Consider the following 57,671-nt stretch of genomic DNA (forward strand, 5'->3'; position numbering starts at 1 on the left):
GGGAATCTTAAAAACTCAATCATCTTTTTCAGATTTACCACAACGTTTCCAGAATACTCCATTATTTTATTCAAAACCGTGCAAGAATGAGCTAAATGATAATTTTCCAGTTAAACAAAATTATAACGCCCGTTCTTTGAGATATTGAAAACGAAATATTACGAAAATAATGATTATCTTTGAACCACTAAAAGGAAAATAACAATGAATGACCTGCTTCGTAAACTCCCTATCGGGATACAGACCTTTGAGAAACTTCGTAAGGGCGATTATCTATATGTAGATAAGACAGAACTTGTATGGAAAATAGCTTATACATCTACTCCATACTTCCTGAGCCGTCCACGCCGTTTCGGTAAAAGTCTTCTTCTCTCTACCTTTGAAGCCTACTTTGAAGGAAAGAAGGAACTCTTCGAAGGGCTTGCCATTGAAAAACTGGAAACGAAATGGGAAAAGCATCCTGTGCTGCATCTGGATTTAAATGCCGAGAAGTACGATTCCCCAGAAAGACTTTATGATATCCTCAGCCGTCAACTCACCTTATGGGAAATCCAATATGGCAAAGGAATAGACGAGAACACTCTTTCCGGTCGTTTCTCCGGCGTCATCCGTCGTGCCTACGAACAAACCGGTAGCAGCGTCGTAGTTCTGGTAGACGAATACGACAAACCTCTGTTGCAAGCTTTAGGCAATGATGTCTTACTGGATGAATACCGTAAAACCCTGAAAGCCTTTTACGGAGTATTGAAAAGTGCCGACCGCTACCTACGTTTCGTCTTCCTCACAGGAGTAACGAAATTCTCACAAGTAAGTGTATTCAGTGACCTCAACCAGTTGCAGGACATCACTTTGTGGCCCGATTACGGAACCCTTTGCGGCATCACTCTTCAAGAATTATTGGATACCTTTCAGCCGGAAATCAAGATACTTGCAGCCAATAATTCCATTTCTTATGATGACGCGGTACAACGAATGACACGTCTCTACGATGGCTATCATTTTTGCATTAATTCAGTAGGTATCTTCAACCCGTTCAGTGTACTGAATGTCCTGAAATCAAAAGTGTTCGACAATTACTGGTTCCAGACCGGCACACCGACTTTCCTCGTCGAGATGCTGCAAGAAACCGAATACGACCTGCGTACTTTGCTTGACGGGATCGAAGCACCGTCTTCCATGTTCTCCGAATATCGTGTAGATTCCAATAACCCGATTCCGTTGATTTACCAAAGTGGATATCTGACGATAAAAGATTTCGATAGGGAATTTGGTAACTATCTATTGCAATTTCCTAATGATGAAGTCCGCTACGGCTTCATAAATTTCCTGGTTCCATTTTACACCGGAGTGAGAAACAGTGACCAAGGATTTTACATCGGCAAGTTTGTACAAGAACTTCGTTCGGGAGACTACGATGCCTTTCTCACCCGCCTGCAAGCCTTCTTTGCCGATTTCAACTACGAATTGAACGAGCAAACAGAGCGTCACTACCAAGTGGTTTTCTATATTGTTTTCAAACTTATGGGACAGTTCACCGATGCCGAAGTACGCAGCGCCCGCGGTCGTGCAGATGCCGTAGTGAAAACACCTAAATATATCTATGTCTTCGAATTCAAGCTGCATGACACGGCAGAAGCGGCATTGAAGCAGATCGACGATAAAGGCTATCTGATACCGTATCAGGCAGACGGACGTGAAGTGATAAAGATCGGGGTGGAGTTCAGTGCGGAAAAACGCAATATCAGTCGCTGGCTGGTGTGAACAGATAAAGTTAAATATAATCAGGAGTTACCCATATCCACGACCGATAGCAACTTCTCCTATGAACAGGAACCAAAGGTAAATAACCGGAGCACACTCTACCTTCCCTGATTTCCAACGGATTAGTTGCGGACATTCGTTCATGTTCCTGCCAGGCTTCACCTTCCGAAGGATGATAATCAATCACAAAACGCCCTATTGAACCAGGATGTACATAACGGTCATATAAAAAACGCGCAACAACTCCCATATTCATGCGCAGATTGATTTCCACACAGGGATGAATCCGAAAAACCGGCTTTTCATTTTCCGGGAACCGACAAATCATCATATCAACTCCAAGATAACCTTTATAAACGGTTCCTACCAACGCAGAAAGCCTATATTTCAAACAGTTCTCCAAATCCGTCAGAACCTCTGAAAGGACATATTGCGAAAGTTGTTTCCAGATTGCCTCATTAGAAAGCAAACGATTCCCTTCATACATTCCACTCTTTCCGGTATGAAAGAGGGAATATCCCATAAATGTCACTTCACCTGTACCATCGGAATAAAACTCCATGGCAAAATCCTCTACCTTATTATATATAGGTTCCGCAATGATTCCACCCTGCGAAGCAGCCACACGCGTACACCAACCGGAAATAAAAGGAGTAAATATGCCTTTACACCAGTTCAAGCCTTTACCGCTTCCCGAAAGCGGAGCTTTCAACAGGCAGCATTCCCGCTCTTCCACAAAAGTTTTCCATTCTTCCAGTGCCTTCAAATAATAAGATTCTCCGCAGAAATATTCATTCAGTTGTAATTCCGGAAGTAACGAGACGGCTTTAGAACGATGGGAGTATTCCCGCAAACCGTTTAATTGCTCCATAGAAGGAAGCAGGGCTTCATCCACGCCCAGCCCTAAAAGCCGTTTCCGCAAAGCTACATCCCACCCCCAAGGACGAATATCCAAATCCGGTCCGACAGCAAGTTCCGGTTCAGTCATCAAATGAATCGAAACTCCCAGCAATTCCTGCATTTGCTTCAAATAATCCAGATTATAAGCGGAAGGAGCTAATACAGCACTCCCCTCCTCTGCATACCACATCGGAAGCAAAGCCAACTCGGAAGCCATACGTCTGGCCGAAGCCGGAGCCATATAATTAGTTTCACCGCTGGCCAACGCCAAGTCATGTTCCGGATTGAATATATAAAGAGCCTTTTTTGTCATTTCAAATGAATTCAAAACTTTATTCTGCAAATATATACAGGAAATAGTCAGGAATGACAACAATAAACATAAAGTTGGAATTAAAAGCACAATTTTGCCATCTCTACTTTGCAAATCCTAAAAAAAGCAGTATATTTGCCACCCGAAAAACAAAGAACTGAAATGGAATCATTCTACCGCACACACGCCTACCTCGTTGAGCACACCAATGCCCCCGTCCGCCGCGATCTCATGGACGAGATCGACTGGAGCGACCGCCTGATTGGTATCAAAGGGACACGTGGCGTAGGAAAAACCACTTTCCTTCTCCAATACGCCAAAGAGAAATTCGGGAACGACCGTTCCTGTCTGTTCATCAACATGAACAATTTCTACTTCTCGGGTCACAGCATTGTAGACTTCGCTAACGAATTTCAGAAACGCGGCGGAAAAGTATTGTTGATCGACCAAGTGTTCAAACATCCTGAATGGAGCAAAGAGTTGCGCATGTGTTACGACCGTTTTCCTAATCTGAAAATTGTCTTCACCGGCTCATCCGTGATGCGACTGAAAGAAGAAAATCTTGAATTGCGTGATATTGCAAAGAGCTATAACCTGCGTGGATTCTCTTTCCGTGAATTCCTAAACTTACAAACAGGCATGAAATTCAGGGCATACAGCCTCGAAGAAATTCTTAGCACTCACGAACAGATTGCCAAAGGAGTGCTCTCCAAAGTTCGTCCTCTCGATTATTTTCAGGATTACCTGCACCACGGATTCTATCCGTTCTTCCTCGAAAAACGTAACTTTTCGGAGAATTTGCTGAAAACAATGAACATGATGGTAGAAGTAGATATCCTGCTCATCAAACAAATTGAACTGAAATATCTTTCAAAGATAAAAAAATTACTATATTTGCTCGCTGTCGACGGGCCGAAGGCTCCAAATGTGAGCCAACTGGCAAGCGACATACAGACATCTCGCGCCACGGTGATGAACTATATCAAGTATCTGGCAGATGCGCGACTCATTAATCTGGTTTATCCGAAAGGGGAAGAATTCCCTAAAAAACCGTCGAAGATAATGATGCACAATTCCAACCTGATGTATTCCATCTATCCGGTGAAAGTGGAGGAGCTGGATGTGCTCGACACATTCTTTGCAAATTCTTTATGGAAAGACCATAAAGTACATAAAGGAGATAAAAACGTCTCTTTTATGGTGGACGAAGTAATGCCGTTCAAAATTTGCCAGGAAGGCGCAAAGATCAAGAACAATCCGAATGTAACGTATGCGTTGCATAAGGCTGAAATAGGTCGGGGCAACCAGATACCTCTCTGGATGTTCGGCTTTTTATATTAAAAGATTTATTTACTTAAATATTTAATTTAGTTATGACTAAACAGAAGAAATTCATCACTTGTGATGGTAACCAGGCTGCAGCACATATCTCGTATATGTTCTCTGAAGTAGCAGCTATCTATCCCATCACTCCTTCTTCGACTATGGCTGAGTACGTAGACGAATGGGCTGCCGCAGGACGTAAGAACATCTTCGGCGAAACAGTATTGGTACAGGAAATGCAATCTGAAGGTGGTGCTGCCGGTGCAGTTCACGGTTCTCTTCAGGCTGGTGCGTTGACTACTACTTACACTGCTTCCCAGGGTCTTCTCCTGATGATCCCTAACATGTACAAAATTGCCGGTGAGTTCTTGCCTTGCGTATTCCATGTATCTGCTCGTACATTGGCTTCTCACGCATTGTGTATCTTCGGTGACCACCAAGACGTAATGTCAGCTCGTCAGACTGGCTTTGCAATGTTGGCTGAAGGTTCTGTACAGGAAGTTATGGATTTGGCAGGTGTTGCCCACCTGGCTACAATCAAAGCTCGTGTTCCGTTTATGAACTTCTTCGACGGTTTCCGTACATCTCACGAAATCCAGAAGGTCGAAATGTTGGAAAACGATGATCTAGCTCCGCTGATTGATCAGAAAGCTTTGGCTGAATTCCGTGCCCGCGCACTGAATCCGATGAATCCGGTAGCTCGTGGTATGGCTGAAAATCCTGACCACTTCTTCCAACATCGTGAATCATGCAATAACTACTATGAAGCAGTTCCTGCTATCGTAGAAGAATATATGAATGAAATTTCTAAGATCACAGGTCGTAAATACGGTTTGTTCGATTACTATGGTGCAGAAGATGCAGAACGCGTAATTATCGCTATGGGTTCTGTAACAGAAGCTGCCCGCGAAGCTATCGACTACCTGGTAGCAAACGGCGAAAAAGTGGGTATGGTTGCCGTACACCTGTATCGTCCGTTCTCTGCTAAGCACTTCCTGGCTGCTGTACCTAAGACTGCTAAGACTATCGCAGTTCTTGACCGTACTAAAGAACCGGGCGCTAACGGCGAACCTCTTTACCTTGACGTTAAAGACTGCTTCTATGGCGCAGAAAATGCTCCGGTTATCGTTGGCGGTCGCTACGGTTTGGGTTCAAAAGATACTACTCCTGCTCAAATCCTTTCAGTATTCGAAAACTTGGCTATGCCAATGCCGAAGAACCACTTCACTATCGGTATCGTAGACGACGTTACTTTCACTTCTCTTCCTCAAAAAGAAGAAATCGCTTTAGGCGGCGAAGGTATGTTCGAAGCTAAATTCTACGGTTTGGGTGCTGACGGTACAGTAGGTGCTAACAAGAACTCTGTAAAGATTATCGGTGACAACACTGACAAACACTGCCAGGCTTACTTCTCTTATGACTCTAAGAAGTCAGGTGGTTTCACTTGTTCTCACTTGCGTTTCGGTGACAATCCAATCCGTTCTACTTATCTGGTAAATACTCCGAACTTCGTTGCTTGTCACGTTCAGGCTTACCTGCACATGTACGATGTAACTCGTGGTTTGCGTAAAAACGGTTCTTTCTTACTGAACACAATCTGGGAAGGTGAAGAACTGGCTAAGAACCTACCTAACAAGGTTAAGAAGTATTTTGCACAGAACAACATTTCTGTATACTATATCAACGCAACACAGATTGCACTGGAAATTGGTTTGGGTAACCGTACCAATACTATCCTTCAATCTGCATTCTTCCGTATCACAGGCGTTATTCCTGTAGAACAAGCTGTTGAGCAGATGAAGAAATTCATCGTTAAGTCTTACGGTAAGAAGGGTGAAGACGTTGTCAACAAGAACTATGCTGCTGTAGACCGCGGTGGCGAATACAAAACTTTGCCTGTTGATCCTGCTTGGGCTAACCTGCCGGATGACGCAAAAGCTGAAAACAACGATCCTGCATTCATCAACGAAGTAGTTCGTCCGATCAATGCACAAGACGGTGACTTGTTGCCAGTATCTGCATTCAAGGGCATCGAAGACGGTACTTGGTATCAAGGTACTGCGAAATACGAAAAACGTGGTGTAGCTGCATTCGTTCCTGAATGGAATGCTGAAAACTGTATCCAGTGTAACAAGTGTGCGTATGTTTGTCCTCACGCTTCTATCCGTCCGTTCGTACTCGATGCTGAAGAGCAGAAGGGTGCTAAGTTCGAACAACTGAAAGCTGTAGGTAAAGCATTCGACGGTATGACATTCCGTATCCAGGTTGACGTTCTCGACTGTCTGGGTTGCGGTAACTGTGCAGACATCTGTCCGGGTAATCCGAAGAAGGGTGGCAAAGCATTGACAATGAAACACCTCGAAAGCCAATTGGCTCAAGCTGAAAACTGGACTTACTGTGCTGAAAACGTGAAGACTAAACAACATCTTGTTGACATCAAGGCTAACGTGAAGAACTCACAGTTCGCTACTCCGTTGTTTGAGTTCTCCGGCGCTTGCTCAGGTTGTGGTGAAACTCCGTACGTGAAATTGATTTCTCAATTGTTCGGTGACCGTGAAATGGTTGCTAACGCTACCGGATGTTCTTCTATCTACTCTGGTTCTGTTCCTTCTACTCCGTATACTACAAACGAAAACGGACACGGTCCTGCTTGGGCTAACTCACTGTTCGAAGACTTCTGTGAATTCGGTTTGGGTATGGAATTGGCTAACGAAAAGATGCGTGCTCGTCTCGTGAAAGTGATGAACGAAGCTATTGCTGCTGACTGCACTCCTGCCGAAGTAAAAGAACTGTTCGCCGAATGGATCAACAATATGCTGGATGCAGATAAGACTAAGGAATTGGCTGCTAAGATCATTCCGGTTGTTGAAGCTAACAAGGATAAATGTAACCACTGCAAACAAATCGCTGAACTGCAACAATATCTTGTAAAACGCAGCCAGTGGATCATTGGTGGTGACGGTGCTTCTTATGATATCGGTTACGGTGGTCTTGACCATGTAATCGCTTCTGGTAAGGACGTTAACATCCTCGTTCTGGATACTGAAGTTTACTCTAACACAGGTGGTCAGTCTTCTAAGGCTACTCCAGTAGGTGCTATCGCTAAGTTCGCTGCTGCCGGTAAGCGCGTACGTAAGAAAGACCTCGGTCTGATGGCTACTACTTACGGTTATGTATATGTTGCACAAATCGCTATGGGTGCTGACCAAGCTCAAACTTTGAAAGCTATCCGTGAAGCTGAAGCATATCCTGGACCATCTTTGATTATCGCTTACGCTCCATGTATCAACCACGGTCTGAAAGCCGGTATGGGTAAGAGCCAGGAAGAAGAAGAAAAGGCTGTTAAGTGCGGTTACTGGCACTTGTGGCGTTACAACCCGGCTTTGGAAGAAGAAGGCAAGAACCCATTCCAATTGGATAGCAAAGAACCGAACTGGGAAGATTTCCAAGGTTTCTTGAAGGGTGAAGTTCGTTACGCTTCTGTAATGAAACAATATCCTGCTGAAGCTGAAGAACTGTTCAAAGCTGCTGAAGAAAACGCTAAATGGCGTTACAACAGCTACAAACGTTTGGCTAAAGAAAACTGGGGTGCTGAATAATAGTAATACCCTATAAATATAAAACGGTAATCTTGTAGAAGATTACCGTTTTTTTATTGTATGAACTCTGTCCAACATAAACAATTCCCTGTTTCTTCTTTCCGAATAAAGAATAACAATGACCCAATCTATTTATTCTCTGATTCCGGAATCCAACTATCCACCAACTGCCGATGTTCATCCCTCCATTTACGGGCTATTTCTTCTTCATCCATCCGGGCATCCTTCATAGCTGTCATAAAAGAGCTAAGTTCTTCTGTCGTTAGTTTGATGTTGCCAAAGAATTCGGCAGCAAACGGATCCTTCTCACTAAAACCTTTCCATGCAATAGCATGTATTTCTTCCAAGTCTCCATATACTTTCTTCGGATCATCCAAGAATTTCAAGTCAAACTGGTCAAACATCCAATGTGGCGTCCAACCTGTGATGACAATCCATTCTCCTTTATCCATCGCTTTTTTCAAAGAGGCCAGCATGGTGGAGCTACTTGAAGTCATAAGGGTATACCCATCAAGTCCATAAGCAGCAATAGCTTTATCGGTCGTCTTCATAATTCCTGCTCCGGCATCAATTCCCACTATTTCCGAAGAAAAACGGTCTTTGTTATCTGCCAGTTCACTAATAGACTGAATCGTAACATATTGAGGAACAACCAGTCCGACGCGAGCTTCTCCATATACCTCCCCCAAGAATTCGATGCTGTCTCCATACTGATCCATATAATCTTTCATCGTTATTGGTAGCCAGGCATCCAGAAACACATCCGATTTCTTTCCTGACATAGATACAAAGATAGGGGCAAGATCAGCATTTTGCAATTCAACCTCATATCCATGTTCTTCCAACACCACCTTGGCCAAATGACTCATGGCAATACCTTCCAACCAATTGGCATAGGCTATTTTTACTTTCTTTTTCTCTAAGTCTGAATTAGTACAGGAAGCTAGCAAAAGCATAGCTGACAATACTATTCCAACTATTTTATATATTCTCATACGTATTTTATCCTTTCCGTTTAGTTCTTATTTTTTCGTCCTGCCATTCCTTGCGTGATACGGTCTAAGATGATAGCTAAAATAACCACTGCTATACCACCTTCAAACCCAAGTCCGATTTTCATTTGGGTAATACCTTTCAACACAATTTCTCCCAGACCACCGGCAGCAATCATGGCAGCAATTACCACCATAGAAAGCGACATCATTATTGTCTGGTTGACACCAGTCAGGATGGTGGGCAACGCCAAAGGAAGCTGCACTTTATACAATAACTGCCAACGGGTAGCCCCGAACGAACGGGAAGCTTCCACTACATTTTTAGGGACCTGCCGTATTCCCAATCCGGTAAGGCGGACTACAGGAGGCATAGCAAAGATAATGGTGGCAAACACTCCCGGCACTGCTCCCAATCCGAAAAACAAAACGGCAGGAATCAGATAAACAAAAGCAGGCATCGTCTGCATCAAGTCGAGAATAGGACGGAGTATTTTCTCTGCACGCGGACTGTTTGCCGTCCACACTCCTAAAGGTACACCAACAATCAGGGCCAGACAGGTAGATGAAAAAACGAGAGCCAGGGTTTGCATAGTAGCCTCCCAAAATCCCATTCCATAGATTAGTAATAATCCCAATGCGGTGAAAATTGCCGTACCACGTCCTGCTTTCATCCATGCGAGTGCAGCAAGTACCAGGATGGTTATATAAAAAGGTATTCCGAAAAGTATGTGTTGGAATCCTATAATAAAACTACCGATGCCCGCATTCACGGCATCAAAGAAAGTGGAAAAATGTACCATCATCCAATTGATGGCCATCTCTATATATTGTCCTATATTTATCATAAATCTATTGCGTTTTGAATTATTTCGTTTATTTCTTCTTTATCTTTCCCGGTCACTTCGATGATTAAGGAGGAAAGCGGGATTGTTCCTAAAAACTCGCGCGTCTCATCAATCACCCATACCGGCGAATTAGTCTTTGTCATTAAAGGAAGTATATCCTCCAACACTGTATCCTCCAACACAGAATGTACTTCTGTACGCACAATCGTTTCAATGGATTTTTCCTGCCTGCTACGTAACTTAAGCAGGTCGTTCAGACGTACTTCTCCGACCAGTTTATCATCGGCGTCTATTACAGGTAATACAGTAATATTCTTCGCACGCATCTTACGAATCAAAACTTCGGGACCTTCTTTCTTCAGACGGGCCACCAGCGGTTTGTCAATCATTAAAGAAGAAGCGGTGATAATTTTACTCCTGTCCACGTTTTCAACAAAACGGGCTACATACTCGTTAGCCGGTTCAGTCAGTATTTCTTCTGACGTACCTACCTGCACCACCTCTCCATCTTTCATAATGGCAATACGGTCGCCCAGTTTAATCGCTTCACTCAAGTCATGGGTAATAAAGACAATTGTTTTTTTCATCTTCGACTGCAAAGCCAGCAATTCATCCTGCATTTGCACACGAATTAGAGGATCGAGAGCAGAAAAGGCCTCATCCATTAGAAGTACTTCGGGATTATTAGCCAAGGCACGGGCCAGTCCGACACGTTGTTGCATCCCACCGGAAAGCTCACCCACCATCTGATTTTCATATCCTTTCAATCCGACAAGCATCATGCTTTCCATAGCTTTCTTCTCACGTTCCTCTTTCTTCACTCCCTGAAGTTCGAGACCGAATGCAATATTACTCAATACGGAACGGTGAGGCAACAGACCGAAATTCTGGAAAACCATCGCCAGCTCTTTCCGGCGAACCTGCAATAATTCTTTTTCGGATATTTTAGATATATCTACTCCGTTTACAAGCACTTGCCCGGCAGTAGGACGTATCAGACGATTGATACAACGCAGCAATGTTGATTTTCCACTTCCCGAGAGTCCCATTATCACAAAAAACTCTCCTTCATTAATTGAAAGATTGGCATCTTTCACTCCTACCGTACAACCGGTATCTTTCAGAATTTCCTCTTTACTCTTATCTTTTTTCAACATCTTGAGGGCTTTCTGCTTCTCGTTTCCAAAGATAAGGTACAAATCCTTTATTTCTATTTTACTCATATAATATATTGGTTTAGATTATAATAGTTGTTTTGTTTTCAACTGCCGCGTTCCTCATTCTCACTTACGATAAACAAGTTGAATGTTCGCATGGTTCAGTCATGTCACATGACAACATGACGATCCGACGTTTTTTAAATGGTTAAAAAAAACAGACTGAGTAGTTTAAAAGGAAGAGAATTTGATAAGATTATCCTCTCAATGAACAGTAGAAAACAGTATTTTCATAAATAAATAACAGTCTGTTCTTGCATATTGTTGGCACAAAGGTAAGGAAAATAGATTAAATATGCAAATTTTATTCAGATACAGAGTAATTCCAAAGATGCTTTTTCAGGTCTACACACCCATTTTGCTTAAAAGAGATCCCTTCTTCCAACAAGAGTTGCTTTTGCTCTGTCCAACCGGGAACAAGACGTCCCGACGCATTGACAACCCGGTGACAAGGCGCAGATAAATCATCCGGAACCTGTTTCAAAGCACGCCCCACCATACGGGAACATTGAGGCATTCCCAATAATGCGGCAATTCCCCCATAAGTAGAAACTTTACCTACCGGAATTTCCCGAACAACCTGATATACCTCTTGACAAAAGGATGCGGAGAGACTCGCCTTATCTACTTTATAATCTTTCATTGCCTGGACTTCACTTATTTCACTCCCAAAGCTAGATAAAAAGAAGAGAATTTGCAAATAATAAGATCACTCCAAACAAAATATGCAACTTTACTTGCTTTTTATACAAATAATATCGACCTTTGCAGTCATATAAGCAACCTATTATTAACAAAACAAGCACTGCTGTTATGAAAAAGAAAACAATTCTATTCACTTCTTGTTTGTTTGGAGCATTCGCTTTCAGCTCCTGTGAGAAGAACCTTTATGATGAAAACAAACAACCTGAAAAAGAAATTCAAGTAAAAGACCTGGATATACCCGCAGGTTTTCAGTGGAAATTAACTCAAGTAGCCGCAGGAACAGTAGCTGCTACTACCCCCACTATGGTTTCCTTCTTTTTGGATGAAGCATGTAGTAAAGAAGAGAAAATAGCCGACATTCCTGTAGATACAGAAATTTCAAGTCTCCCTTTGAGCATCCCAACCTACGTAAATACATTGTATGCCCAGTACAAAACCGGCACCAATGAAACAAAAAAAGTGGCCATACCTGTAAATGCAGATAAAAGTTTCTCACTGAACATTGCTAATGATGCCAAATCCAAATCTAACACCACCCGGTCAATCACTCGTGGGCATGATATAGAAGATGACATCCAATTGGCAAAAGGAGTCATTTTTCATCCCAAAGATGGTTGGGGAACAATCATGTTTGAAGACCAATTCCCATCATTAGGAGATTATGACTTTAATGATTTTGTAGTCAATTATAAGGTGCAGTTCCAAGGTATTAAAAAGGTTGACAAAAAATACACTGCGCAGTATATACAAATAGAATTACGTCTAAAAGCTATTGGAGGAATATTCCCTTATTCTCCATATTTAAGACTGAAAGAAATAGACTCCGACGAAGTGGAAAATATTGAGGTTTATGAAACTAAAAATATGAATCCTGCGGTTGACGGAGTAGAACTTGTCCCCAACAAGCATCTTATCATTGATTACAGCCCTTTAATTAAGAATCTGGCTAAACCTGCAGGCAGCCAATATTATAATACAGAAAAGAGTGCTTTGGTAACAACAAGTGATTTACCGGAGATCAATATTCTGATCACCCTAAAGAAGAGAAAAGAAGTAAAGGAAATATTAGAAGGCGATGAATTCGACTTATATTTAAAACGTAATGATAGCGGAACAGAGATCCATATGAATGGTATTGAACCGATAACTTACCAATATCCATTCAATGATAAAAACCTGCTACCGGTATATACAAACGGGGACGAAGAAGATGATAACTACTATTTTAGTGCAGGACGCCTGATTTGGGGATTAAGAGTACCGGGCAACGCAGCGCATGCTATTGAAAAAGCTAATTTCTTGGAAGCCTATAAAGGATTCGCGAAATGGGCGCAAAGTAATGGCAAAAACGAACAGAACTGGTATAATCAAGGAAACGCAGATAAAAGTTTGTTGATTCAGAACTAACACATATAAATAAATCCCGGTAAACATTGAAAATTCAAGTTATCGGGATTTATTGTATTCTGACGTGAATAGTTTTGATTCTATCCTTTCCTCTTCAACAAATCTGTCGGACTCTCGCCAAACTGTTCTTTATAGCATTTGGTAAAATAAGAAGGAGAGCTGAAACCGACTTCATAACCAACCTCTGCCACTGTCATATCCGACGAAGCAAGCAGGGAAGCCGCTTTCTTCAAGCGGGCGATGCGAAGCAATTCATTCGGAGAATAATTAGTCAGGGACTTTATTTTGCGATAGAGCTGCACACGACTTAATCCCATATCCTTACCCAAATCTTCTACATTCAAATTTGAATCTCCCATCTTTGCTTCAATCAAAGCCTTGAATTTTTCCACAAAGTCTTTATCCATATCACAGACATCCTCTTTCGCCAATGTTTGTCCGTCGCCAAAAAACTGTTTCAGGCGGCGATGTGAATCTATCAGATTACGAACGCGTGCCAACAGCAATTGCGAACTGAAGGGCTTGGAGATATAAGAATCCGCACCTCCGTCATATCCCTGAATCCGTTGTTCATCCAAAGAACAAGCTGTCAATAGGATGACAGGGATATGGCAGGTTTGCAGTTCGCTCTTCAGACGACGGCAACACTCTATTCCATCAATACCGGGCATCATCACATCAGAGATTATCAAGTCCGGGACATATTTCATTGCTTTGCGGATGCCCTCCGAACCGTCTGCAGCTTCAATAACAGTATAATCGGTATGGAGTAATCCGCGTACATACAAGCGAATATCCGCATTATCATCAATTACCAAAACGGAAGGCTTGGAAGAATCATAGCCTTTTTCCAGTTCCTCTTCTTCGACAGCTAAAGTTTCATTCAGGTTGGAAGAGCCGGGAGAAGCAGGACTTAAAGGAACTGCAGAGATTGATGACATCAGAGAATCTTCAGCCAGAATAGTCTCACAAGTATGTACCGGTAAATCAACAGTAAAGACAGTGCCCTGCTTTTCGTCACTTTCCACAGAAATTGTACCTTTATGCAATTCAACGAAAGCTTTGACCAATGCAAGCCCGATTCCCGAACCGGCATGGTGCATGTCTATTTTATAAAAACGATCGAAAATGCTCCGGATATGTTCAGCGGAAATCATTGAACCGGTATTGGCTACAGTAAAACGAATCCAGCGAGTTTCCTCTTTCGTCAAGGAAGACAAACGAACCGTTATCTTTCCATTTTCCGGAGTGAACTTGAACGCGTTGGAAAGAAGATTAAAATAGATACGTTCCAACTTTTCCATATCTGCCAATGTATGGTAATCCGTATCCGGCATATTATCAAAAGAGAAATGAATATGTTTCTTCCGGGCGGCTGCAAGGAATGATTCGTTCCAACCCTCAAAAGAAGAAAGAACATCTACCTGAACAGGTGTATATTCCATCTTACCGTTCTCGTATTTACGGAAATCCAGAATCTGATTGACAAGACGCAAAAGGATATTCACGTTTCGTTGAATCAGCATCAACATTCGATGCTGATCTCCACTTAGTGTATGATCGGCCAATAAATGTTCTACCGGATCGGCAACCAATGTCAGCGGAGTACGGAAATCGTGAGATATATTTGTGAAGAAAACCAGTTTGGCATGCGTTGCCTCTTCCAGTTGATGAGAAAGCTGGATGAGTTGATCCCGCTGTTCTTCCAGTTTATCCCGCTGTTCTTCTAATTGGTCACGTTGTTCCTCTAACTTGTCCCGTTGCTCTTCCAGCTGTTTCTTCTGCTCGGAAAGTTCCTTATTCAAACGATTTTTAGCACGGAGAGATTTATAGACTACCAATAATAAGCCTGCCACCAATAGAAGAATGGCCAAACCTCCATACATCACCACCTGCTGTGTAGCAACGCGAGACAAATATCCGCCGATACGTCCGTTCAATGTTTCAATCTTCTGATCCAGTTCCGAGATATGAGTCGTCTGCAGTTGCATGACATGAGCATTCGTACGGTCAACCACCGCAGTGTTCATGACCGTTTCCCGGGGATAAGGCTTTTTCTCAAGGATATTCATTGCCAGTTGCATCACTTTGTCGCCATTGGTAGGATAAATAAAAGTAGCATTCAACACACTGTCAAGCACCATTTCCAATCCGTTGCCTTTGCCGGGAAGAGCATCAATACCGACAAAAATCATTTCCTTCTCCCGTCCCACTTTCTTTGCAGCCTGATAAGCTCCCGGAGCGATACGGTCATTATGCGCATACACGGCATCTATCTTCGGATGCCGACGGAGCATACTATCCATTTCCACTTCCGCCGGTTCACGCTCCCACGCAGCATCTGCTTTATCAATCAGTTTGATATCCGGAAAGTTACTGATAGCAGCCATAAATCCCTGATGGCGTTCCATGGCTGGAGTTGAGCCACCCAGTCCGGTAAGTTCCACCACATTCCCTTTTCCTTTCAGGCTTGACGCAATATAATTACCTACCGCACGTCCTATTTCATAATTGTCGGCACCGATATAGGCAGTATATTTATCAGAAAGAATCTTCCGGTCTACCAAGATGACAGGTATTCCCTTTTGATAGGCTTCCTCTACAATCGGAGTCATGGGGGCCGCTTCGTTGGCAGAGATAATCAATAAGTCAACCCCTTCATCTATAAAATAATGAACGTCTTCCGCCTGTTTGCGATTATCATCCGCAGCCGACCGGATTTCAACCGATACTCCATCGTAAAACATTGCTTCACGAAGAATCTCATCATTCATCTTATGCCGCCAGGAGTCATCACTACATTGCGCCACCCCGATACGGAAACGCGGTGCATCCTGCCGACAAGCCGTCATGCCAAGAAAACAAAGCAAGACCGCTATCCACTTTGTATACCTCATCGCTCTAATCATTCTCATTCTTTCGTATTTCTTTCTGTAATCCAAATTTTTCTCCCTTCATTATTAGCATTCACTACCGGGAAATACATCAACTCCACTTTCACAGGATTCAGCGTGTATTTTCCTGTAAAGCGTGGAAGCAAAGGGATAGTAAACTGATAAGTACCTACCGGTAATTTTTCGCTAAAGATAACAGTTTTCTCCTTAAAATATTCACGATATACTTCAGAACAGGAGAAATTAACAGGTTTTGAGGCATAACTGCAACCGGCCGGAACAGGAACTTCGAGCATCACATATTGCGCACCTTCCTGTTTCACCTGCAAGGTGACCGACAGTGTAACAGGCATACCCGCTACCAGAGAATCTTTCTCCAAGGCCGCCTCTACCTTGAAAGCATCACTTTCGCGAGCATCCATCACTCGCTTCGTTGAATAAACACTGTACAATAAAGGCTCCTTACCTGTTTTTGAGATAAACAGACTATCTCCTGCCGTCAATCGGGCATGATAAGGAAATTCCATAATCCGCTTATTCTCCTTTCCTCTGACGGATACTGACGTCCCTACCCCGTTGCGATCCGCTCCTGTCAGCAAATCAGTCAAAACAGTTGCTACCGCAGCAGAAGCCTGATAGGTATTCCAACCACGCTCTTTAGTCCGCAGAATATACAGTTGCATATTCTCTTTCAACTTGCACAAAGAAGAATCATTCTTAATCACCCGGTAAGCAATCAACGTATTAATCATATGATTTCCTTCCCAATAATGAGTGCGACGACCATCGTCACAATAAACGCCTCCCAACATATCCTTTTTCAGATAATGCCGCACGCTATCACCGACATTGACAGAATCTACCTGTTGTTTGATTTCCCAAAGAAGCAACTTTTCCTTCAAATAAGAAAGAGGACGATAATGCTTGTTCCTGCTTGCCAACGAATCTTCCTTCTGTTCCAACTGCCGGACAAATGGTTCCAATAATCTGACAGCTGCAGAATAATCAGCTTCCACCTTCCAGTCATGCAAGGCATGAAGTATTTCTATATCCTCCAGTTTCATTCCCCGGTAAGGATGTACATGGGCATACTCCACTTTCAATCCATTCAGATTCAAATGGACAGGATAACCTGCGTCTTTTGCCATCTTCAAAGCCCGTAAGATATGTGCCGACATCCAGAAAGAAGTATTTTCAGAGTTACCCCACCATGACCATAACTGATGCTTATTCTGATGATTCGTCAGCCGGCGAATGATAGTCCGGATCGCTTTATCCCCCTTCGCCTTCTCGCCTATCCCCTGCATATACTGTTGATAGGCCAGTAGACCGATCAGCTTGGAAGCTAATTGCTCGTTACACAAATATCGATATCCGGTCAGGAAATTCACAGATTCCTTATAAATATCCAACTGATTGTCCGTGATGCTGACCATCACTTCTTCATCCTCACCGGATTGTATGCTGACTGTCTCCGCATCAGACAAGATACCTAATGTGCCCTGTGCCAATTCTGTCCCCCGCGGCAATACCGGAATTGTATATTCCTCCCCATCCTTATACCCGTCCTCCCGGGTAAAAAGATAACTGATGGCCACACTGTCAGTATTTGCAGCCTGCATCGGCAATGTTTCATGAAATCCTTCTGTCAGATTGACTTCCCGCTGTTTCAACGTATCCGTTCCGACACAAAACTGTGTGGTTCCTTCTATACGCTGTCCATCCAGATAATTACGGATGGTCCCGACCAATGTACTCAGATCTCCTTCCACCAAGAAACGGGGAGTTTTCAGTTCCGCCATCAATGGCTTGTAAGAGCGAATGGAACGACGGAAAGTTCCTGTCTGCAAACGTCGGTTCATGGCATAAACCACCGTCTCCCATTTCGTCACGTTGTCGGGGAAAGTAGTCTCAAACCGGACAGTCCCGGTTTTATCCGTAAACAAACGAGGTTGCCAGAAAGCTACATCGGAGAAATTCCGGCGTAACCCGTTCAGTTGCAACAGTTCAGTATACAACCGATTAGCATCTACTTCCTCCTTCGCTTTCTCTTCCTTATCCTGTCCGTCCAATTCCTCCAAAGGAGTTGTAGCAGAGGAAGACTGATCCACCCTCACTCCGGCAATAGACCCCGTCAACGAATGTCTTCTACTCATCCCGTATCCAACCACTACCACTTCATCTAATGCCCGGCTATCTTCCTCCAGCGTAACCAACAGGTTCGAACCGGGCATTGCTCTCACCTCTTGCTGCTTAAAGCCGACATAGCTAAACAGCAGTTGTTCCCCTCTCCTGTCACAATCCATTTCGAAATATCCATCCAAATTAGTTATTGTTCCTTCTGTTGTTCCTTTGATCAACACGCTGCATCCTATCAACGCCTCTCCGGTAGCATCTGTCACATAGCCACAGACTTTGCCACCATAACTGCGCACGTACTGCGTGATTCTCATCTCCTTATAACTGGGCTGATTCGTACCGATCGTCCCTCTTCCTCCCAACAAAAGCCACCCAGCAGATAGCGAATCAGCTTCGTGCAAGGGCAGAGACTCCATATTTACATCCAGATAGCTATATGACTTTACAGGCAAAGCCTCCTGTTTCAGGTATTTCCCGTTATTATAAAGTAAAATCGCATCATACGTACCGGCAGGAAGTCTGGAATAAATCCGGTTCATGCGCACCAATGTATCCGGATAAATCAATTCACCGGTCGTACAATCTTTAAAGAACAGGTTTGCCACTCCGGTAGAATCTTTTTCTTCGGGGAGCCGGAAATTCAACTTCTTATCCGGCAAAGAAAAATAAATCCGGGTAGGATGCCAACTCTTTCCCTTCCGGAGTTCAGACACCAGGTTACGGAATCTTTCCGGTGATAAATAATAATCATTCAAAGTAGCAATCTTCGCCACAGACGAAAAATGCAAATACCGCGGACATAGTTCATTGTCCTTATATTTATAGACAACATTTCCATCAAATTCATAAGAGAAACCTCCCTCATGCCGATATAATACGCCATTCATATACTTCCAAAGCCCCGGCTCTACGGGACCTGCCAATATATTCTTTTTATAACGGGACAACTCCGAAAGCGAAACCGGAAACAATTTTCCATTATGTTCCAAAGAAGTACATATCGCCCCGTCCACCACAGGAAGGCGGCAAAGATACCGTTCGTATCGCTTCTTTTCTTCCTTAGTAAATTGGTATTCGTAGTATTTTCCTTTCTTTTGGCGCAGCCAGACCATTTCCACTCCTTGCGGCAACTGATTCATATCAAAGCTTAAAATCGTTTTCTTGCCACGTTCGAAGGCCAGAGAGTCGATGATAAAAGCCCTGTCATGCATTCGCAATGTTATTTTCTGCTTCCCTGCCGGACGAAGTACAGGAAAAGAGTACTCTTGAGGCTGTTCTGTCCATGAAAAATAACAGGGGATATCATTCTGTTCAATCACATAGATATTTACCGCTTTCCCGTCCAACATCACATAAGGGGCAAATTGAGTGGTTCCATCCGGTGTATCCACCGTCTGACGATACAGGTTTCCCGAAGGATAAGCAAACCGATAATAAGGTAATTCTTCTAAATGAAGCAGTTCATTCCAACGTTTATAATCTAACGTAGCCGTATGCAGGTATTCTTTTTGCTTCATCGAATAGGAAGCACGCTGTTCACGGGGACGGGGCGCACTCCCGTAATAAGGCAAGTCCGGAATCTGATAATTCAGTTGGCTGTTGACTGCGAAAGCCGTGAGATCGACGTTAGATACCGGACGTCCCTGAATATTCGTCACATTCAGTTTTGTGGTCACAGTCTGCCCGGGATATATCCGTTCCGGCAGATCAGATTCAATCACCAATCGTTCGGAAGGCGAAGTGTATGAGCGTTTCATCATACATTCCTTATTTCCCATGACATAGAATACCTCCACGTAATAGACCGAAGAAGGGTCAATCTCTCCGGATTTATGTTCCATCTCCTTTCCCGAACCTTTCTGCAATAATCGGTTGCCCTGATATACATACCATGAAAGCTCCAGTTGCAAAGGATTGGAGAGGGAGACACAGAATGAGTCTTTCTCTATTCCGCCATTCAGTTCCAGTTTGGGATCCAGTCCGGCGGGAGTAATGATTGTTTCATATCCTATTTCCGGTATTTTGAACCGATAATCCGAAATGGTCTGATTGAAAGGTTCCCGATAAGGTAAACGGACTTTTTTCACTTCTTTCTTATCCCCATAAGTCAGTTCCGCTTCTAAGGGACGCTCCACACCTAAGTCGAAGAATGAAAAACAGACTGTATCAGCTTGCGTGGTACACTGCACATTGTAACAAGAATAGTAAAAAGTCGCCTTGTCCTGCTGTTCCAAGCGGTTGTTATCCGCTGTTAGTAAGACAACACTCACACGATAGAAACAATCGGAAGCACCGAATATTTGAGAAGGAATATCTACCGAAGCTTTTCCGGAGACATCCAGTTCCGCCTGCACAGACATCAGCGTATCGGGCAAAGAAAGTATTTCGGTATACGATTTAAACACTTGTTCTCTGCCAATAGTCACTTCTACATTTACTTCCCGCAAAGGAAGACCGTTGGCATCCGTTGCACTGATATCGACGCGGTTGCTCTGCGGTGCATATTGCACATTCGAAGCCAACGTCGCAAGCAACTTATTGCCATTCAGTTCATAGTCCTCATAGTTGAAATGGGTGGAAGCAACGATGCGTCCCCGCTTGTCACGAAGTTGAATGGAATATCTTTGGTCTAACTTCAAATTCAACGAATCATTCAATTCAAATTCTCCGGCAAAGCCTCCCGGATGGTAAGGGACAACCGGCATTATCTTCTTATAGTCACGCCAGGAAGAGCCGACACGCATCCATAATGAAAGTTCCTGTTTCAGAGGGCGTTTATGCTCGGAGAGAGCATACGATTTGAAACGAACCGTCTCACCCGGTTTATATTTGTTCTTGTCAGTAATCAGATAACTATAAAACTCCGGTCCATCTTGTCTCCCATAGTCATTCTGATACCAGGGCGACACCAGATGTTTTGTCAAATCAAATACGGCACGAAACTTATCCAATTCAACAGTCAGGATATGTTGCTCCTTCTGCGACCAGTTGTCATCCGTATACGTTTGACTGTCCTCATCGTAATATACAGCCTTACTGCCCACACGTACTTTAGCATCTTTCCTGATTGCTCCTTCGGCATCAACCACTTGCAAAGTCAATACACCATACTCTTTGAAAAGAAAAACATGAAAAGGAATCACCGGAGCATACCGGTAATGGACTTCATTCCGTTCTACATCAGCCAGCAGGAAATGTCCCTTTACAGGAGGGTTAGTCCATGTATCTGTGAAGCGGGCAAAGGGAGCCTGTTGTATCTTATCCCACTGTTTCTGCCGAAGTTTACCTTTTAGAAGTTTCAAAGCCTCTTTATTGGTCAATTCGAAAACAAGAGTCTCGGGAGAAGCATCGTTTCCGATCATCGGTTGTCCGAATACCTCACTAGAAAGAAATAACAGTCCCAGTAATAGTAAGCTTTTCATCCGAAATAGTATCGTGTCCATAGTTTTCAATAGATTGATTGAGAACAAAAATAAGAAATAAAACTGTGAGTATGCTATTTATCACCGGATTATTCTCATCATTATCCTCCAAAGAAATGCAAAAATGGTTCCCCAATATTCAACCGGAAACTATTAACAAAAGTATAAAGCGTAACACAAACGCTTAATCAATGTTATAAAACATCTCTTTTTATTTGGATTATTTGCAGATTTAGCAGAAGTCCGTATCTTTGCAATGTGTTTTTCATAGTATTAGATTTAAGGTTAACAAAGGTTGGAGCAAGGCGTTGCTCCTTTTTTTATGCCCGTACCTCTTATATCATGCGAATCATGCAAAAAGAAAAAAGAGGTATATTCCCACAGAATGAGATATACCTCTATACTTACTTTCCATCAAACAATTACATCAATCTGTCTTTTAATACCTGCGGAAGTTCAGGCATTGCACCGCTTTGCGTGCAGACATAAGCAGAAACTTCAACGGCAAGTTTGTGAGCTTCGGGAACCGGCTTTCCATTAAGAATGGAAGCACAGAAAGCAGCCGTAAAGGAATCACCTGCTCCCACCGTATCGGCAACCGGCACTTTGGGCGTTTCCTGGAAAGAGACAACACCCGGAGTAAACACATAACTGCCATTAATTCCACAAGTCAGAATCAACATCTTCAGGTTGTATTTCGCCAACAGAATCCAGCATTTATCCTGCAAGTCGATGCCGGGATAGCCAAACAGACGGCTGATGGTCACCAGTTCTTCGTCGTTTATCTTCAGAATGTTGCAACGGCGGAAAGATTCGCGCAACACCTCTTTGGTGTAGAAGTCCTGACGGAGATTAATATCAAAGATTTTCAGTTGTCCGTCTATGTCGGGCATCGTATCCAGAAAACGGTTGATAGTGGCACGGCTCACTTCATTACGTTGAGCCAGGGAACCGAAGCAAACGGCACGCGTACTCAATGCCAAACGTTTCAGCTCATCCGTGAAAGGTATGTTATCCCATGCCACGCCTTCTTTGATTTCGTAACAAGGCACACCCTCGTCATCCAATGTCACCTGTACCGTACCGGTAGGATAATCCACTTGTTCAATCTGCGTTTTCAGTTTCTTCTCGTTGAATACGTTCAGAATCTCGTCTCCCAACTCATCTTTGCCCACGGCACTCACCACGCGACTGTCAAAACCAAACTGTGATACATGATAGGCAAAGTTTGCCGGAGCACCACCTATTTTCTTTCCTTCGGGCAACACATCCCAAAGTGCCTCGCCCATTCCTACAATTATATTATTCATGATCTACGGATTTTATTGTTTCCAAAGTTATAAAATTATTTTTTAATACGGAACGTATAGAACAAGAGATAAAGCACGCCCACCGTCATTACGGCTACTGCCCCACTCTGTCCCATCGCATCGGATGCTACTCCCATAGCCAACGGAAATACCGTACCGCCGAAGAGTCCCATAATCATCAGACCGGAAACTTCATTCTTCTTACCCGGCAGGTAAAGCAATGCCTGCGAGAAGACTACGGAGAACACATTGGAGTTGCCGAAACCGATCAGGCCGATACATACATAAATCATTGTCTTGTCATGGAATATAAACAAACCTGCCATCGCTATCAGCATCATCACAACGCTAATGCCGAAGAACGATTTCGCCGACATCTTACGCAAAATGAAAGAACCCAGAAAGCAGCCTGCCGTACGGAAGATAAAATAAAGGCTTGTCGCAAAAGCTGCATCATCAAGACCCATGCCAAGACGTTCCATCAAAATCTTGGGGGCGGTAGTGTTTGTACCCACATCAATTCCGACATGACACATGATACCAATGAAAGAAAGCAAGATAAACGGTTTGCCAAGCAAGGCGAGACATTGTCCTAACGTAGACGGTTTGCCTTCTTCTTTTTCCTCTTTAATCTGCGTGACATTAAGCAACAGGATAGCAATGACGGCTACAATCATATAAATCGGGAACAAGATGCGCCAGCCTAAATCGAAAGTCGGGATGGCCTGTGTCGCTCCCCACATGGCAATGTAAGGTGCAAGGAAAGAGGCAATGGCTTTCACAAACTGGCCGAAAGTCAGGCTACTTGCCAGACGGTCGCCACGTACGATGTTAGAAAGCAACGGATTCAGGGAGGTCTGCATCAACGCATTTCCGATACCCAAAAGGGAGAAAGAAATCAGCATCAGCATATAGCTGTCTCCGAAAACCGGCAATAACAAAGAAGCAAAAGTCACAAGCAAACTAAGCAACACGGTTTTCTTCTGACCGATACGGCTCATTAACATGCCTGTGGGTACGGAGAAAATCAGAAACCAGAAGAATACCAGTGAAGGGAAGATATTCGCCTGCGAGTCCGACAGACCGAGGTCTGCCTTTACATAATTGGAGGCAATGCCTACCAGGTCAACAAATCCCATGGCAAAGAAGCAAAGCATCACCGGGATCAGTTTGGAAAGAGAAGAGTTTTTACTATTTTCCATTGTTTTATCTTTTATATGATGAATTCTGTTTCCATAGGGCGGGAAGCACACAACCTTACGGCAATGTACACGTCAGCCCTTTATGTAGTTGGTGTATCTCCCGTTCCTTGTTGTGCTAAAGCTACGGTATTGTTACCTTCCCACGGCCGTGGTGACTTCTCTTCATGGCTGTGGGAAGAAGCTACCACGGCCGTGGTAGGATCTCGTCACGGCCGTGAAGAACTACCAATAACGTAAGTTTAGAGCAACTATATCCCCACTTTATGGATACTCTCTCACCGGGAAAGAGGAACTCTGTCATAAGGAAACAGGGAAAGAACGTATGGAGCGGAATAGAGCAGCTTACGGTTTCAACTTATAAACTACAAATGAGTCTACCTTATAAGCTCCTCCTTTGCTGTAAAAGTCGATATGGTTGTAAGGTTCCGAAGGGAATACCTGATTAGTCATCGCAAAGCGTCCACCGTCTCCAAAGGCCTCAACGCTGGATTTATCAACAAACAGGCGAAGTTTTAATGCATCTTTTCCGCTTTCAATAGCTGTCCAGGTCAACATCGGGAAGTTCTCATTGAAGCTGACCTCTCCGCTCTTGCGGCGATCCATCGAGAATTTCTTTTCTTTCATGTCATACTGCATATCCACTTCTTCGCCTTTATCATTGTAGAGACGGAAGCCGATTACGTCTGCATGTTGATTTTCAATCGTCAGTTCTATTTCGTATGCACCGTCATTGCCGGAAATCATTTCTTTGATTGTGCGTGTTCCGTTTACCCTGAACGAACGCTTCTTTGAAGCATCACGCAAAGCCAGCAGCTCGGGAGAGGGAGCTGATTGGAGGTAAGTCTCACCATCTACGGTAAACAGGCTCAAGTCGCGGGGAACGGAGTTCGGGCTACGGTATTGGGAAGTAGGAACGTCGTTTGCATATTGCCAGTTGCTCATCCAAGCGATAGCAATACGACGGTTGTCGGGAGCATCACTCCAAGTCACGGTGGCATAATGGTCTTTTCCCCAGTCCATCCATTTGGTTTTGGAGGGTGATTCATTTACAAACTCTTTTCCGTTGAAGGAGCCTATAAAATATTGAGTAGCCGAGTCACCGAAAGGACCGTCGCCGAGGCTGCAAAGCAGTACCCACTTCTTTTCATTCGTTCCTTCTACCGGGAGTTCGAATAAGTCGGGACATTCCCAAACGTTTCCGTGTGCACCGTGTCCTTTGCCGAAGCTGCTTTCAAATGTCCAGTCTTTCAGGTTGGGGGAAGAGAAGAATTGCATTTCCTGCCCTACCGCCAATACCATGATCCAACGTTTGGTACCTTCGTACCAGAATACTTTCGGGTCGCGGAAATCACGCGCTTCAGATACTAATACGGGATTGTTTTCGTATTTGGTGAAAGTACGTCCGTTGTCGGTGCTATAAGCAATGCTTTGCACCTGACGGTCACTATTCTGTGTATAGATGGCGACGATAGCACCTGCACCGAAGCCGGCAGTATTGTGATGATCTATCACGGCGGATCCACTGAAGATAGTGCCGAATGCATCCGGGGCGATTGCTACGGGGCGATGTTCCCAGTTTACGAGGTCTTTGCTGATGGCATGTCCCCAGTTCATATTTCCCCATTTGGAGCCGTAAGGGTTGTATTGGTAGAAAAGGTGGTATTCACCGTCTTTGTAGACCATTCCGTTCGGGTCGTTCATCCATCCGTAAAGGGGAGAGAAATGATAAATGGGACGGAACTTTTCACGGTTGCTTGTATCGAACGTATCGGACAATTTCATTTCCTTGCAGCAAGCAGTGTTGTCCGGTGAAAGGTTGACACGCACCGGGTCGTTGGAGTTCATTTTAAATTTGAAAGAGATTAGTTTGCCGGAATAATCGGAAAGGTCTACCGGGACAAAGTAATCGACTTTATGGATGGCCAGACGGACATCGAAGCTCTTTACCTCTTTATTATTGACAATCATGCTGATACGCACATCGGGCGACGCATCTTCTACGGGCAACAACAGATACTTCTGGTTAGTGTTGACGCGTACGAGGCAATGTCCTTCTCCTAAATCTTTAATTAATAGAGGAGAGTTGTCCGCACGGGCGGATAGAGAGATATTCATCACAATCATACAAAATAAAACCGCGAAGGTTCGAATTTGTTTGGAAGAGAGTCTTAAATTCATGCTTTATGGTATTAAGGTTGTTACAGTGCAAAGATAGGCGCTCCGGGATGAAACGCCTATCACTTTTGTTTCAAACACTGTAAAAGATGTTACTTTTCTATTAATATGTGCTCACTTGAATATCTGATACAGTGATTTCACCTTTATAACAGCAGAGTGACCACGGGTTCTTCTGCATTTGATAAATGCGGTTCGTGAAAGATAACTGGTCATTGATGTAGGTCACACAAACTGACTGGTCACTGTAAATCGTCACACGGTATTCATTATCCGTCGGGATGTTGAATTTGTTATCAAACAAGTATTTGGCATTGTCACCGTCTTTCTCGAAATTGGCTTTACCTTCGTCAGCGTTGACATGGATGCTATACCATGATTTGGAGTCCGTTCCACGAACGAAAGAGATCCCAAAACGATCTGTATTCGAGGATGCTTTTACGGTAAAGGAAATCTTGTTGTGCACTTTCAACCGGTTGAAGATGACGGAAGCTCCTTCGGCCAACGTATAGGTTTTACCGCTTTCTGTTACGTTTCCATCTTTAGCCATTACTTTTACTTCTTGTGCAGAAGTGTATTTACGGTCGATTGCCTCCGGAACTCCAAGAGTCAACGTACCGTCTTCGTGCTGAATGAGGCGTTGCGCTACCAGGTTTCCAGCCCATTCAGGTTCTACATCTCCTACGTTTCCATTATCATTGCCGGCGCGGGTAGGACACCAACCCCAGATGTAACGGTTGGTTCCATCGGAAGCGGTCTTTCCTGCATAGAATGCGCGGCTGTCCAGCATACCTTCCCGATTGTCCGGCCATATTCCGGCATCATTGGCGGTAGTCGCTTTCAGTTCTTCAAGTGTTCTGCCTTTGAAGTATTGTACCTTGCGCATGAAGGAAGCTTGCTCCGAATAGACCAGATACCACCATTCTCCCATCTTGAATACGTCCGGACATTCATAGAAACGATCCCACATCATGGTCATAAATGTTCCGGCAGACTCCCACTCTTTCAGGTCAGTAGAAGTAAATTCGGCAATGTGTCCTTTTCCATTTTTACGGGTGGCAATCAGCATGTGATAGACACCGTCTTCGGTCTGGAACAGGAACGGATCGCGGAAGTCATTCTTGTCATAGCCATACGTATCTCCTTTCAGATAGAAAGTGCGGTTCTTGGTCCATGTTTTAAAGTCAGGAGAGGTAGCTACCATGACTACTTGCGCATTCTGGTCGGAAGAAGGTTTGAATTTATTGCCGGTGTAGAAAGTGTAGTAGAGTTTATCAACCGGATTATAGATGGTACCTCCTGTACCGATGGCGGCATCCTGTTCGTCACGACCTCCGCAGGGAATCAGTTCGCCGAGAGATTCATAAGTAGCACCGTCTTTGGTGGCCACCCCGAAAATGGGGTGGTAAGTAGCTTCGGGGTTCGGACGATAGTCTTGCAGGTACATCACTTTAAAGTCTTTGGCAACCGGATCATAGAATGGCATCGGGTCACCGACAAAGCCTACCTGCGGTTTATAGTACATCGAGAAGCCATGCTCGTCGGTCGATTGGAAGTAAGTGGCTGTACCGTCCCAGTCTCTTTGAGTCAATACGGGATCAAGCTCATCACTGCAAGCGGTCATTGAGGCCAACAGTGTGGTGATTGCTATATGTAAGATCATATTTTTCATAATTATTGCTTATTCTTTTATTTACATAAGTAGTTGATTGCATTCAGAGTCATTTGCTCTACGTTGTAGTGGTAGTCATCGGCAGAAGCGTCTACTCCTTTACCGTACCAATCGTAACCACCGTAGCCGATACAGATCGTACGTCCGCTATTGGAGCGCGGCTCGAATTCGGCTATGATTACTGCACCGTCGTCTCCGCATGCCACATCGATTCCTCCTGTCAAGTTACGCCATGCGTTCAGGTCCTCATAACCTCCCCAGTTTGTTCCGATGTGCCATTGGGCTGTGCTATTGGTTACTGCGTAACCAGCATCAAAGGTATAGACTCTTGTTTTGTCACCATCTTTCCATTTTAAATCCTGAAATAACGGATGCGACTCGTTGCCAGTAATCGGAAAGCTCCACGGTCCATCAACAATTTCAGGTGAATCCTCACTTCTTCCCCAACTGTTGTTTGGTACACGCTCGTCTTTTGCAATGCTAAGATCCTTAATATAGAAAGTTGCGTAGCGGGTCAGCAACAGGTTACCACCGTTTTGATAGTAGACTTTAAATTTCTCTACGGCAGCTTTTGCATCATCCGGCAAAGGAGGATTGTCACCATTGTCTGCATGGAAATGCCACCAGATTGCAGTATATTTGCCTAAATCCACTTTTCCGTCTACTACATCTTTGAATGAGATGTATTCGGACATTGATATATTATCCATCATCCACTGGGCAGCGGCTTTTTCTTCAGGACTTGTAAGTTGGCTTACAGAAGAAGCTGTGCCGACAAAGGCCGTCGGAATCACGTTTCCTTGAGTAACCGTTACTACATAAGGAGTCACTGCCGAACGGTAAGTTGCCGTATAGGTGACAGGATTGGTAAAGTCCTGGATGCTGCCGGATGCCGGAGTCACAGTAGCTCCATCTGTCACGGTGAACGTACCTTTCAACTGGGTGATATCCACTGTCAGCGGAACAACTACGGAGATTGTTTTTGATAGCTGGTCTACTTTTCCTACATAAGTATCATTCAACTTAAAGGTCAGTATCTTCGCCTCGTCCCTCTTCACGGTAATCGTATAGCTCATTTGTACGTCACCATTCTTCACAATCAAAGATACGGGAAGAGAAAAGTCGATTGTTTCACCGACAGCGATGCTCGCCGTAGCGCCTTCGGAAAGGTCGATTTCGCTGACGGCCATCCGGGTAACGTCATAATCGTAAGGTACTCCCACTACGATTGTCTTATTTTGATAATCGATCGTTCCTGCGTATTCATCCAGTTTGATAGAGTTTACCCATACATCTCCGTCCAAACGAAGATTGGATTTGAAGTCATCGCTACATCCCGCAACTGTTATGCATACTACAGTCACCAACAGGATGGTATAGAGTTGTTTTATGATTGATTTCATTTTATTCTTTGTTTTAAGATTGATGATTACCAACCGAAATTCTGTGTATAATTTCCGTTACTGGCACTGATCTGTTCGAATGGAATTGGGAGGTATTCGTTCTTATTTTCCGTGAAGCCTGCATTCTTGTAAATAGAACAACGGGCTGCTTCGGTCACATAATAAGCATTGATAACGTCTTTGGCTTCTCCCCATCTGACGAGGTCAAAAAAGCGTGAGCTTTCCATTCCAAATTCTATACGGCGTTCCCATTTCAACATTTTCATGGCTTCGTCCTGTGCATAAGCTTTCTGTTCATAAGGGGTTACTTTGAAGTTCACTCCGTACTCTTCTTTATAATTGAAGATCAGCATTGTACTTCCGGCCGCACGACTGCGTACATCATTGATGAGTGAGATGGCGTCGGCAATACGTCCGTCGTTCAACTGTATCAGGGCCTCGGCACGCATCAGCAATACATCTGCATAACGGATGACGATATGATTCAGAGAACTAGCCCAATAAGAGCCTTTCTTCAGGCAGTCACAGTCCGGGTCTACATTCTCTTTGAGCGAAACATAATATCCGTAAAGTCCCTTGCTACGGCTCCAGTCATCATTCTTCTGAATCAGGTAGCCTTCGTTGTATTTATAAGGGAAGCCCGGCATACCTACCGTGTGGAATAAACGGGGGTCTACATTGTCCGTTGTAACCTCGTAGTTCTCATTATCATAGGTGCTGAACAACGGTTTTCCCTGCGAGTCGGTTTTGAAAGCGTTCACCAGATTTTGGCTCGGTTTGTGGAAGTCACAGCAACCTAGTATCTGCGGAGTTGTCAGTCCCATTCCCCAGTTCAGGTTACCGTTGTATGTTCCGTCGTTGATAGAATATTGAATCGCCCATACAGACTCCGCGCCATTTTCATATTGAGGCAGGAAGTTCATACTATAATCATTTTCCAATCCGTAACCGGCTTTGGCCATGATGAGAGGATCGGTATATTTCACTACCTGTTTCAAGTCTTCTTCGTTGATCCCGGTAAGATTGTTATTCACTCCATCCTGACGGTAAGCCTTATACAGGTAAGTCTTTGCCAGATAAGCAGCAGCGGCAGCCTGTGTAGGACGTCCTTTTTCTATTTGCACTTCCGGCAGGTTGTCGTAGGCAAACTGGAAGTCGTCTGCTATCTTTTGCCATTGTCCATCATTGGTATAGGTGGTATTCGAAAGCTTGTTGTAAGCATCCGGTTCCATGTTTTCATCGTCTACTATAACGATCTTCTTAAACAGTTGCTTCAACATGAAGTGAGCATGTCCGCGCAGGAACCTCATTTCAGCAATACGCTGGTTCTTCAGCGGATAAGTCTTTTCATCCATCAGGTCGAGTGACTGCAAGGCTGTGTTGGCACGGGTGATGCATTGATACAGTCTTTTCCATATATCGTTGATGTTCCAGTCGGTGGTGTTGATACCTTTAGAAATCTCCAGTGCGTTGAACACACCGCCGTCTTCCGTACCGGAACCGCCTTTATAACAATCGTCGGAACGCACGTCATAATTCCAAAGCGAGAAGGAAGAGTTGATGTCGTCACCTGTTGCCCAAATGGCGTAGGCTGAAATCACGAGGTTATCCACGTATTCGGGAGAAGCGATCTGATCGCCGGTCACAATACCCTGCGGAACCTGACGATCCAGAAAATCGTTGCAACTGCTTGTCAGCAAGGTAAATCCGATGGTTGCTATGTATAGTATCTTTTTCATGATAGTTCGTTTTATAAATGAAGTGAATTAAAATCCGATGTTAAGTCCGAAGGTGATATTCACAGGGATCGGATAAGAGAAGTTCGGGTTTTCCGGGTCTTCTCCCGTAAAGTCTTTACTCTTGATCGTCAACAGGTTTTGTGCGCTGCAATAGAAGCGTAAACGTTCCATTCTCAACTTCTTGGAGATTACAGCCGGAACCGTATAACCTAATTGGATATTACGCAGTTTCAGGAAGGAACCGTTTTCAACAAAGTAAGTGGAGACGCGCTGTTCATTGTTTGTATCGCTGCGGGTCAATGCCGGAATAGTAGAGTTCGGATTAGTAGGCGACCAGGCATTGAGCAAGCGGGTTCCCTTGTTCAGGAAGCCGACGTTGGATGCACTCCAGAAGTCACTTTTCTTCTTCACGTCACTGATGATATCTACTCCCTGAACGCCTTGCCAAAACATAGTCAGGTCGAAGTTCTTATATTCCAGATAGATATTCAATCCGTAGCTGAAAGCAGGAGTCGGATCGTAAATCCATTCCTGGTCTTTTTCATCAATCACACCGTTATGATCGATGTCGCGATAGCGGATACGGCCAACGGCTGCACCTTCCTGCGTAGCGTGATTGTCCACTTCTTCTTGTGATTTGAAGATACCGTCGGCAATGTAGCCCACTTGTGAATTGTATGTATGACCGACTACACTCTTTACTCCATTACCACCAAACTTTCCATTGGCAGCCACTGTCTCCGGTAATTCAAGAATTTCATTCCGGTAAGTGGAGATGTTTCCGTTCAAGTCGTAAGTCAGTCCGAAGGCAGTCTTGTTGCGGTAGCCCAAGTTGAATTCAAAACCCTGGTTTTTCATTGCGCCCGAATTAATCCAACGGTTGCCACCTTCTCCTAATACTCCCACACCTGCCATTTCAGTCAGGATATCGGTTGTTTTCTTGTAATAGTATTCCAATGAACCGTACAAGGATTGCTTGAACAGGCTGAAGTCGATACCGACGTTCGTCTGTGTAGTTGTCTCCCATTTAATATTGTCATTACCGATCTGGTTACGTTTGAATCCGGAAGGCAGAGTACCACCTCCGTTAGAACCTGTAATATCGTATGCCGTACCGTAGCTTTGACCGCCAAATGAATCTGTTGTTCCATAATTAGGAGCGTAGATAGTGTAACGGGCAAGGTTGGAGATTTCCTGATTACCGGTCTGTCCCCATGAAGCACGCAGTTTCAGATCGTCAAGCCAAGTCAGTTCCTTCATAAAGCTTTCTTGTGTGATGCGCCATCCCAAAGAAACGGAAGGGAAAGTGGCATAACGATGATTTTTACCGAAGCGGGAAGAACCGTCACGACGGAGAGTCAATGAAAGCAGATATTTGTCAGCATAAGAATAGTTCATTTTGCCGAAGAAAGAGACAAGCGAGTAACCTTCGCCGGCACCGTAAGCCTGGGCTGTGCCGCTACCTGCATCGGGCCACATATAGTCGGGAGTAAGGATAGAGAAATCTTCTTTGTAGCCGGAGAAATGGCTGTCGTCTTCCCGATTCAGCTCCATACCTGCCATGACGTCTCCACGATGTTTGCCTATTTCCAACTGGTAAGTGGCAATGGCATTCCACATCCATTTGGTCCAGTGTTCCTGTTTGGCTTCCACTGCACTCTTGCCGTTGTTGGTCTGTGTTCCTTCCTGATAAGGATAGGTAAAGTAACGGGCTTGCTTGTTTGCATAGTCCAGACCAAAAGTAGAACGAACATTGAATCCTTTGAAGAGGCTTAGATTCACATAAGCATCACCGAACATACGCCAGTAAGTGTATCGGTTGTCTTTGTTGTATTCGAGTACGGCACGAGGATTACGACGGTCCGGCCATCCGCCTACCGGTCCTCCCCATGAACCATCCGAAGCATAAACAGGGATAGCGGAAGGAATGTCCAAAGCGGTTTCGATAATTCCGCCGGGAGCTTGTACTTCCGAAGTCCGGTTTAAGGTGAAATGCTGGCCGATAGTCAATATATCATCGATTAATTTATAATCACTGTTCATACGGGCAGAGAAACGGTCGAAGTCCGTATCTTTGATTACACCCAGGTTTTTGTAATATCCCAGAGAAAAGAAGGAAGAACCTTTCTCCGAACCGTTGCTGACAGAAAGATTGTATTGCTGGATAACACCTGTACGGGTAATCTCATCAAACCAGTCGGTATCTGCCACAGGCATTGTATTCTTCGAGTCCAGGTATTTGGAAAGGCTCATACCGTATAGTACAGGATTTCCGTTGGCATCGTAACCCCAATTGTAGTTATATCCCAAGGCATTGCCGTTCGGGTTCTCACCATCGTTTACATAGGCTTGCCACATGGCACGTCCGTACTGTTCCGTATTCAACACATCCATCTTACTTTGATACATGGAAGCTGAAACCGAAGCATCAAAATTGATTTTAATCTGGCCTTTCTTTCCTTGTTTGGTAGTAATGACGATAACGCCATTTGCAGCACGCGAACCGTAGATGGATGCTGAAGCAGCATCTTTCAGTACTTGAATGGATTCAATGTCGTTTCCGTTCAATTCGTGCATACCGGCTTTGGTAGGAACTCCATCGATAATATAAAGAGGATCGTTGTTGTTCAGCGTACCGATACCACGAATACGTACGGTAGCCGATCCGCTCGGATTTCCATCCGCCGTAATGTTCATACCGGGCACGCGGCCTTGAAGTGCTTTCACCGGGTTGTTCTCCCCTTGCTTCTGGATTTCGTCGACTTTCACTACGGAAACAGCACCGGTCAGGTCGGCTTTACGTTGAGTAGTATAACCTGTTACGACCACTTCATCTACCATTTGAGTGTCTTCTTCCAATAATACATTAACGATAGCAGCCGATTTTACGGTCACCGGTTTATAACCAATATACGTAATCTTTAAAGTAGAGTTAGCCGGAACCGAAAGGGTGAAATTACCATCTAAATCAGTAATTGTTCCATTAGTAGTAGCTGTAACTTCAACAACAGAGGCACCGATGACCGGCTGTCCGTCCGTTTTAGAAGTAACGTTTCCTTTCACCGTAATGTTTTGCCCCCAAAGGACTGACATGAAAGTAAACAGGAAACAAACGCTGCAAAGAAGTTTTTTGTTCTTCATAATACGATGCATTAGTTTGATGTTATTAAATTAAAAGTACGAATTTTATCTTTATCGATGATGCAAATTACGGTTGATTTATATCAAACGACTAAAAAAAATGTTTCAAAGGCTATAACATTTGTTGCATAGAACGCTATTTTATAGGGTTTTATAAGATCTTTTTCTTGCTATGAGAAAAATGAGGTTCATATTCTCTTATGTAGATTGAAAGTGGTATCTTTGTGTAGTGATATGAGCCCCCAAATAGAGAAGACTCTTCATTAAAATAACAACCAATTAAAGATTCTAAAAACAGAATTCATGACTAAACAACAAGCATTAAAGCTCTTTGAGGAAAAAAAAGTACGTACGGTATGGGATGATGAACAAGAGAAGTGGTATTTTTCGATAGTAGATGTAGTTAGCATTTTAACTGAAAGTACCGATGGACGTAAATATTGGAATAAGCTGAAACAGAGACTTAAAGAAGAGGGAAATGAAACGGTGACAAATTGTCACCAGTTGAAAATGCAGGCAGTTGATGGCAAAATGCGCCTTACCGATGTCGCCGACACCGAACAGCTTCTCCGCCTTATCCAATCCATACCCTCCCCAAAAGCAGAACCTTTCAAATTATGGATGGCTCAAGTTGCCAGTGAACGGCTCAATCAAATACAAGACCCCGAATTATCCATCGAACAGGCTCTACAAGATTATAAACGTCTGGGATATTCCGACAATTGGATTAACCAACGTTTAAAATCAATTGAAATCCGTAAGGACCTTACTGACGAATGGAAAAAACGAGGTCTGCAAGAAGGTGTTCAATTTGCCACATTAACGGATGTAATCTATCAGACCTGGTCGGATATGACATCTAAAGAGTACAAACAATTGAAAGGATTGAAAAAAGAAAACCTACGAGATAATATGACCAATAAAGAATTGGTATTAAATATGCTTGCCGAACTTTCTACTAAAGAAATATCCGAAATCAGCGATCCCGAAACATTCAATGACCACATGGATATTGCTCAACAAGGTGGAGAAGTAGCCCGCAATGCCCGACTGGAACTGGAGACTAAAACGGGCAAGAGAGTAATCTCTCCTCTTAATGCAAAAAGTGGTATGCTACTGAAAGGCAAATCTGAATACGAATTGAAAGACGGATTGAAAGATGAACCGAAAGATGAATGAAAAATTACCCTCAAAATAATCCAATAAATAAACGATATGAAAACAATCTCCAACGAACAACTTACGATTCAAGTATCTCCTCATGGAGCTGAACTTTGCAGTATCTTCGCCAATGGAAAAGAATATCTGTGGCAAGCCGATCCTGCTTTTTGGAAACGTCACTCTCCTGTCCTATTCCCTATTGTTGGGAGTGTATGGGAGAATGAGTATCGAAATGAAGGAATTTCTTATACGCTTACCCAACATGGTTTTGCCCGTGATATGGAGTTCACACTCGTTACTGAAAAAGAGGATGAAGTACGTTACCGTCTTGTTAGTAATGAAGAGACTTTGCGAAAATATCCGTTTCTATTCTGTCTGGAAATAGGCTATCGCATCCAGGGAAAGAAAATTGAGGTTATGTGGGAAGTAAAGAATACCGGCGACAAGGAAATGTATTTTCAGATTGGTGCACATCCTGCTTTCTATTGGCCAGAATTCGATGCAAGCAATTCTGAAAGAGGGTTCTTCGGATTTGACAAGGAAAACGGTTTGAAATATATTCTCATTTCAGAAAAGGGATGCGCTGATCCTTCTACAGAATATTCTTTAGAGTTGACAGACGGATTGTTACCACTGAACACACATACTTTTGATAAAGATGCTTTGATACTGGAAAATGAACAGATCCGTAAAGTTACCTTATATAATAAGGAGAAACAGGCTTATCTAAGTCTACATTTTAATGCTCCGGTAGTCGGCCTCTGGTCTCCACCTGCAAAGAATGCTCCTTTTGTCTGCATCGAGCCTTGGTACGGACGTTGCGACCGTGCACATTATACTGGTGAATATAAAGATAAAGACTGGATGCAACACTTACAGCCGGGAGCGATATTCCAAGGGGGATATACAATTGAAATTGATGAATAATTGATGAGTAATTGATGAATATAAGTAGCTGCCGGATTTCACATCTGACAGCTACCAAACACCTAATTCTAATCTACAAAACCTAACTTATAAATCTAACCTATGAATCCTTAAAACAATCACTACTTGTTGCTTTCACTAAATCGATGCAAACATCTATTGCGTAACTTCTATTTCTCTTATAAACCTAGTCGATACGTATTGAATGAATCGACATGGAATGTACCTCCTTTGCTATAAAAACACATACGGTTGTATGGTTCCGATGGAAAGATAAGATTAGTCATAGCTACCTTTCCTCCATTCAGGAATATTTCTACAGAACATTTATCAACGAAAACATCCAACGTATATTTATTCTCTTTCTTTATCGGTGCCCAAGTAGCTAATGCGAAATCATCTATATAATTGATAGAAGCCGTCTTTCTACGGTCGTGAACCTCTATCTCATGAGGTACACTCTTCTTTCCGAAATCTACGATACCACTTTTCGTCCGGTCCATTACCAATCTCTTTTCCGGAAGATTGAAATAGATATCCACCTTTTCCCCTTTATCATTAAAGAGGCTGAATCCCATAATCTCCGCTTCCCCGGCGGTAATCTCCAATGCCAGTTCATACGCACCTTCATTATCAGCCAATAAAGAATCAATATGATAATCATTACCAACCATAAATGCCGGAATCTCTTTCTTTTCTTTTCGCAGAGTCTTTATCTCCGGCACCGGAGCTGCCGAAAGATAAATTTCACCGTCTTGTGTATAAAAACTTAACTCACGCGGCAGAGCATTAGCACTACGGAATTGCTTTGTCGGAACAATGTTACAATATTGCCAGTTACTCATCCAAGGGACGGCAATTGTGCGTTCTCCAGTATTTGAGAAACAAACGGTAGCATAATGATCCTTTCCCCAGTCCAGCCATTTCGTTACATTCGGTTGACTGTCACAACAGAATTTCGTTCCATCAAAGTCTCCTGTAAAGTATTGAGTGGCACTTCCTCCGAAATAACATCCCGGATTGACGTTCACTATCAACGCCCATTTTTTACGATTCAGATCTCCATCCACCGGAAGTTCCACCATGTCCGGACATTCAAACTGACAAGGCTGTACCCCGTATCCTTCTCCGAAGCTACTCATATAATTCCAGTCCTTCAGATTCTTAGAGTCATAAAAACGCATTTCTTTATCGGCGGAGACAATCATCACCCATTTATCTTCCGGTTCATAACGAAACACTTTCGGGTCGCGGAAATCTTTCAAACCATCAGTTGGCCTCAAGATGGGGTTCTTCTCATATTTAGTAAATGTTCGTCCGTTATCTTTGCTAAAAGCAAGACATTGAATCTGCCCGTTTTTATCACTGGCAGAAGTATAGAAAGCCAAAATACTCCCTGCTCCATACCCCGCTACGTTCTCTTGATCGACAATAGAGCTGCCGGAAAAGACATGTCCCAATGTGTCACGGGCAATAGCCGGGGCCAGATGTTCCCAATGCATCAGGTCTTTGCTGACAGAGTGCCCCCAATGCATATTTCCCCATTTGGAACCATAAGGGTTATATTGAAAATACAAATGATATTCTCCATCTTTATACACCAATCCGTTGGCATCATTCATCCAGCCATAAAGGGGAGTATGATGATAAACAGGACGAAACTTTTCCGTATTGGCTGTATCAAAAGTATCAGATAGTTTGATTTCTTTCCAGCAAAGTGCGTCTTTTGATTTATTACGGACACGCACGGTGGCAGTCTTCGCTCCGACGGGCAAGGCAAATGGAACGAAATAGTCCACTTGAGTCTGCGCCAGACGAATATCCATATCGGTATCCGCAGCCTCTCCCGTATCAAGCAGAACCTGACTTTCTGCAGCTTCCTCTTCTATAGGAAGCAATATATAATTAGTAGGATTGGTGATGTGGATAACAGTCAGGCTATCGCTTTTCTGTTCCAAGGTCAACTTGCTTTTAGTTGTGTGGCAATAAGTCAGTCCGTAAGAGACTGCTAACGCAAGTATTGCACCTTTACATAGTTTCATCCAAGGGTTTGTTTTCATGGCAACAAAGTATTCCTAGTTTATACAAGCTTTTAATCTAAAATAGACGAAGGCAAAGATAGGGGGTATCTTCGCCTTCGTCTATAAACTTTGTTTCAAAGGATATCAAATTTGATACAAATCCTAAGAATTTTCTTTTTATCATCCAAGAATAAAGACCTGTAACCTCTTTGTTTTCCTGAATTTATTTTTCTACTTTTGAAGCAAATCTTTATTCTTCTACTTATGCCAGCAAATAGAAATGCCTTAATCCGTTATAAAACAATTGATAACTGTCTGCGTAATCCTTATCGACGCTGGACGTTGGAAGATTTGGTAGATGCTTGCTCAGATGCTCTTTATGAATACGAAGGCATTGATAAAGGCATAAGCAAACGTACGGTACAAATGGATATACAGATGATGCGTAGCGAGAAACTGGGTTATAACGCTCCGATTGTGGTGTACGAAAATAAATATTATAAATACGAAGATCCGGAATACAGCATTACACAAACCCCGCTGAATGAACAAGACCTGAAAACGATGTCGGAAGCAGTGGAAGTGTTACGGCAGTTTAAGGGTTTCTCCTATTTCACGGAAATGAGCGATATTATCAACCGCCTGGAAGACCATGTCGCTTCTGCCCGGATGAAAACCACTCCTGTCATTGACTTTGAAAAAAATGAATCATTGAAAGGACTGGATTATCTGGATACGATCTATCACGCGATTGTAAACGAGCATCCGATACAGCTCAAATATCGTTCGTTCAAGGCACGCTCCGCCAACAGCTTTATTTTTTATCCTTATCTATTAAAAGAATATCGCAACCGGTGGTTCGTTTATGGAGTCAGAAGAAACGGACGGATCTTACAAAACTTAGCTTTGGACAGAATACAATCATTGGAAGTTCTACCACAGGAACATTACATAAAAAACACGTTCTTCGATCCAAACACGTTCTTCGATGATCTGGTAGGAGTCACTAAAAACTCCGGAAGCATAGCGGAGAAAGTAGGTTTCAAGGTAGCGGCTGCTGAAGCACCTTACATCATAACCAAGCCTATACATCGCAGCCAGCAAGTGGTGGAAAGATTGGCCGACGGAAGTGTCATACTGGAAATAGAAGTCGTCATCAACCATGAGTTAGAACGAGTATTCTTCGGATATGCCGAAGGAATACAAATTCTTTATCCGAAGACTCTGGTAGAATTGATGGGTAGAAAACTAAAAAAGGCTGCTGAACAATATACCCATTCAAAATGAAAAGGGAACACGTCCAATTATCTTATCTGACATTCAAGAAAAACAAAAAAGCATGGAGAGCCTATCTATTATTCAACTATGAAGACTTGTTTATTCTTCAAGTAAGGCTCTCGCACATTCATATCCTTCCTGATAAAACTCTGTCAGTTTTTGCACATCTTTCTCGATGCGGTCTACGGCTACAGGTTTCAAAGGACGGATTACGACAATCTTTCCTTCATCTTCCATACGCTCCACCATTTCCAGTTGTTCATTATAAACAGCGCACCGGCAACTTAACGCTTCACGCAACTTCGGATATTTACGGTATACAAACGAGGGGATACGAATGTCTTTCGAATCTTTCCGATACCCCCGGTTACGGGTGAGTACCACGACATTTTTCGTGCAGCCATCCGCAATGGCCCTTTGCAGAGGTATGGAATCTACGATACCTCCGTCAAGCATGGGAACCTCGTCTACATAAGTAATAGGACATACAAAAGGAAGACTGCTGGATGCGCGGACAATATCAATTACCCTGTGCCTATCTTTTTTCTCTTCGAAATAGTTGGCTTCTCCCGTGACGCAATTCGTAGTCACCATCACAAAACGTTCCGGTGAAGCAAAATATGTTTCATAATCATAAGGGAGAATATGTTCGGGAAATTCATTGAATAATAGATCAAAGTCGAGTATATTACGCTTTTTGAGCAAATGTTTCAAACCAATATAATCATACTTCTCCAACAAGTCAATGTTGCTGTACCTGGCACGTCCCCGTTGCCTTGATGCATACGACAACCCGTTACACGCACCGGCAGACACTCCTATCGTATAGGGAAACCGGATATCGTGATCCATAAAATAATCAAGCACACCGCAGGTGAATACTCCACGCATTCCCCCGCCTTCCAACACTAATCCCGTAGATTCATCAATTTTCAAGTCTTTCATTTTTATCTCCCGTATTCTTATTCCGGCGGATTACCAGCAAAGATGACAATTCACGTATCACAGCCTCATCCTCGGATAATTTCGTATAAGAAAGATGGCTCATTATCAATAACCCGTCTTTCTCTTCAGTCACTAAATCTTCAACTCCCACAAACCACACCATCATCGTTTGTTCCGGATAACGCGCCTGTAAATCGTCAATGCGCCCACGGAACTCTTCATCATCCGTATCAAAAAGGAAAAGGCGTACCGAATGTCCGTTCTGCAACATCTTATCCAAATAGGAAAAAAGAAACATATCAATCATTCCGCCAAGTACGAAACTGACCGCCGCGCCTACCCGATACTGACGATTGACAAATACGGCCACGGGACATTTCACCTGCTCCATAATCTCATCAATCTTATCCCGGAAGAGCGTTAACCATAAAATTGCCCCGGGAGTTCCCGGCATATCCGAGCGATAATGACTACCGGCTCCCAAAAGCAGCATATCAGGACGTTCTTTACGGACAAAGTGGATGATTTCCTGTACAAGTTTGTCTGTCACCCGATAATGGTTATCTACCTGGATATTCAATTTCGCTGCCTGTTGATTGAGCAAAGCAAAACTCTCGCTGGCATAATGTTCGGCATTCAACGGATTCAAATCCGTGCCCACCGTATAGTGTGCTGCAATCAAATGATTTTTCTTCAACTGCTTCCCAAATAACAAATCATAAATGGAAAGCAACACACGCCCGGATTCCGGACGCCCGAAACAAAATATCAATTTGTGCTTCAAAGATAATTTTTCTTCCCGACGTACGAAAATATGTTCCACCAAATGAAGCAAAGGAGTAGTCATAAAGGTCGTAACTAGCGCCATAATGACCAAAATTACGAATATAGACGGGGGAAGAACTCCCATTTCATAACCGATATTCAAAGCGACAAGCTCCATCAATCCCCGTGTATTCATCAATGTCCCTATCGTCAGACTATCCTTCCACGACTCACCCACCAAACGGGCGGCAATGGCACATCCACCCAACTTGCCGACAATGGCAACCGTCACCAACAGTAAACATACCATCCACAACTCCGGACTGTTTATCAAACCGATTTCCGTGCGCAATCCGGTGAAGGCAAAGAACAGAGGTAAAAAGAAGACTAATGAGATATCTTCCACTTTTTCCATCATCACCTTCCGGAAACCCAGATTGGACGGCATCACTACCCCTGCCATAAAGGCTCCGAACAGTGCATGAATACCGATAATTTCGGTCAGACAAGAGGAAATAATAAGAATGAGCAGAATAAATGCCACGAATGTTTTATTGATTGCTTCCCGGTTGGCATATACTTCTCCTACTTTCTTCAGAAACGGGCGAACGACCAAAAACATGACCGCAATATAAACAACTGCCAGCCCCACTGAATAAAGTGCACTGGCAAAACTTCCTGCTTTGGAGATAGCAATCACCACTGCCAACAGGCACCAAGCTGTCACATCATCATTGGCAGCGGAAGCAATGGTCAGCGTTCCTAAAGAAGTCTTCGTCATATTCCGCTCCTGAATGATGCGTGCCAATACCGGAAAAGCGGTGATGCTCATAGAAATACCTATAAACAGGGCAAAAGGGAGAAACGGGGTTTGGGCAGCTGCATATTCTTCGTACACCCAGTAAGAAGACAAGATACCCAGGAAGAAAGGGACTAAAATTCCGGCATGACTAATCACCAGTGTTTCATTGATCTTATTTTTCAGCACACTGAAATCCAGCTCCATACCGATGACAAACATAAAAAGTATCAGTCCCACCTGACTCAATAACTCAAGATTGGTAAGCGAATGTGCCGGAAAAAGGAAATGAAAAGCATCCGGAAAGAAAAAGCCGAGTACGGAAGGTCCTAACACAATACCGGCAACAATCTCTCCAATCACTCCCGGTTGCCCGATCAGGCTGAATAAATAGCCAAAAAGACGCACCATCAGCAGCACGGCTATAATCTGAATCAATAAGGTAGTGAGCGGATGATGAAGATTGTCCTGTATAAACTGGAGAAACATAGTGAATGGATTCCCCTGTACCATGTTCTGCGCATTTATCGCATAGTGTGAAAACCGGTCACCCTCTTCAATAGCAACATAAATCAATCCTCCAAACAGGAGTAACATCAGTACATAAATGACATAATTCTTCCGGGCCCTGTTCCGCATAAACTTTACTTTTACGATTTGTGCATATTTATAGTAAAAACAAACGAAAAAGGCAGATAGTTTGGCGGAAATAACAAATTCTCAAACAAAATCTTGTTTTTTTGCTTCAATCTATGTAACTTTAGGCTAGCTTAATTGTTTAAGGAGGAAAAAATCAAAAAAGTCCTGCCCGCAGGCAAGCACCATGAGAATACAGTTTGAGATTAAAGAAAATTTGCCGGAAATTATCGAAGAAATCTTACACTCTGATAAGTGGCAAACTTCCGTGAAGGAAGAACTGAGCGGTCGGACGACCGTTGTGATCCGTGACCAGGCGTATGGTTCAGAAGCTACCATTGAAATTTATGCTACATCTATTGAAATCAAAACCGCATGGTCAAAGTACTCCTATCGTATATTTGTAACCAACGATATCGTATGGTGCGAATATAACGGTGCCTATCGTGGTCTGTTGGAACAAGTGCTCCTACCTACTATTACTCCCAAAGAAAACCTGCTCAATTCTGACGTGACTGAAAGTTCGCTCTATGGAAATGAGCATAGGAAATTGAGAGAGTATGCAGAAGATAACCTGAAACTGAAACAATTCCGCCGGGAAAACTTCAATGAACAGAAGAATGGAACCGCACCATTCGATCATCCCAAACGTGTGTATGATGAGTTTATCAAAGAAGATTATGTAGTAGCACCGAAAGAAGAAAAGAAATAACCTGTACTTCATGCTTTACCTTGTGTCATCGTCTTGGCACAACAGTGCCAAGACGGCTTCACTTACAGAATTGACCGAACAACGTTTCCAGATAGATGCCGGTATTATGGGAGCTTATCAAAAATACTCACAACGGGGAGCAAGTAATCGTTCCGTCACCGGAAACCTGAATAACTTGAGTATCGGTTGCCGGATTATTCCACGCTGGTAAATATAAAACCTTTGTGTACTCTGTGGTGAATTAATCTGTGTAAACCTATGTAATCTATGGCGAAACTTTCCTATATTTGTAGCCAAAACAATTTAATATTAATTTCATAGGAATGAAAAAGACAATCCTTACTGCTGCTTTAGGCTTATTCAGCCTAAGCATCATGGCACAAGATGCAAAACCTGAAGAAGGTTTTGTTTTCACGACGGTGAAAGAAAACCCGATTACTTCTATCAAGAACCAAAATCGTTCGAGTACTTGCTGGAGTTTCTCAACTCTCGGATTCGTTGAATCAGAATTACTTCGTTTAGGTAAAGGCGAGTATGACTTGTCTGAAATGTTTGTCGTACACAAAACGATGCAAGATCGCGGAGTAAACTACGTACGTTATCATGGTGACAGTTCTTTCTCTCCGGGTGGAAGTTTTTATGATGTAATGTACTGTATCAAGAATTATGGTATTGTTCCGCAAGAAGTGATGCCGGGTATCATGTACGGTGACACGTTGCCGGTGCATAACGAACTGGATGCTGTTGCTTCCGGTTACATCAATGCTATTGCGAAAGGTAAGTTGAGCAAACTGACTCCGGTATGGAAAAACGGACTAAGCGCTATTTATGATACTTATCTGGGAGCATGTCCGGAGAAGTTCACATACAAAGGCAAAGAATATACTCCGAAGACTTTTTCTGAATCACTGGGATTGAATTATAACGACTATGTATCACTGACTTCTTACACGCACCATCCATTCTATTCTCAATTCGCAATCGAGATTCAGGATAACTGGCGCAATGGATTGTCCTACAACCTGCCTATCGAGGAACTGATGGCTGTGATGGACAATGCTGTAAAGAAAGGTTATACTTTTGCATGGGGTAGCGACGTCAGCGAACAGGGATTCACACGTGACGGTATCGCCGTTATGCCGGATGTAAACAAAGAATCTGAACTTTCCGGTTCGGATATGGCTCGCTGGACCGGCCTGTCTGCTGCTAACAAACGTCAAATGATGACAACCAAACCATGCCCGGAAATTGACGTCACTCAAGAAATGCGCCAAGTTGCTTTTGACAATTGGGAAACTACAGACGATCACGGAATGGTAATCTACGGTATCGCTAAAGACCAAAACGGAAAAGAATACTTCATGGTAAAGAATTCTTGGGGTAAATCAGGCAAATACAATGGTATCTGGTATGCTTCCAAAGCCTTCGTTGCTTACAAGACTATGAATATTCTTGTACACAAAGATGCCCTTCCCAAAGAAATCGCAAAAAAGCTGGGGATTAAATAATTAATGAGCCATCGCCCATTCATCATTTATGAAAAGCTTAGTTTACTGATATATTCCGTAAACCGTTCTTTATAATTATCACCGACAGGAATATATGTATTCTTATCAAAGATAATACGGAGACGGAAGATTTCAGTAATCTTACGAAGATTGACAATATAAGAACGGTGGACCCGCATGAAATGCGTGGGAAGCCGTTCTTCCATTTTTTGGAGGCTGGCACCGGTTTCCTTCTTCCTGCTGCACAACGACACGTATGATGCGAAAGTCCTCTCCTGAATTCTTTTTGGAAACGCTCTTTCGCAGGAAATGGGAAGACTAAAAAGATAATACCTATTGCAAAAACCAAAGAGAATGTATATCGCCAATATCTTTTCTTAAAAAGGAAATAAGGAACCAATAGATAGTTATTCAGTAATTTCAACGGTAAACTGTTGCCTTTTCACATCTCCCTGATACATATTTAAGCGATTTTTTATCAACCGTCCTCATAACGGTTCTAATTTACGGCAGGGAATCTCTGTAATGATTGCCAACGGCCTGTATCCGGTTGCCCTGCGGATGGCACTTGAGAAATGTGCTGCAGTAACTCCACACTTTTCCGCATAAATCAATGATGCCATCCAAGATTTGCAACCGCTTTCTTTTTTTCCTCATATGTCATCATTTATCTATATATTACGTATCTTTGCGCAACAAAAATGAGAAGAAACAATCGATAAAATGAAAAAACAGATAATACTTATTGCCATCTTATTATGTACAGCCTTTGCACAGGCACAAGAAGTTTTTGTAACCGCAGATTTTGTGAGCAGCTATATCTGGCGTGGTATGGACAGCGGCAATGCAAGTGTGCAACCCTCGCTCGGCCTCAACTGGAAAGGACTGACCGTCTATGCATGGGGCTCTACCGAATTTCGTGAGAAGAACAATGAAATAGACTTATCACTGGAGTACGAATACAAAAACCTGACTCTTTACGCCAACAACTATTTTACCCAAACAGAAGAAGAACCTTTCAAATACTTCAATTACAATTCACATTCCACCGGACATACTTTTGAAGTAGGAGCCGGATATATGCTTAGCGAGAAATTTCCATTATCAGTCAGCTGGTACACCACCTTTGCCGGAAACGACTATCGTGAAAACGGAAAACGTGCCTGGTCCAGCTATTGCGAATTGAGTTATCCGTTCAGCGTGAAAGATGTAAACATGAGTATCGAAGCAGGTTTTACCCCTTGGGAAAGTATGTACTCCGACAAATTCAACGTAGTCAATATCGGATTATCCGCAACGAAAGAAATCAAAATAACGTCCAACTTCTCTCTGCCCATATTCGGAAAGCTAATAGCCAACCCCTATGAAGAGCAACTTTATTTTGTATTCGGAATTACGTTGTAGATGATTCTTACATTCATTTATTAACTAATAAATTACCCCCATGAAAAAACACTTTCTCATTTTCGGAGCAGGCCTCCTTCTATTAAGTGCCTGTAATTCGGTCAAAGCACCGGAAGCTATCTTGCCCATTCCCGAAGCCAAGCAGGTAGAATGGCAAAAAATGGAAACGTATGCTTTCGTACACTTCGGACTTAACACATTCAACGACCGCGAATGGGGATACGGTGATTCCGATCCTAAAACATTCAATCCTACCCGACTGGATTGCGAGCAATGGGTACAAACCTTTGTGAAATCCGGAATGAAAGGAGTGATCCTGACAGCCAAACATCACGACGGGTTCTGCCTTTGGCCTACTCAACTGACAGAATATTGCATCCGTAACACCCCGTATAAAGACGGAAAAGGCGACATCGTTCGCGAACTATCGGATGCCTGCAAGAAGTACGGCATTAAATTCGCAGTTTATCTGTCTCCTTGGGACAGGCATCAAGCCAACTACGGTTCTCCCGAATACGTAGAATACTTCTATAAACAGCTCAACGAGTTATTAACCAACTATGGTGATGTTTTTGAAATCTGGTTTGACGGTGCCAATGGCGGAGACGGCTGGTATGGCGGAGCAAAAGACAGCCGTACTATCGACCGCAAAACTTATTACGATTATCCGCGAGCCTATAAATTGATCGACGAGTTGCAACCACAAGCTATTATCTTCTCGGATGGAGGTCCGGGCTGCCGTTGGGTAGGTAACGAAAACGGATTTGCAGGAGCTACCAACTGGTCTTTTCTCCGTGCCGGAGAAGTTTATCCGGGTTACCCTAAATATCGTGAACTGCAATATGGGCATGCCGACGGCAACCAATGGGTAGCCGCAGAATGTGATGTATCCATCCGTCCAGGATGGTTCTATCATCCGGAAGAAGACGACCGTGTGAAAACAGTAGATACATTGACCGATCTGTATTACCGTAGCGTAGGTCATAACGCAACATTGTTACTCAACTTCCCGGTTGATCGTGACGGGCTGATCCATCCGACAGACTCCGCCAACGCCGTAAACTTCTACCAGAACGTACAAAAGCAACTGGCATACAACCTATTGGCAGGACTTTCTCCCAAAGCCTCGGACGAACGGGGAAAAACATTCTCTGCAAAAGCGGTGACCGATGGTGATTATGATACTTATTGGGCCACCAATGACGGCGTCAACTCTGCCACAATCGAGTTTGACCTGCCTCAAACGGAAAAGATTAACCGCATAATGTTGCAGGAGTATATTCCTCTCGGACAACGTGTTAAATCATTCGTTGTAGAATATAACCAGGCAGGCGAATGGCTCCCAGTGAAGCTCAATGAGGAGACTACCACTATCGGATATAAACGTCTTCTTCGTTTCGAAACAGTCACAACAGATAAGATTCGTGTCCGTTTTACCGATTCGCGAGCTTGCCTCTGTATCAATAACATAGAAGCCTATTATGCAGGAGAGACTTCCGATACATATACTGCAAAAGCAGAAGAGTTGAAGAGTTATCCGTTCACGCTCGTCGGAGTAAATGCGGAGGAAGCACAGAAATGTATGGATAAAAACAATCAGACCACCTGCTTCGTCAACGGAAATACATTATTGATTGATTTAGGAGAGGAACGCACAATCACCTCATTCCATTATCTCCCCGACCAGAGTGAATATAATAAAGGAATAATCAGTTCTTATGAAATCTCTGTCGGCACGGAGAGTAATGCTGTCAATCAGGTAGTAGCCAAAGATGAATTTTCCAATATAAAGAATAATCCGATTCTGCAATCGGTTTACTTTACTCCGGTTAACGCCCGCTATGTTCAATTGAAAGCAACACGGATGATCCATGACGGAGAACCAATGGGATTGGCCGAAATCGGTATACAATAAAAGTATTGATAACAATAAAATAGATTCAGTCACATTCTACCTCTTTTTTGAGGTGTAAAGCACTTCTCTTAAAAGTAGAATATGGCTGAATATACATTAATAAAAGCCTTAAATATCAGACAATATGGTGCAAGAACCAAGAATCATTGTAGAAAAGGAAAACTATACTCTCCGCACCTGGCAAACAGAAGATGCTGCGTCATTAACCCAATACATCAATAATAAAAAGATTTGGGATAACTGTCGTGACGGCCTCCACTATCCATACGCTCAAGAAGATGCACAAACTTTTCTCGCTATAGTACAAGCCAAAGAAGGTATTCACGATTTTTGCATTGAAGTAAACGGAGAAGCAGTCGGAAGCATTGGTTTTATGCCTTGTACAGATGTAGAACGCTTTAATGCCGAAGTAGGCTACTGGATTGGAGAACCTTTTTGGAACCGGGGAATCGTAACTGACGCCCTGAAAGAAGCAATCAGTTATTATTTCGAGCATACAGATAAAGTACGCATATTCGCACTTGTTTTCGAACATAACACAGCTTCCATGCGCGTATTGGAGAAAGCTGGATTTGTAAAATCCGGAGTGATGCGAAAGGCTATTTTCAAGAATGAGAACTTCATAGACGCACATTATTACGAACTAATCAAATAATTCTAAATCCTTCAACCTGTGGATTTTGCACTCGGTTTTCTTATCAGAGCCAAACGTTTGAGTCATGTTATCATCACTCTTACATTCATCTTCCAGGAAGCAAGCATCTCATCTGACAAACACTCGCATTTCATATGCTTTTCCCTTATTGTTTATGTGTCTTTGCTTAATAGTTGTCAAGAGCTCACCATTGTGAACAAACAGGCTATCAGTTGTAAACAAAAACGTTCACAGACGTAAACAGCTTTGTTCACATGGGTGAGCCCTTGCAAAGCATTAGAGCTTAACAAAAGAACTACTAAGCATTAACGCATAAATACCTAAGAGAATACATAACAAGAACAGTTACTTTAAAACAAACATAAAGTGATGCCAATATTGTTTTGGGTGAGGGTAAAAAGTTACCCTCACCTACCCTCACCTTTACCCTCACGCCTACAACCCCGATGAATAAATGGATTGAGCCAGAGGGTGAGGGTGTGAGGGTAAAAGTATCACCAACTTAATAGGAAGAAGAATGAAAGGTTTATGGATGCACATTCATTATAAGTTATTAAAGAGGAATCCTGAATTAAATCTATAAAAACCCTCCTATTTTGCTCAAAATTCTTAAACCTGTGCATTTTTTACTCGGATTTCTTGTCAGAACCAAGCGTTTGAGTAAATTTGCAAGCTGATAGTTAACCGGATAGTTTGGATAGCAAGAGATTACTACTTGACTACTGGCTGCTAACTTGTAGAAATACTAATACTAAAATTTATAGCATGAGTTTGAAAATTGTTGTATTGGCAAAACAAGTTCCCGACACACGTAACGTTGGGAAAGATGCCATGAAAGCCGACGGAACGATTAACCGTGCGGCACTCCCCGCCATCTTCAACCCCGAAGACCTGAATGCTCTCGAGCAAGCTCTCCGATTGAAAGATGCTCATCCAGGCTCTACCGTAACCGTTCTGACAATGGGACCGGGACGGGCAGCCGACATTATTCGTGAAGGACTTTTCCGTGGTGCAGATAACGGTTACTTATTAACCGACCGTGCTTTTGCTGGTGCAGACACACTGGCTACGTCTTACGCACTTGCCACTGCCATCCGCAAAATCGGTGACTGTGACATTATTATCGGTGGTCGCCAGGCAATCGATGGTGACACGGCACAGGTAGGTCCGCAGGTAGCAGAAAAGCTGGGATTGACGCAAATCACATACGCAGAAGAAATTCTGGAAGTGGGCGATGGTAAGATTAAGGTGAAACGCCACATCGACGGTGGGGTTGAAACTGTAGAAGGCCCGTTGCCTATCGTGATTACTGTCAACGGTTCTGCAGCTCCTTGCCGTCCGCGTAACGCTAAATTGGTTCAGAAATACAAACATGCCAAAACTGTTACTGAAAAACAACAAGGCAATCTTGATTATACAGACTTGTATGACAAACGCGATTATCTGAATCTGGCAGAATGGAGCGTAGCCGACGTAAACGGTGATCTCGCACAATGCGGTCTGTCCGGTTCGCCGACAAAAGTGAAAGCCATCCAGAACATCGTGTTCCAGGCTAAAGAGAGCAAAACCATCAGCGGCAGTGACCGTGACGTGGAAGACCTGATTGTTGAACTATTAGCTAACCACACCATCGGATAATCATGAATAACTTATTTGTATATTGCGAAATAGAAGAAGGTAACGTTTTAGACGTCAGCCTCGAACTTCTGACCAAAGGTCGTTCGTTAGCCAACCAGTTGAACTGTCAGCTCGAAGCGGTGGTTGCCGGAACCGGCCTCAAAGATATTGAAAAACAAATCCTTCCTTACGGAGTAGACAAACTTCACGTTTTCGACGGCGAAGGACTTTACCCTTACACTTCACTTCCTCACACAGCTATCCTGGTGAACCTTTTCAAAGAAGAACAGCCACAAATCTGTCTGATGGGTGCCACTGTGATCGGTCGTGACCTCGGTCCGCGCGTTTCTTCTGCTTTGACCAGCGGATTGACTGCCGACTGTACTTCACTTGAAATCGGTGACCACGAAGACAAAAAAGAAGGTAAGACCTACAAGAACCTGTTGTATCAGATCCGTCCGGCATTCGGCGGTAACATCGTTGCTACGATTGTGAACCCGGAACACCGCCCGCAGATGGCAACCGTTCGCGAAGGTGTGATGAAGAAAGAAATCCTCTCTCCGACTTATCAGGGAGAAGTGATCCGTCACGATGTGAAAAAGTATGTGGCTGATACGGACTATGTAGTGAAAGTAATCGAACGCCACGTAGAAAAGGCAAAGAACAACTTGAAAGGTTCTCCGATTATCGTAGCCGGTGGATACGGTGTAGGTTCGAAAGAAAACTTCGACCTGTTGTTCGACCTCGCTAAAGAACTTCACGCAGAAGTAGGCGCCAGCCGTGCTGCTGTTGACGCAGGTTTCGCAGATCACGATCGCCAGATCGGTCAGACAGGTGTTACGGTTCGTCCGAAACTCTACATCGCTTGCGGTATCTCCGGACAAATCCAACATATTGCCGGTATGCAGGAAAGCGGTATCATCATCTCTATCAACAACGACCCTGAAGCTCCTATCAATACGATTGCAGATTATGTAATCAACGGAACAATCGAAGAAGTTGTACCGAAGATGATTAAGTATTATAAACAAAATAGCAAGTAAGGAAAGATGGCCAATTATTATACAGACATACCGGAACTCAAGTATCACTTGAACAATCCGATGATGAAACGTATTTGCGAACTCAAAGAACGCAACTACAGAGATAAAGATGAATTCGATTATGCTCCGATGGACTTCGAAGATGCTGTAGACTCTTATGATAAAGTGTTGGAGATTACCGGAGAAATCACAGGAGAAATCATTGCCCCTAACGCAGAAGGTGTAGACGAAGAAGGTCCTCACTGTGCCAATGGTCGCGTAGAATATGCTTCAGGAACCAAACAAAACCTGGACGCAATGGTGAAAGCCGGCTTGAACGGTATGACCATGCCACGCAAATTCGGCGGTCTGAACTTCCCGATCACCCCATACACCATGTGCGCAGAAATCGTGGCTGCTGCCGACGCAGGTTTCGGAAACATCTGGTCATTGCAAGACTGTATCGAAACCCTTTATGAGTTTGGTAACTCCGACCAACACAGCCGCTTTATCCCGCGCATCTGCCAAGGCGAAACGATGTCTATGGACTTGACAGAACCGGACGCAGGTTCCGACCTACAATCTGTTATGCTGAAAGCTACTTACAGCGAAAAAGACGGATGCTGGTTGCTGAATGGTGTGAAACGTTTCATCACAAATGGTGACGCAGATATTCACCTCGTACTGGCACGTTCGGAAGAAGGAACAAGAGACGGTCGTGGTTTGTCCATGTTCATCTATGACAAGCGTCAGGGTGGCGTGAACGTACGTCGTATCGAAAACAAACTCGGTATCCACGGTTCTCCTACTTGCGAACTGGTATATAAGAATGCAAAAGCCGAACTTTGCGGTGACCGCAAACTCGGTTTGATTAAATACGTAATGGCTCTGATGAACGGTGCCCGTCTAGGTATTGCCGCACAATCTGTAGGATTGAGCCAGGCAGCTTACAATGAAGGTTTGGCTTATGCCAAAGACCGTAAGCAGTTCGGAAAAGCAATTATCGAATTCCCGGCTGTGTATGACATGCTGGCTATCATGAAAGGTAAACTGGATGCCGGACGTGCTTTACTGTATCAAACATCTCGCTATGTTGACATCTACAAAGCATTGGATGACATCGCCCGCGAACGTAAACTGACTCCGGAAGAACGCCAGGAACAGAAGAAATATGCTAAATTAGCAGACAGCTTTACTCCGCTGGCTAAAGGTATGAACTCTGAATATGCAAACCAAAACGCTTACGACTGTATTCAGATTCACGGTGGTTCAGGTTTCATGATGGAATATGCTTGCCAACGCATCTATCGCGACGCACGTATCACCAGCATCTACGAAGGAACTACCCAGTTGCAGACTGTAGCCGCTATCCGTTACGTGACCAATGGTTCTTACATCGCTACTATCCGCGAGTTCGAAGCCATTCCTTGCTCACCGGAAATGGAACCGCTGATGTCTCGCCTGAAAAAGATGGCTGACAAATTCGAAGCAAGCACCAATGCAGTGAAAGAAGTACAAGACCAGGAATTGCTTGACTTCACCGCTCGCAAACTGGTGGAAATGGCTGCCGACATTATCATGTGCCACCTGCTGATCCAAGATGCCAGCAAGTCTTCCGAACTGTTCTCCAAGTCTGCACACGTATATTTGAACTATGCAGAAGCGGAAGTAGAAAAGCACTCAAACTTCATCGAAAACTTTGATAAAGAAGACTTGGCTTTCTACAAAAAATAATAAATCATCTATCAAATCTCATAAAAGCATCCCTTCTTACGAAGTGGATGCTTTTTTATTTGTCACATTCTATTATTTTTCATTATTATTCTATACATTTGTCAGTGAGATCAGTAATTTTTTAATCGACGACTCTATATAAGAATAGAAATATGGCACTCAAACCTTCATATAACGACAAACTGCATTTACCGGGTTTATCAAAAACAGAAATCCTTATACTGGCTCTCGAAGCTTCGCAAAAGCTGGAGTGGAATATCGAGGAAGTGACTCTGGAAGGAGCACGATTCGAGGTTCCGTTCAATATGTATTCCCGTGGAGAGGAAATAACCTTTACCATAGAACAGGGAAGCGACGGAGAAGTAGCTGTCCGCAGCCAATCTTCTTCCATACAACTTGTAGACTATGGAAAGAACAGAAAAAACATACAAAAACTACGGGAGACGATGGAGGATATAAAAGTATCCCTTACCCCGGAAGAGCTGACCCAAAAGGCTAAAGATTTCGAGGAAGAGTATAACCGTCCGCTCACAGAAGAAGAGAAAGCCTATTTGGAGGAAGAAAAGAAGAGGAACTCTTTCTGGTCGTTCTTCATTCCCCGCAAAGGTTTTATGGCAACGCCCATCCTGATAGACCTCAACATCCTTGTATTTATTGTGATGGTTGCATCCGGAGTGGGAATCATGTCTCCTTCCACCTTATCACTGCTGAAATGGGGAGCCGACTTCGGACCGTTGACACTAACAGGCGACTGGTGGCGTGCAGTGACCTGTAACTTCATACACATCGGAGCTTTTCATCTCCTGATGAATATGTATGCTTTCATGTATGTAGGACTTCTACTGGAAGGACTGATAGGAAGCCGTCGTATGTTCATGTCTTATTTACTGACCGGACTATGTTCGGCGGCATTCAGTCTTTATATGCACGGCGAGACAATCAGTGCCGGAGCCTCCGGAGCCATCTTCGGACTTTACGGTATATTCCTCGCCTTCCTGTTCTTCCATCGCATCGCAAAGGAACAACGGAAAGCATTATTGACCAGTATCCTTATTTTTGTCGGTTACAATCTGGTTTACGGCATGAAAGCGGGGATTGATAACGCCGCACATATTGGCGGGTTATTAAGCGGTTTCCTACTGGGAATCATCTATGTGTGCAGCTATAAATTTGAAAAAGCTGATGCGCAACGCACCGTTTCAATCCTTGGAGAGCTTGGTGTCTTTTGCATTTTCCTGTTCAGCTTCTTGATACTTTGCAAGAACGTTCCCCCTCTTTATCAAGACATACGCGGCGAATGGGAAAGCGGTATTGTAGAAGCCTATCTGAATGGTGAACTGGAAGAAGAAAACGAAGATAGCAACCAATCGGACATGGAGACTGTCGACAGTTCCTCTACCAGTCAATATCCTCCATACGTTCCGGCAGGCAATAACGATACGTGGCTTTCTTATTACGACGCAGAAACAAATTTCAGCTGCCAGTATCCTACTAACTGGAGGAAAATAACAGGAGCGAAAGGATTAACTCCCAACGCACAACCTCCGTTACTCAAGCTCGTTAATGGTGCCAACCAACTGACGGTTACAGCCCTTACCTACGATACACAAAAAGAGTTTGAACATATAAAGAAGTTATCGCTCACTCTCCCGCGAAATGCACAAGGGCAACCATCAGAAGACTATAAAAAGACCGATGTCAACATGAACGGACTCCCCATGACAAAGATCACGAATCCGCTGCACATCGGAGCTCCTGATGAGCCGGGAGAAGATATACAACAAATTGTATTACACTATTTCCAAGAGAGTAAGAAACGAACTTTTACCATTGTCATGCTTGTCTATGATGAAGAAGCCGAAACCGATCTGAATGCTATAGCATCAAGTGTTCAGATCACTCAATAAAGAGAATATGAGAGTATATATCCAAGTCAAACAGTTAGGAAAGCGAAAGTGCAGCATCGAAAAGATTCCTGTCGATTTTCCTGTTCCGCCTGTCGATGTACAGGGGTTGATTGAAGCCATCGTCAGTTGGCAAGTCAGTGAATATAATGAACGCTTGCAACAAAGCGAAGTACTGAAATACCTCACGCAGGAAGAAGTGGAAAATAAAGCAACTTCCGGTAAAGTTGGGTTTGCAGTAAACTATAACGGCAAACCTGCCGCAGAAGTAGAAGCAATCACCAATGCCCTGCAATCTTACGAGGACGGAATTTTCCGTATCTTCATTGACGATACGGAAACTGGAGACTTATCCTCTCCCACCGGACTCAAAGAAGAATCTACCATCACTTTCATCCGGCTGGCCATGCTGTCGGGAAGACTTTGGTAATCATTTTCTTATAAACACACTTAAAACGAAAATAATCATGAGACTTATTTATAATGAAGCATTAAACAAACGGATTGCTCCGTACCTGGAAAGGTTAACGAAAAAGAGAACCAGTTTAGACAAAGAGACAATGACACTGTTGGATGTATTTATGCAATACTTCAACATGGACACCCGGTATGGCGCATACAGCGATAAACTAGAGCCTTGCATCATACATATTATTCAGAAAGAAAAAATTAAGAGTGTTGCCAATCTTTTCGACGGAAAGTTGAACAAAGTGCTCCGTTATCTATTGGGAGACGAATACGCTAACCTGTTCCACACCTATCTGAAACTCAAAGCACGGTGTCCGTACACTCATGGATATTCGCGCCGGTCACAGCGGTCGACGAACCCTCTTCTGCATTTCAGTCACATCATAGATGCGCTGACGGAATTTCTAAAACTACGTGCCACCGGATTCAGCGAACAAGCCATACTGAACGGAGGAAACAATCCGGAAGAAATAGAGACATACAAGGATGCGATGAACTGCCCAAACTGGATGGCCGCCCAAATAGCAGAAGGCAACCAGACTGTCATTGAACACCTCAACAACGTATTGACCAGCGAAAATAATGCCAACCGCCTCAATCAAGGACATCTCCAGGCTATCGCAGTGAGCGGTTACCGCCCGCTGCTGGAACTGGAAGGGAAGTTACTGCTGGCAGCCAAACTGCAGGAAGGTCTCCGTCAGGCTATCGTGGAAACGATGGACGAAGGATGTCCCGAAAGTTATCTCCATCTGTTCTCGGTTATCTGCGACAACGGCCTGCAACGATTTGCCTCCGTGAAACGCGGCATTGCAGTCAGCACGGGTATCGGAGAACAAGACAGCAGCGAGCGTATCACCAACAAATATGTGGAACTGATCCGCCGTTTTCTGAACGACCGGGAAGAAGCACGCAAAGCCCTCCAAAGCAAAGATACAGTCGAACTCTATCTGGCTCTATGGAGTATCGGATTCTATAATACGGAAGAAATCCAGGCACTCGTTCCGGGAATGATTAAAGACGGTGCCAAATATCAGGTACAGACATTACTTTACTTTTTACGCTGTACGCAATACTCCGGCATGAACCACCGCATCAGTAAAGATGCTTTTGAAAAATGGTACAACGAACCGTCGGTAGTGGCGGCTATCCTGCCGCTGTATCTGTCCGGACTCTATCTTAGCCGATACGGAGGACATAAGGACGCCCCGTCACTCTATGATTATTTTGATAGCAAAGAAGAGGCGATCCGCCATTATGGATATCTGAAAAACGTCTATCAGTCCATCTCTGCCAAAGAGATTTATTCTCCTTATGTATTCCCATGGGACAGTGCAGAGCTCACCCGTTCGGAAATCGTTCTCAAGATGGCGTATATTACCTGGATGACCAACGACTCTGCATTGAAAGACGATCTTTGCACCTGTCTGCCCTCTTTGGATACCTATATGCGGGCAGGCTATATCGGTGTCGTATTAAATCCACCGACTAGCCATTTACAGGAAGAATATGTGTTGCAATCACTGGGCGACCGTTCACTGGACGTCCGTGACGAAGCCTACAAAGTCTTGTCCGAGATGACCCTGTCGCCCGAACAGAATCAGAAAGTAGAAGAGTTGCTGCGCTTCAAATATAGTGAGATGCGTATCAACGCCATCAATCTATTGATGAAACAGCCGAAAGAACAATTGTCCGGCAGCATCCGCCGCTTACTAACGGACAAAGTGGCCGAACGCCGCCTGGCCGGATTGGATATGATGAAGACTATCCACAATATAGAATTCCTGCAAGATACCTATCTGGAACTGATCCCCACCGTCAAAGAAATTCAGAAACCGAACGCGAAAGAAAGAGTGTTGATAGAATCTTTGATTGGCGACGGAACGGAAAAGAGCACCGTACAGCACTATACGAAAGATAACGGATTCGGTCTGTACGACCCGGCTCTTGAAGTCAGTCTGCCGGAGATTACCCAGGATAAAGGATTCAACGTGAAAAAAGCATTCGAATTCATTTGTTTCGGAAGGGCTAAACTTGTATT

Annotated in this window: 38 protein-coding genes and 1 pseudogene (1 of these 39 running past the window's edge); 20 read left to right on the forward strand and 19 right to left on the reverse strand. The window is 43.6% G+C overall.

All coding sequences use genetic code 11. The features are described 5' to 3' along the window. Positions 1-204 precede the first annotated feature (204 nt). Positions 205-1,761 carry an ATP-binding protein gene (locus I2I04_RS18865; protein ID WP_004300977.1) on the forward strand — a complete coding sequence of 519 codons (1,557 nt, stop codon included), beginning with the start codon at positions 205-207 and terminating at the stop codon, positions 1,759-1,761. 10 nt (positions 1,762-1,771) lie between these two features. Here the strand turns inward: I2I04_RS18865 and I2I04_RS18870 are convergent, their stop codons facing one another. Next, entirely contained in the window at positions 1,772-2,974 is a 1,203-nt protein-coding gene (locus tag I2I04_RS18870; RefSeq protein ID WP_195655670.1) for a hypothetical protein, read from the reverse strand. Between the two features lie 162 nt (positions 2,975-3,136). On the opposite strand from I2I04_RS18870, the gene I2I04_RS18875 reads away from it, so the two are divergent. Continuing rightward, on the forward strand, positions 3,137-4,315 hold the full coding sequence (locus I2I04_RS18875) for an ATP-binding protein (protein WP_143259374.1): 1,179 nt from the start codon (positions 3,137-3,139) through the stop codon (positions 4,313-4,315). Between the two features lie 32 nt (positions 4,316-4,347). Further along, positions 4,348-7,896 (forward strand): pyruvate:ferredoxin (flavodoxin) oxidoreductase, encoded by a 3,549-nt coding sequence (gene nifJ / locus I2I04_RS18880; RefSeq protein ID WP_195655671.1) that lies wholly within the window; start codon positions 4,348-4,350, stop codon positions 7,894-7,896. A gap of 128 nt (positions 7,897-8,024) precedes the next feature. On the opposite strand, the gene I2I04_RS18885 is transcribed toward nifJ, so the two are convergent. From I2I04_RS18885 to I2I04_RS18900, 4 genes are all read right to left on the reverse strand, one after another. Then, positions 8,025-8,891 carry a glycine betaine ABC transporter substrate-binding protein gene (locus I2I04_RS18885; protein WP_195655672.1) on the reverse strand — a complete coding sequence of 289 codons (867 nt, stop codon included), beginning with the start codon at positions 8,889-8,891 and terminating at the stop codon, positions 8,025-8,027. Positions 8,892-8,911: 20 nt separating this feature from the next. Further along, the gene (locus I2I04_RS18890; protein WP_143259371.1) at positions 8,912-9,736 is read right to left on the reverse strand and encodes an ABC transporter permease; all 825 of its coding nucleotides are present in this window, start codon (positions 9,734-9,736) and stop codon (positions 8,912-8,914) included. After that, positions 9,733-10,959: a glycine betaine/L-proline ABC transporter ATP-binding protein gene (locus I2I04_RS18895; RefSeq protein ID WP_143259370.1), complete on the reverse strand. Its 1,227-nt coding sequence runs from the start codon at positions 10,957-10,959 to the stop codon at positions 9,733-9,735. The genes I2I04_RS18890 and I2I04_RS18895 overlap by 4 nt, the downstream gene beginning before the upstream one ends. Positions 10,960-11,257: 298 nt before the next feature. Then, positions 11,258-11,596: an MGMT family protein gene (locus I2I04_RS18900; RefSeq protein WP_143259369.1), complete on the reverse strand. Its 339-nt coding sequence runs from the start codon at positions 11,594-11,596 to the stop codon at positions 11,258-11,260. Positions 11,597-11,766: 170 nt separating this feature from the next. On the opposite strand from I2I04_RS18900, the gene I2I04_RS18905 reads away from it, so the two are divergent. After that, positions 11,767-13,065: an LruC domain-containing protein gene (locus tag I2I04_RS18905; protein WP_195655673.1), complete on the forward strand. Its 1,299-nt coding sequence runs from the start codon at positions 11,767-11,769 to the stop codon at positions 13,063-13,065. Positions 13,066-13,145: 80 nt separating this feature from the next. On the opposite strand, the gene I2I04_RS18910 is transcribed toward I2I04_RS18905, so the two are convergent. From I2I04_RS18910 to I2I04_RS18925, 4 genes are all read right to left on the reverse strand, one after another. After that, complete coding sequence (locus tag I2I04_RS18910) at positions 13,146-15,962, reverse strand: substrate-binding domain-containing protein (protein WP_317192951.1); 2,817 nt, start codon at positions 15,960-15,962, stop codon at positions 13,146-13,148. 14 nt (positions 15,963-15,976) lie between these two features. Next, positions 15,977-21,541: a carboxypeptidase-like regulatory domain-containing protein gene (locus I2I04_RS18915; protein ID WP_195655674.1), complete on the reverse strand. Its 5,565-nt coding sequence runs from the start codon at positions 21,539-21,541 to the stop codon at positions 15,977-15,979. Positions 21,542-21,942: 401 nt separating this feature from the next. After that, the gene (locus I2I04_RS18920; protein WP_143259366.1) at positions 21,943-22,830 is read right to left on the reverse strand and encodes a carbohydrate kinase family protein; all 888 of its coding nucleotides are present in this window, start codon (positions 22,828-22,830) and stop codon (positions 21,943-21,945) included. A gap of 35 nt (positions 22,831-22,865) precedes the next feature. Beyond that, positions 22,866-24,032, reverse strand: coding sequence for an MFS transporter (locus I2I04_RS18925; RefSeq protein ID WP_143259365.1), 1,167 nt, complete (start codon positions 24,030-24,032; stop codon positions 22,866-22,868). A 15-nt stretch (positions 24,033-24,047) separates the two neighbouring features. Here I2I04_RS18925 and I2I04_RS18930 point away from each other — a divergent pair, with 15 nt between their 5' ends. Then, entirely contained in the window at positions 24,048-24,269 is a 222-nt protein-coding gene (locus tag I2I04_RS18930) for a hypothetical protein (RefSeq protein WP_143259364.1), read from the forward strand. A gap of 105 nt (positions 24,270-24,374) precedes the next feature. Here the strand turns inward: I2I04_RS18930 and I2I04_RS18935 are convergent, their stop codons facing one another. From I2I04_RS18935 to I2I04_RS18955, 5 genes are all read right to left on the reverse strand, one after another. Further along, entirely contained in the window at positions 24,375-26,210 is a 1,836-nt protein-coding gene (locus I2I04_RS18935) for a DUF4980 domain-containing protein (RefSeq protein WP_195470883.1), read from the reverse strand. 100 nt (positions 26,211-26,310) lie between these two features. Then, positions 26,311-27,879, reverse strand: coding sequence for a glycoside hydrolase family 32 protein (locus tag I2I04_RS18940; RefSeq protein WP_195655675.1), 1,569 nt, complete (start codon positions 27,877-27,879; stop codon positions 26,311-26,313). 17 nt (positions 27,880-27,896) lie between these two features. Continuing rightward, on the reverse strand, positions 27,897-29,282 hold the full coding sequence (locus I2I04_RS18945) for a DUF4960 domain-containing protein (protein ID WP_195655676.1): 1,386 nt from the start codon (positions 29,280-29,282) through the stop codon (positions 27,897-27,899). Positions 29,283-29,308: 26 nt separating this feature from the next. Then, positions 29,309-31,021, reverse strand: coding sequence for a RagB/SusD family nutrient uptake outer membrane protein (locus tag I2I04_RS18950; protein ID WP_143259360.1), 1,713 nt, complete (start codon positions 31,019-31,021; stop codon positions 29,309-29,311). Positions 31,022-31,048: 27 nt separating this feature from the next. Further along, the gene (locus I2I04_RS18955) at positions 31,049-34,162 is read right to left on the reverse strand and encodes a SusC/RagA family TonB-linked outer membrane protein (protein ID WP_195655677.1); all 3,114 of its coding nucleotides are present in this window, start codon (positions 34,160-34,162) and stop codon (positions 31,049-31,051) included. Positions 34,163-34,465: 303 nt separating this feature from the next. Between I2I04_RS18955 and I2I04_RS18960 the strand changes: the two genes are divergently transcribed. Next, positions 34,466-35,341, forward strand: coding sequence for a Bro-N domain-containing protein (locus tag I2I04_RS18960; RefSeq protein WP_195655678.1), 876 nt, complete (start codon positions 34,466-34,468; stop codon positions 35,339-35,341). 36 nt (positions 35,342-35,377) lie between these two features. Next, on the forward strand, positions 35,378-36,250 hold the full coding sequence (locus tag I2I04_RS18965) for an aldose 1-epimerase family protein (RefSeq protein WP_195655679.1): 873 nt from the start codon (positions 35,378-35,380) through the stop codon (positions 36,248-36,250). 179 nt (positions 36,251-36,429) lie between these two features. Here I2I04_RS18965 and I2I04_RS18970 read toward each other — a convergent pair whose 3' ends face one another. Beyond that, a complete protein-coding gene (locus tag I2I04_RS18970) occupies positions 36,430-38,310 on the reverse strand; it encodes a DUF4980 domain-containing protein (protein ID WP_195655680.1) in 1,881 nt (626 codons plus the stop codon). A gap of 225 nt (positions 38,311-38,535) precedes the next feature. Between I2I04_RS18970 and I2I04_RS18975 the strand changes: the two genes are divergently transcribed. Further along, positions 38,536-39,558: a helix-turn-helix transcriptional regulator gene (locus I2I04_RS18975; protein WP_143259355.1), complete on the forward strand. Its 1,023-nt coding sequence runs from the start codon at positions 38,536-38,538 to the stop codon at positions 39,556-39,558. Positions 39,559-39,648: 90 nt separating this feature from the next. Here the strand turns inward: I2I04_RS18975 and I2I04_RS18980 are convergent, their stop codons facing one another. Both I2I04_RS18980 and I2I04_RS18985 read right to left on the reverse strand, forming a co-directional pair. Continuing rightward, entirely contained in the window at positions 39,649-40,494 is an 846-nt protein-coding gene (locus I2I04_RS18980; protein ID WP_143259354.1) for a patatin family protein, read from the reverse strand. Further along, the gene (locus I2I04_RS18985) at positions 40,475-42,697 is read right to left on the reverse strand and encodes a cation:proton antiporter (RefSeq protein ID WP_195655681.1); all 2,223 of its coding nucleotides are present in this window, start codon (positions 42,695-42,697) and stop codon (positions 40,475-40,477) included. The genes I2I04_RS18980 and I2I04_RS18985 overlap by 20 nt, the downstream gene beginning before the upstream one ends. Before the next feature lie 184 nt (positions 42,698-42,881). On the opposite strand from I2I04_RS18985, the gene I2I04_RS18990 reads away from it, so the two are divergent. From I2I04_RS18990 to I2I04_RS19000, 3 genes are all read left to right on the forward strand, one after another. Further along, on the forward strand, positions 42,882-43,406 hold the full coding sequence (locus I2I04_RS18990; protein WP_143259352.1) for a hypothetical protein: 525 nt from the start codon (positions 42,882-42,884) through the stop codon (positions 43,404-43,406). Between the two features lie 10 nt (positions 43,407-43,416). Continuing rightward, positions 43,417-43,617 carry a hypothetical protein gene (locus tag I2I04_RS18995; RefSeq protein WP_229067572.1) on the forward strand — a complete coding sequence of 67 codons (201 nt, stop codon included), beginning with the start codon at positions 43,417-43,419 and terminating at the stop codon, positions 43,615-43,617. 112 nt (positions 43,618-43,729) lie between these two features. Beyond that, positions 43,730-44,914 (forward strand): aminopeptidase C, encoded by a 1,185-nt coding sequence (locus I2I04_RS19000; RefSeq protein WP_195655682.1) that lies wholly within the window; start codon positions 43,730-43,732, stop codon positions 44,912-44,914. A 26-nt stretch (positions 44,915-44,940) separates the two neighbouring features. Here the strand turns inward: I2I04_RS19000 and I2I04_RS19005 are convergent, their stop codons facing one another. Continuing rightward, positions 44,941-45,168, reverse strand: a complete 228-nt coding sequence (locus I2I04_RS19005) for a LytTR family DNA-binding domain-containing protein (protein WP_317190150.1) — start codon at positions 45,166-45,168, stop codon at positions 44,941-44,943. Positions 45,169-45,429: 261 nt separating this feature from the next. Then, positions 45,430-45,522: pseudogene (locus tag I2I04_RS23320) on the reverse strand (AraC family transcriptional regulator); the annotation flags it as partial. A 115-nt stretch (positions 45,523-45,637) separates the two neighbouring features. Between I2I04_RS23320 and I2I04_RS19010 the strand changes: the two are divergent. From I2I04_RS19010 to I2I04_RS19050, 9 genes are all read left to right on the forward strand, one after another. Then, a complete protein-coding gene (locus I2I04_RS19010) occupies positions 45,638-46,318 on the forward strand; it encodes a hypothetical protein (RefSeq protein ID WP_195655683.1) in 681 nt (226 codons plus the stop codon). A gap of 40 nt (positions 46,319-46,358) precedes the next feature. After that, entirely contained in the window at positions 46,359-48,233 is a 1,875-nt protein-coding gene (locus I2I04_RS19015; RefSeq protein WP_195655684.1) for an alpha-L-fucosidase, read from the forward strand. Between the two features lie 124 nt (positions 48,234-48,357). Continuing rightward, a complete protein-coding gene (locus tag I2I04_RS19020) occupies positions 48,358-48,888 on the forward strand; it encodes a GNAT family N-acetyltransferase (RefSeq protein ID WP_195655685.1) in 531 nt (176 codons plus the stop codon). Positions 48,889-49,653: 765 nt separating this feature from the next. Then, positions 49,654-50,526 (forward strand): electron transfer flavoprotein subunit beta/FixA family protein, encoded by an 873-nt coding sequence (locus tag I2I04_RS19025; protein WP_143259347.1) that lies wholly within the window; start codon positions 49,654-49,656, stop codon positions 50,524-50,526. 2 nt (positions 50,527-50,528) lie between these two features. Further along, positions 50,529-51,548 carry an electron transfer flavoprotein subunit alpha/FixB family protein gene (locus I2I04_RS19030; protein ID WP_143259346.1) on the forward strand — a complete coding sequence of 340 codons (1,020 nt, stop codon included), beginning with the start codon at positions 50,529-50,531 and terminating at the stop codon, positions 51,546-51,548. Between the two features lie 6 nt (positions 51,549-51,554). Beyond that, positions 51,555-53,261: an acyl-CoA dehydrogenase family protein gene (locus I2I04_RS19035; RefSeq protein WP_143259345.1), complete on the forward strand. Its 1,707-nt coding sequence runs from the start codon at positions 51,555-51,557 to the stop codon at positions 53,259-53,261. Positions 53,262-53,413: 152 nt separating this feature from the next. Then, positions 53,414-55,168: a rhomboid family intramembrane serine protease gene (locus I2I04_RS19040; protein ID WP_195655686.1), complete on the forward strand. Its 1,755-nt coding sequence runs from the start codon at positions 53,414-53,416 to the stop codon at positions 55,166-55,168. A 7-nt stretch (positions 55,169-55,175) separates the two neighbouring features. Next, positions 55,176-55,595 (forward strand): hypothetical protein, encoded by a 420-nt coding sequence (locus tag I2I04_RS19045; protein WP_143259343.1) that lies wholly within the window; start codon positions 55,176-55,178, stop codon positions 55,593-55,595. Positions 55,596-55,632: 37 nt separating this feature from the next. Further along, positions 55,633-57,671: the beginning of a DUF4132 domain-containing protein gene (locus I2I04_RS19050; RefSeq protein ID WP_195655687.1), read on the forward strand. 3,022 nt of this gene lie beyond the right edge of the window; only the first 2,039 of its 5,061 coding nucleotides appear in the window; it begins with the start codon at positions 55,633-55,635; the stop codon falls past the right edge of the window.

This window comes from Bacteroides sp. 1001136B_160425_E2 (assembly GCF_015559655.1).
In the GTDB taxonomy this organism is placed as follows: Bacteria; Bacteroidota; Bacteroidia; order Bacteroidales; family Bacteroidaceae; genus Bacteroides; species Bacteroides luhongzhouii.

Bases quoted from the DNA above. Each gene is read 5' to 3' on its own strand.
- I2I04_RS18905 (WP_195655673.1), top strand. From the start codon at position 11,767: ATGAAAAAGAAAACAATTCTATTCACTTCTTGTTTGTTTGGAGCATTC.
- I2I04_RS18910 (WP_317192951.1), bottom strand. From the start codon at position 15,962: ATGAGGTATACAAAGTGGATAGCGGTCTTGCTTTGTTTTCTTGGCATG.
- I2I04_RS18980 (WP_143259354.1), bottom strand. From the start codon at position 40,494: ATGAAAGACTTGAAAATTGATGAATCTACGGGATTAGTGTTGGAAGGC.
- I2I04_RS18935 (WP_195470883.1), bottom strand. From the start codon at position 26,210: ATGAATTTAAGACTCTCTTCCAAACAAATTCGAACCTTCGCGGTTTTA.
- I2I04_RS18870 (WP_195655670.1), bottom strand. From the start codon at position 2,974: ATGACAAAAAAGGCTCTTTATATATTCAATCCGGAACATGACTTGGCG.
- I2I04_RS19030 (WP_143259346.1), top strand. From the start codon at position 50,529: ATGAATAACTTATTTGTATATTGCGAAATAGAAGAAGGTAACGTTTTA.
- I2I04_RS18975 (WP_143259355.1), top strand. From the start codon at position 38,536: ATGCCAGCAAATAGAAATGCCTTAATCCGTTATAAAACAATTGATAAC.
- I2I04_RS18970 (WP_195655680.1), bottom strand. From the start codon at position 38,310: ATGAAAACAAACCCTTGGATGAAACTATGTAAAGGTGCAATACTTGCG.
- I2I04_RS18960 (WP_195655678.1), top strand. From the start codon at position 34,466: ATGACTAAACAACAAGCATTAAAGCTCTTTGAGGAAAAAAAAGTACGT.
- I2I04_RS18985 (WP_195655681.1), bottom strand. From the start codon at position 42,697: ATGCGGAACAGGGCCCGGAAGAATTATGTCATTTATGTACTGATGTTA.
- I2I04_RS18995 (WP_229067572.1), top strand. From the start codon at position 43,417: ATGCTTTACCTTGTGTCATCGTCTTGGCACAACAGTGCCAAGACGGCT.
- I2I04_RS18915 (WP_195655674.1), bottom strand. From the start codon at position 21,541: ATGGACACGATACTATTTCGGATGAAAAGCTTACTATTACTGGGACTG.
- I2I04_RS18950 (WP_143259360.1), bottom strand. From the start codon at position 31,021: ATGAAAAAGATACTATACATAGCAACCATCGGATTTACCTTGCTGACA.
- I2I04_RS19045 (WP_143259343.1), top strand. From the start codon at position 55,176: ATGAGAGTATATATCCAAGTCAAACAGTTAGGAAAGCGAAAGTGCAGC.
- I2I04_RS18990 (WP_143259352.1), top strand. From the start codon at position 42,882: ATGAGAATACAGTTTGAGATTAAAGAAAATTTGCCGGAAATTATCGAA.
- I2I04_RS18920 (WP_143259366.1), bottom strand. From the start codon at position 22,830: ATGAATAATATAATTGTAGGAATGGGCGAGGCACTTTGGGATGTGTTG.
- I2I04_RS18965 (WP_195655679.1), top strand. From the start codon at position 35,378: ATGAAAACAATCTCCAACGAACAACTTACGATTCAAGTATCTCCTCAT.
- I2I04_RS18895 (WP_143259370.1), bottom strand. From the start codon at position 10,959: ATGAGTAAAATAGAAATAAAGGATTTGTACCTTATCTTTGGAAACGAG.
- I2I04_RS19025 (WP_143259347.1), top strand. From the start codon at position 49,654: ATGAGTTTGAAAATTGTTGTATTGGCAAAACAAGTTCCCGACACACGT.
- I2I04_RS18955 (WP_195655677.1), bottom strand. From the start codon at position 34,162: ATGAAGAACAAAAAACTTCTTTGCAGCGTTTGTTTCCTGTTTACTTTC.
- I2I04_RS18885 (WP_195655672.1), bottom strand. From the start codon at position 8,891: ATGAGAATATATAAAATAGTTGGAATAGTATTGTCAGCTATGCTTTTG.
- I2I04_RS19010 (WP_195655683.1), top strand. From the start codon at position 45,638: ATGAAAAAACAGATAATACTTATTGCCATCTTATTATGTACAGCCTTT.
- I2I04_RS18875 (WP_143259374.1), top strand. From the start codon at position 3,137: ATGGAATCATTCTACCGCACACACGCCTACCTCGTTGAGCACACCAAT.
- I2I04_RS18925 (WP_143259365.1), bottom strand. From the start codon at position 24,032: ATGGAAAATAGTAAAAACTCTTCTCTTTCCAAACTGATCCCGGTGATG.
- I2I04_RS18865 (WP_004300977.1), top strand. From the start codon at position 205: ATGAATGACCTGCTTCGTAAACTCCCTATCGGGATACAGACCTTTGAG.
- I2I04_RS18890 (WP_143259371.1), bottom strand. From the start codon at position 9,736: ATGATAAATATAGGACAATATATAGAGATGGCCATCAATTGGATGATG.
- nifJ (WP_195655671.1), top strand. From the start codon at position 4,348: ATGACTAAACAGAAGAAATTCATCACTTGTGATGGTAACCAGGCTGCA.
- I2I04_RS19000 (WP_195655682.1), top strand. From the start codon at position 43,730: ATGAAAAAGACAATCCTTACTGCTGCTTTAGGCTTATTCAGCCTAAGC.
- I2I04_RS19040 (WP_195655686.1), top strand. From the start codon at position 53,414: ATGGCACTCAAACCTTCATATAACGACAAACTGCATTTACCGGGTTTA.
- I2I04_RS18930 (WP_143259364.1), top strand. From the start codon at position 24,048: ATGATGAATTCTGTTTCCATAGGGCGGGAAGCACACAACCTTACGGCA.
- I2I04_RS19020 (WP_195655685.1), top strand. From the start codon at position 48,358: ATGGTGCAAGAACCAAGAATCATTGTAGAAAAGGAAAACTATACTCTC.
- I2I04_RS18940 (WP_195655675.1), bottom strand. From the start codon at position 27,879: ATGAAAAATATGATCTTACATATAGCAATCACCACACTGTTGGCCTCA.
- I2I04_RS19015 (WP_195655684.1), top strand. From the start codon at position 46,359: ATGAAAAAACACTTTCTCATTTTCGGAGCAGGCCTCCTTCTATTAAGT.
- I2I04_RS18945 (WP_195655676.1), bottom strand. From the start codon at position 29,282: ATGAAATCAATCATAAAACAACTCTATACCATCCTGTTGGTGACTGTA.
- I2I04_RS18900 (WP_143259369.1), bottom strand. From the start codon at position 11,596: ATGAAAGATTATAAAGTAGATAAGGCGAGTCTCTCCGCATCCTTTTGT.
- I2I04_RS19035 (WP_143259345.1), top strand. From the start codon at position 51,555: ATGGCCAATTATTATACAGACATACCGGAACTCAAGTATCACTTGAAC.